This is a genomic window from Flavobacterium sp. GSA192 (assembly GCF_006386525.1).
Taxonomy (GTDB): Bacteria; Bacteroidota; Bacteroidia; order Flavobacteriales; family Flavobacteriaceae; genus Flavobacterium; species Flavobacterium commune.
Window position 1 is genome coordinate 230,687 of sequence record NZ_VAHC01000004.1, and the last position, 57,671, is coordinate 288,357.

The 57,671-nt window shown below is 34.8% G+C and carries 45 protein-coding genes and 1 tRNA gene (2 of these 46 running past the window's edge); 16 read left to right on the top strand and 30 right to left on the bottom strand.

What is annotated here, in order from left to right:
- The 7 genes from FDM27_RS09945 to FDM27_RS09975 form a co-directional block, all read right to left on the bottom strand.
- Window positions 1-45, bottom strand: the 5' end (the start) of a protein-coding gene (locus FDM27_RS09945) for a NifU family protein (RefSeq protein WP_026712465.1). The gene continues 195 nt to the left of window position 1, outside the view; 45 of the gene's 240 nt are visible here — the first part of the coding sequence; the start codon lies at window positions 43-45; its stop codon lies beyond the left edge, outside the window.
- A gap of 14 nt (window positions 46-59) precedes the next feature.
- Window positions 60-1,187 (bottom strand): Mrp/NBP35 family ATP-binding protein, encoded by a 1,128-nt coding sequence (locus FDM27_RS09950; protein ID WP_140486145.1) that lies wholly within the window; start codon window positions 1,185-1,187, stop codon window positions 60-62.
- Between the two features lie 182 nt (window positions 1,188-1,369).
- Window positions 1,370-1,702: an MGMT family protein gene (locus FDM27_RS09955; protein WP_140486147.1), complete on the bottom strand. Its 333-nt coding sequence runs from the start codon at window positions 1,700-1,702 to the stop codon at window positions 1,370-1,372.
- Window positions 1,683-2,837: a helix-turn-helix domain-containing protein gene (locus FDM27_RS09960; RefSeq protein ID WP_140486149.1), complete on the bottom strand. Its 1,155-nt coding sequence runs from the start codon at window positions 2,835-2,837 to the stop codon at window positions 1,683-1,685. Before FDM27_RS09960 ends, FDM27_RS09955 begins: the two co-directional genes overlap by 20 nt.
- A 180-nt stretch (window positions 2,838-3,017) precedes the next feature.
- A complete protein-coding gene (locus FDM27_RS09965; RefSeq protein ID WP_071184065.1) occupies window positions 3,018-3,653 on the bottom strand; it encodes a LysE family translocator in 636 nt (211 codons plus the stop codon).
- Between the two features lie 36 nt (window positions 3,654-3,689).
- Window positions 3,690-4,367: a tRNA (guanosine(46)-N7)-methyltransferase TrmB gene (trmB, locus tag FDM27_RS09970; RefSeq protein WP_071184066.1), complete on the bottom strand. Its 678-nt coding sequence runs from the start codon at window positions 4,365-4,367 to the stop codon at window positions 3,690-3,692.
- Window positions 4,368-4,472: 105 nt separating this feature from the next.
- The gene (locus FDM27_RS09975) at window positions 4,473-5,837 is read right to left on the bottom strand and encodes an ammonium transporter (protein WP_140486151.1); all 1,365 of its coding nucleotides are present in this window, start codon (window positions 5,835-5,837) and stop codon (window positions 4,473-4,475) included.
- Between the two features lie 317 nt (window positions 5,838-6,154).
- Here FDM27_RS09975 and FDM27_RS09980 point away from each other — a divergent pair, with 317 nt between their 5' ends.
- The gene (locus tag FDM27_RS09980; RefSeq protein ID WP_140486153.1) at window positions 6,155-7,738 is read left to right on the top strand and encodes a murein L,D-transpeptidase; all 1,584 of its coding nucleotides are present in this window, start codon (window positions 6,155-6,157) and stop codon (window positions 7,736-7,738) included.
- A gap of 74 nt (window positions 7,739-7,812) precedes the next feature.
- Here the strand turns inward: FDM27_RS09980 and FDM27_RS09985 are convergent, their stop codons facing one another.
- From FDM27_RS09985 to FDM27_RS10000, 4 genes are all read right to left on the bottom strand, one after another.
- On the bottom strand, window positions 7,813-8,127 hold the full coding sequence (locus FDM27_RS09985; RefSeq protein WP_140486155.1) for an HPF/RaiA family ribosome-associated protein: 315 nt from the start codon (window positions 8,125-8,127) through the stop codon (window positions 7,813-7,815).
- A 120-nt stretch (window positions 8,128-8,247) separates the two neighbouring features.
- Window positions 8,248-10,362: a prolyl oligopeptidase family serine peptidase gene (locus tag FDM27_RS09990; protein ID WP_140486158.1), complete on the bottom strand. Its 2,115-nt coding sequence runs from the start codon at window positions 10,360-10,362 to the stop codon at window positions 8,248-8,250.
- A gap of 114 nt (window positions 10,363-10,476) precedes the next feature.
- Complete coding sequence (locus FDM27_RS09995; RefSeq protein ID WP_140486161.1) at window positions 10,477-12,732, bottom strand: TonB-dependent receptor; 2,256 nt, start codon at window positions 12,730-12,732, stop codon at window positions 10,477-10,479.
- Between the two features lie 203 nt (window positions 12,733-12,935).
- Window positions 12,936-13,289 carry a hypothetical protein gene (locus FDM27_RS10000; protein WP_140486163.1) on the bottom strand — a complete coding sequence of 118 codons (354 nt, stop codon included), beginning with the start codon at window positions 13,287-13,289 and terminating at the stop codon, window positions 12,936-12,938.
- Window positions 13,290-13,475: 186 nt separating this feature from the next.
- On the opposite strand from FDM27_RS10000, the gene FDM27_RS10005 reads away from it, so the two are divergent.
- A complete protein-coding gene (locus FDM27_RS10005) occupies window positions 13,476-13,892 on the top strand; it encodes a hypothetical protein (RefSeq protein ID WP_071184071.1) in 417 nt (138 codons plus the stop codon).
- 319 nt (window positions 13,893-14,211) lie between these two features.
- Here the strand turns inward: FDM27_RS10005 and FDM27_RS10010 are convergent, their stop codons facing one another.
- The 3 genes from FDM27_RS10010 to FDM27_RS10020 all read right to left on the bottom strand — a co-directional run bounded on the left by FDM27_RS10010 (window position 14,212) and on the right by FDM27_RS10020 (window position 18,334).
- The gene (locus tag FDM27_RS10010) at window positions 14,212-15,207 is read right to left on the bottom strand and encodes an aspartate-semialdehyde dehydrogenase (RefSeq protein WP_140486166.1); all 996 of its coding nucleotides are present in this window, start codon (window positions 15,205-15,207) and stop codon (window positions 14,212-14,214) included.
- A 169-nt stretch (window positions 15,208-15,376) separates the two neighbouring features.
- Complete coding sequence (mscL, locus tag FDM27_RS10015) at window positions 15,377-15,793, bottom strand: large conductance mechanosensitive channel protein MscL (RefSeq protein ID WP_071184073.1); 417 nt, start codon at window positions 15,791-15,793, stop codon at window positions 15,377-15,379.
- Between the two features lie 96 nt (window positions 15,794-15,889).
- The gene (locus tag FDM27_RS10020; protein WP_140486168.1) at window positions 15,890-18,334 is read right to left on the bottom strand and encodes a bifunctional UDP-N-acetylmuramoyl-tripeptide:D-alanyl-D-alanine ligase/alanine racemase; all 2,445 of its coding nucleotides are present in this window, start codon (window positions 18,332-18,334) and stop codon (window positions 15,890-15,892) included.
- 169 nt (window positions 18,335-18,503) lie between these two features.
- On the opposite strand from FDM27_RS10020, the gene FDM27_RS10025 reads away from it, so the two are divergent.
- Window positions 18,504-19,130 (top strand): hypothetical protein, encoded by a 627-nt coding sequence (locus tag FDM27_RS10025; protein ID WP_140486171.1) that lies wholly within the window; start codon window positions 18,504-18,506, stop codon window positions 19,128-19,130.
- Here the strand turns inward: FDM27_RS10025 and FDM27_RS10030 are convergent.
- From FDM27_RS10030 to FDM27_RS10070, 9 genes are all read right to left on the bottom strand, one after another.
- A complete protein-coding gene (locus FDM27_RS10030; RefSeq protein ID WP_071186151.1) occupies window positions 19,118-19,843 on the bottom strand; it encodes a porin family protein in 726 nt (241 codons plus the stop codon). The two genes, FDM27_RS10025 and FDM27_RS10030, sit on opposite strands and share 13 nt — an antisense overlap.
- A 269-nt stretch (window positions 19,844-20,112) precedes the next feature.
- Window positions 20,113-20,508 (bottom strand): hypothetical protein, encoded by a 396-nt coding sequence (locus FDM27_RS10035; protein ID WP_071184076.1) that lies wholly within the window; start codon window positions 20,506-20,508, stop codon window positions 20,113-20,115.
- Window positions 20,509-20,753: 245 nt separating this feature from the next.
- Window positions 20,754-21,515 carry an HNH endonuclease gene (locus FDM27_RS10040; protein ID WP_071184077.1) on the bottom strand — a complete coding sequence of 254 codons (762 nt, stop codon included), beginning with the start codon at window positions 21,513-21,515 and terminating at the stop codon, window positions 20,754-20,756.
- Window positions 21,516-21,758: 243 nt separating this feature from the next.
- On the bottom strand, window positions 21,759-22,937 hold the full coding sequence (gene uxuA / locus FDM27_RS10045; RefSeq protein WP_219846413.1) for a mannonate dehydratase: 1,179 nt from the start codon (window positions 22,935-22,937) through the stop codon (window positions 21,759-21,761).
- A 32-nt stretch (window positions 22,938-22,969) separates the two neighbouring features.
- A complete protein-coding gene (locus FDM27_RS10050) occupies window positions 22,970-23,809 on the bottom strand; it encodes an SDR family oxidoreductase (protein WP_140486175.1) in 840 nt (279 codons plus the stop codon).
- A 43-nt stretch (window positions 23,810-23,852) separates the two neighbouring features.
- Window positions 23,853-25,052: a DUF4861 family protein gene (locus FDM27_RS10055; protein ID WP_140486177.1), complete on the bottom strand. Its 1,200-nt coding sequence runs from the start codon at window positions 25,050-25,052 to the stop codon at window positions 23,853-23,855.
- A gap of 388 nt (window positions 25,053-25,440) precedes the next feature.
- Window positions 25,441-27,609 (bottom strand): family 43 glycosylhydrolase, encoded by a 2,169-nt coding sequence (locus tag FDM27_RS10060; RefSeq protein ID WP_140486179.1) that lies wholly within the window; start codon window positions 27,607-27,609, stop codon window positions 25,441-25,443.
- A gap of 24 nt (window positions 27,610-27,633) precedes the next feature.
- Entirely contained in the window at window positions 27,634-30,759 is a 3,126-nt protein-coding gene (locus tag FDM27_RS10065; protein WP_140486181.1) for a glycoside hydrolase family 2 TIM barrel-domain containing protein, read from the bottom strand.
- Window positions 30,760-30,800: 41 nt separating this feature from the next.
- Entirely contained in the window at window positions 30,801-32,138 is a 1,338-nt protein-coding gene (locus FDM27_RS10070; RefSeq protein WP_140486183.1) for a BNR repeat-containing protein, read from the bottom strand.
- A gap of 335 nt (window positions 32,139-32,473) precedes the next feature.
- Between FDM27_RS10070 and FDM27_RS10075 the strand changes: the two genes are divergently transcribed.
- The 9 genes from FDM27_RS10075 (at window position 32,474) to FDM27_RS10115 (ending at window position 48,464) form a co-directional block, all read left to right on the top strand.
- Window positions 32,474-33,472, top strand: coding sequence for a GntR family transcriptional regulator (locus FDM27_RS10075; RefSeq protein ID WP_140486185.1), 999 nt, complete (start codon window positions 32,474-32,476; stop codon window positions 33,470-33,472).
- 338 nt (window positions 33,473-33,810) lie between these two features.
- Window positions 33,811-36,558: a substrate-binding domain-containing protein gene (locus FDM27_RS10080; protein WP_140486188.1), complete on the top strand. Its 2,748-nt coding sequence runs from the start codon at window positions 33,811-33,813 to the stop codon at window positions 36,556-36,558.
- 231 nt (window positions 36,559-36,789) lie between these two features.
- Window positions 36,790-38,145 carry a sugar porter family MFS transporter gene (locus FDM27_RS10085; RefSeq protein WP_140486190.1) on the top strand — a complete coding sequence of 452 codons (1,356 nt, stop codon included), beginning with the start codon at window positions 36,790-36,792 and terminating at the stop codon, window positions 38,143-38,145.
- Entirely contained in the window at window positions 38,108-39,706 is a 1,599-nt protein-coding gene (locus FDM27_RS10090) for a glycoside hydrolase family 32 protein (protein ID WP_255510518.1), read from the top strand. Before FDM27_RS10085 ends, FDM27_RS10090 begins: the two co-directional genes overlap by 38 nt.
- Window positions 39,707-39,725: 19 nt before the next feature.
- On the top strand, window positions 39,726-42,830 hold the full coding sequence (locus FDM27_RS10095) for a SusC/RagA family TonB-linked outer membrane protein (protein WP_140486192.1): 3,105 nt from the start codon (window positions 39,726-39,728) through the stop codon (window positions 42,828-42,830).
- A 23-nt stretch (window positions 42,831-42,853) separates the two neighbouring features.
- Complete coding sequence (locus tag FDM27_RS10100) at window positions 42,854-44,545, top strand: RagB/SusD family nutrient uptake outer membrane protein (RefSeq protein WP_140486194.1); 1,692 nt, start codon at window positions 42,854-42,856, stop codon at window positions 44,543-44,545.
- A gap of 19 nt (window positions 44,546-44,564) precedes the next feature.
- Window positions 44,565-45,962 (top strand): DUF4960 domain-containing protein, encoded by a 1,398-nt coding sequence (locus FDM27_RS10105; RefSeq protein WP_140486196.1) that lies wholly within the window; start codon window positions 44,565-44,567, stop codon window positions 45,960-45,962.
- Window positions 45,963-45,981: 19 nt separating this feature from the next.
- Window positions 45,982-47,538, top strand: coding sequence for a glycoside hydrolase family 32 protein (locus tag FDM27_RS10110; protein ID WP_140486198.1), 1,557 nt, complete (start codon window positions 45,982-45,984; stop codon window positions 47,536-47,538).
- 20 nt (window positions 47,539-47,558) lie between these two features.
- Entirely contained in the window at window positions 47,559-48,464 is a 906-nt protein-coding gene (locus FDM27_RS10115; RefSeq protein WP_140486201.1) for a carbohydrate kinase family protein, read from the top strand.
- Window positions 48,465-48,584: 120 nt separating this feature from the next.
- Here FDM27_RS10115 and FDM27_RS10120 read toward each other — a convergent pair.
- The 7 genes from FDM27_RS10120 to FDM27_RS10150 form a co-directional block, all read right to left on the bottom strand.
- Window positions 48,585-48,671, bottom strand: a tRNA-Ser gene (locus tag FDM27_RS10120).
- Between the two features lie 57 nt (window positions 48,672-48,728).
- Window positions 48,729-49,757, bottom strand: a complete 1,029-nt coding sequence (locus tag FDM27_RS10125) for an asparaginase (protein WP_140486204.1) — start codon at window positions 49,755-49,757, stop codon at window positions 48,729-48,731.
- The gene (locus FDM27_RS10130; RefSeq protein WP_071184094.1) at window positions 49,741-50,883 is read right to left on the bottom strand and encodes a 1-acyl-sn-glycerol-3-phosphate acyltransferase; all 1,143 of its coding nucleotides are present in this window, start codon (window positions 50,881-50,883) and stop codon (window positions 49,741-49,743) included. Before FDM27_RS10130 ends, FDM27_RS10125 begins: the two co-directional genes overlap by 17 nt.
- A 60-nt stretch (window positions 50,884-50,943) precedes the next feature.
- Entirely contained in the window at window positions 50,944-51,723 is a 780-nt protein-coding gene (locus tag FDM27_RS10135; RefSeq protein WP_140486206.1) for a TatD family hydrolase, read from the bottom strand.
- Window positions 51,724-51,846: 123 nt separating this feature from the next.
- Complete coding sequence (locus FDM27_RS10140; protein ID WP_140486208.1) at window positions 51,847-52,095, bottom strand: hypothetical protein; 249 nt, start codon at window positions 52,093-52,095, stop codon at window positions 51,847-51,849.
- A gap of 20 nt (window positions 52,096-52,115) precedes the next feature.
- On the bottom strand, window positions 52,116-52,841 hold the full coding sequence (locus FDM27_RS10145; protein WP_140486210.1) for a tetratricopeptide repeat protein: 726 nt from the start codon (window positions 52,839-52,841) through the stop codon (window positions 52,116-52,118).
- A 6-nt stretch (window positions 52,842-52,847) separates the two neighbouring features.
- The gene (locus FDM27_RS10150; protein ID WP_140486212.1) at window positions 52,848-53,429 is read right to left on the bottom strand and encodes an RNA polymerase sigma factor; all 582 of its coding nucleotides are present in this window, start codon (window positions 53,427-53,429) and stop codon (window positions 52,848-52,850) included.
- 115 nt (window positions 53,430-53,544) lie between these two features.
- Here FDM27_RS10150 and FDM27_RS10155 point away from each other — a divergent pair, with 115 nt between their 5' ends.
- The 4 genes from FDM27_RS10155 to FDM27_RS10170 form a co-directional block, all read left to right on the top strand.
- Complete coding sequence (locus tag FDM27_RS10155) at window positions 53,545-53,844, top strand: hypothetical protein (RefSeq protein WP_140486214.1); 300 nt, start codon at window positions 53,545-53,547, stop codon at window positions 53,842-53,844.
- A gap of 380 nt (window positions 53,845-54,224) precedes the next feature.
- Window positions 54,225-55,199, top strand: a complete 975-nt coding sequence (locus FDM27_RS10160; RefSeq protein ID WP_140486216.1) for a hypothetical protein — start codon at window positions 54,225-54,227, stop codon at window positions 55,197-55,199.
- A 187-nt stretch (window positions 55,200-55,386) separates the two neighbouring features.
- A complete protein-coding gene (locus tag FDM27_RS10165; protein WP_140486218.1) occupies window positions 55,387-57,342 on the top strand; it encodes a PKD domain-containing protein in 1,956 nt (651 codons plus the stop codon).
- Between the two features lie 101 nt (window positions 57,343-57,443).
- Window positions 57,444-57,671 carry the 5' portion of a CHAT domain-containing protein gene (locus tag FDM27_RS10170; protein ID WP_140486220.1) on the top strand. The gene runs 2,394 nt beyond the window's last position, so 228 of the gene's 2,622 nt are visible here — the first part of the coding sequence; it begins with the start codon at window positions 57,444-57,446; its stop codon lies beyond the right edge, outside the window.

A 57,671-nucleotide genomic window follows, 5' to 3' on the forward strand; every position in this document is an offset into this window, starting at 1 on the left:
GTCAAGTGCTTTTTGAACTTCGATTGTTAATTCTTCTGTTGTCATTTTCTTTTATTAAATTATTTTTTTACTGCTGAACAACCAGCCATAGTAGTAATTTTTATTGCTTCGGTAGCAGGTAAATTTTCGTTTCGGCTTACCGTTTCTTCAACTACTTTACGTGTAATATTTTCAAAAACAGTTTCAATTACTGAACCTGTTTGCATAGCTGCCGGACGACCGTAATCTCCCGCTTCACGAATAGATTGAACAATTGGTACTTCACCTAAAAATGGTACTGCTAAATCTGCTGCAAGATTTTTTGCTCCTTCCTGACCAAAGATATAATACTTATTGTTAGGCAATTCTTCAGGTGTGAAGTAAGCCATATTTTCTATAATTCCAAGTACAGGTACGTTAATCGCTTCTGACATGAACATAGAAACTCCTTTTTTAGCATCAGCCAAAGCCACAGCCTGAGGTGTACTCACTACAACTGCTCCGGTAACCGGAAGTGATTGCATGATTGACAAGTGGATATCGCCTGTTCCCGGAGGTAAATCGATTAACATAAAATCTAATTCTCCCCAATCGGCATCAAAAATCATCTGGTTTAAAGCTTTAGAAGCCATCGGCCCTCTCCAGATTACCGCCTGACTTGGCGAAGTAAAAAACCCGATTGAAAGCAATTTTATCTCATAACTCTCAATAGGTTTCATTTTTGATTTTCCGTCAACAAGAATCGAAATTGGTTTCTCGTTTTCTACATCAAACATAATTGGCATAGATGGACCATAGATATCGGCATCAAGAACACCAACACTGAATCCCATTTTAGCTAAACTAACTGCTAAGTTTGCTGTAACAGTAGATTTTCCTACTCCTCCTTTTCCAGAAGCTACAGCAATAATATTTTTAATTCCCGGAATTGATTTCCCTTTAATTTCAGGCTTCTCCGGAACTTCTACCTTAATATTTACCTTAACCTTAGCTTCGGCGTTCACTAAATCGTGAATTGTTTTTTTGATATCGTCCTCTGCACGTTTTTTTATGTGCATTGCCGGTGTACCCAAAACTAAATCAACCACCACCTCGTCGCCAAAAGTGATTACATTAGTAACAGCACCACTTTCTACCATATTTTTTCCTTCTCCCGCAACAGTGATTGTTTCTAGGGCTTTCAGAATTTCTTTTCTATCTAATTTCATTACTAAGTTTACTGTTTTTCAATTGCTAATCTCAGTCAAAACAAGTATTTATTTAAACTGATTTGAGATTGCAAAGATAAGAGATTAAGTTCTTAATTTAAAGGATTTAAATTGGATTTATTAATAGCCAAATTAGTTCTAACTATTAAGTACTTTACTGTGATTTTTATCATCAAAACAGACTAATCTTTATCTGCCGGATCCCAAAAGTATTTTTCAAAATCGACTATTTGGTTATCAACTACTTTCAAACCTTCACTTTCTAATAATTGCTGCATCAAATTAGTTCCGTCAAAATGAAATTTACCTGTAAGCAAACCTTTTCTATTAACAACTCTGTGTGCAGGAACATCTTCCATTGCATGCGATGCATTCATAGCCCAACCCACCATTCTTGCCGAGCGGGCAGAACCTAGAAATTTTGCTATAGCACCATAAGAAGTTACTCTTCCATATGGAATTTGCTTAGCCACCTCATAAACTCGCTCAAAAAAATTAGTCTGATTTGAATCCATTATAATTTATTTTTTCATATTCCTGCGGAATCACTCCTGTAACTTCTTTAAAACTAATCAAAAAAGGATCATAGGAAGAAAAACCCGCTTTTTTAGATAATGATTGCAATGTTTTTGATTGTAAATAACCCTCATCTATCAAATCAATAGAATCATAAATTTGAACAATTCTCTTAAATTCTACAAAACTAACATTGGCATGATACTTAAAAATATAAATCAAATGGCTCTTAGGAATATCTAATTTAACCGCAAAATCACTTAAAGAAACTGATGGAGTTCTAAAATATAATTGCTTCAAAGCCATTCGCTCCATTTCCTGAAGATAGATCAATAATTTTGTCTCGACAATATACTTAAGTTTCAAATCCTCAGTATCAACCGAAACAGGCTTAGACAAAATCCAAAAATCATCAAAAACTAAGGCTAATTTTACCTTAACATCCCTTTTTACAGCCAAATGAAGCAAGTTTTCGTCAGTCAATAAAATTTTGAAAAACAAAACACTAGCTACTACAGCTGTAATCCACAAACAGGTTTCCCCATCCGAATAAGTCGCAACCCACAAATCAAAGAAAAGTGTAATTACTAAACGCAATATTATTAATACACAAACAACGAAAAAAAAGAATGCCCAATTTCGAATCAGCAACTCCTGTTGATTATCGCTACTACCTTGCAGTTCCTGTGTCCAAAATTTATCTTTCAGTACTACATAGCTTAAAAACAAATAGAACAATGCAATTCCTGCAAACAAAAAATAATAATACAACACTAAAAAAGGAGCGTATTCACGAATCCAAAAAATCGAACAACCAAATAATAACGGCACTACAAAATGAAATAAATCAACATGAGATGGTTTTTTTTTATCCTCTATTAAATTTTTGAAATACAAATAAATACAAGGAAAAACAGCACAACCGAAAGACCTGAAAAACATCCCAATATTTTCATCAATTGGAAAAGGAATCAAAATATGAATTCCGTTAAAGAAAAACCGAAATGAGGCGGCTAAAAGTAAAATTAAAAGATAAATATTCACCTTTCTGTTCCATTGATATTGCGCAGCCACAACAGTAAAAGTCAGAAAACCCAACAATCCTGTTACAAAAAACACAAGACTTAAAAACATACTTGACTACAATTTACTTAGGATAAAAAAATAAAGATATACAATTATCCAACTTTCTTATCAATCGCAAAAAAAACATTCGACATATAACCTAAAAAAAGGATGATTTGGAATTATTTACATTATTTTCAATACGTAAAATACTGCAAAACAATTCAATTGAATGATATAACAAACTAATTATCCCAAATAATATTCCAGGATATTAATTAAAGTAATCACCGAAACCAATCCGGTAATACCTCCAATAATTGTATTCATATTTTTAAGAATGAAATCGGCTTTCTTTTCTATTTTTTTAAAAAAACCAATATAAAAATAAAACACAAGTAAAGAACCTAAAACAGCTCCACTCACAAAAATTGAGACAGAAGTAAAATCGAAAGAAAAAATAGCATAAGACGACAACCAAATGCTTACAAAAACATAATAAGGAATAGGAAAAAAATTGAGTCCCGAAAGCAGCATTCCCATAAAAAAACGCTTCTTTTGACTGTGTTTCTTAATTTTGGGCTGTTTTAATTTTGGCTGCTTAGCAATCCACAAAAAATAAACCGTTAAAACGGTAAAAATCACAAAGCCTACTTCACGCAACAACAAGATAATATCAGGTCGGGCATTAATAATTCGGGCAAATAAAACCGCAATATAGACCTGACAAAAAATAACCAATACCGCACCTAAAACAAACCAAAAAGCATTGCGTTTTCCCTCCTTCATACTCACTTTGGCCGCTGTCATATTAAGCAAACCAGGAGGAGTAATTCCTATGAAAGCCGAAATAAAACCAGAAAAAAGGGAGATAATTAAGTTCATAGGAAAGTTTATAAAAGGTTTTGAAATTCCCGAGAACTACTCTTTAATTTTAAACCGAATGTACGTGATTGCTTTATTAATTTCTAAATATTGTTTCTCATAAAAAGTTTGAAAAGCAGTCACTTCCTCAGGACTTCCCTCGTTTACATAAACATTATGATTAGCATACAATACCTCATGTCCTTCACCATGAAGCAATCCTAAAGTATAACCGTGCATGAATTCACTATCGGTTTTAAGATTGACTACACCATCTTTTTTAAGGATTTTTTTATACAACTGCAAAAACTCAGAATTAGTCATTCTATGTTTGGTACGTTTGTATTTTATTTGAGGATCCGGAAAAGTAATCCAGATTTCATCTACTTCGTTTTCGGCAAAAATATGATTAATCAATTCGATTTGAGTACGAACAAAAGCAACATTATGCAAGCCTGTTTCTACAGCAGTTTTAGCACCACGCCAAAAACGCGCTCCTTTGATATCAATTCCGATAAAGTTTTTATTAGGGTATCTCTCGGCTAAACCAACAGAATATTCGCCTTTTCCACAACCTAATTCTAACACTACAGGATTATCATTTTTAAAGAAATCAGTATTCCATTTCCCTCTTAAAGGAAACAAATTACCTACTACTTCTTCTCTTGTTGGCTGAAAAACGTTATTAAATGTCTCGTTCTCCTTAAATCGCTTTAATTTATTTTTACTTCCCACTGTTTTTTAAATATTTGCGCAAAATTAATCAAATAAATAAGACCTCGGGCAAGCTTTTACAAAATAAAAACTTGCCCGAGCCTATAAACTGAACTTAGAAACAACCTAATCAGCGCACTCAATAGGAAATAAGGTTTCATCATGTTGTGATAAATCCAATCCCATACTTTCTGATTCTTCCGAAACACGCATTGGAATAATCTTATCGGTAATTTTAAACAACAAATAAGCTCCAAAGAAAGTATAAATAGAAACCAGCATCAAGGCCGTCATGTGATGTCCAAAAACTCCCCAGCCACCGTGCAACAAACTGGCATCTTCACCATGAGCAAAAATAGCCGTCAAAATCATTCCCATAATTCCGCCTACACCATGACAGGCAAAAACATCCAAGGTATCATCAATTCCTTTTAAATATTTAGAATACACCACATTATTAGAAACCAAAGCAGCAATAAAACCAAAGAACATACTCTCCGGAACCGTTACATAACCAGCTGCCGGCGTAATAGATACCAATCCTACCACTGCCCCGATACAAGCACCAAGAGCTGAAACTTTTCTTCCATTGATTCTGTCAAAAAATATCCAGGTCAACATAGCTGCTGCCGAAGCTGTAGTGGTTGTTCCAAAAGCCATGGCTGCAACACCATTAGCCTCCATGGAAGATCCCGCATTAAAACCAATCCAACCAAACCAAAGCATTCCTGTTCCCAATAAAACAAAAGGAATATTCGTTGGCACATGATTATTATTTTTTCTTTTTCCTAAAACCAAAACTCCTGCTAAAGCTGCAAATCCTGCACTCATGTGTACTACAGTTCCTCCTGCAAAATCCTTAACACCAAAGAAAGAGCCTAAAATCCCAGTAGGATACCAAACCGCATGACACAAAGGAGAATAAATAAAAATGCTAAACAAACAGATAAAAAGCAGATACGAAATAAAACGAACGCGCTCAGCAAACGAACCCGTAATGATAGCCGGAGCAATAACGGCAAACTTCATTTGGAACAAAGCAAAAAGCATAAACGGAACTGTTTTAGCAATAGCTTTATGAGGCAAAACCCCCACAAAATCCATAAAAGTAAAAGTAGCCGGATTACCTACAAAACTGTAAAAACCGTCTCCTATCTGAACGCCAAGGGGTTCTCCAAAAGCCAGACTAAATCCAACCACAACCCATATTAATGTAACAACTCCCATACAGATAAAGCTTTGCAACATCGTAGAAATTACGTTTTTCTTCCCTACCATTCCACCATAAAAGAAAGCCAAACCCGGTGTCATAATCAACACCAAACAACAGGAGGTAAGCATCCAGGCAACATCAGCAGCAACAATTTGGTCAGTTGTTCCAAATTGTGAATGAACAGCTTTAGGTTCTAAAGGCACTTCCCAAAAAAGTCCTGAAATACAAACAATACTAATAATTACAAAAGAAATGATCCAACGTTTCTCGATTTTCATATTTTTTTAGCTTTAACCCATTAAAATTCGGGGCAAATTTAAAAATAATTTATATTTATAACATCCATACCCCTAAAATAAGTAAGTCCGTAACAAATAACCTTATTTTAACATAGCAGAGACAATTTTGTTTAAAAAAATTATCAATTTTAAAGATTTTCAATCTTTTCAATGAGAAAAATATTTTTCCGTTTTTTAGAAAAATCAAACAAAAAAGATTTCTAACTCTAAAATTTGAAAAAAAAGTTGTAATTTTTCATAAAACAAGAACTCTTTATTCTGTTTTGCATCACAGTATTAACCTAAAAAGTTGCTACATGAAAAAAATAGTTTTCAATTTTTCAATTATTACACTGCTTGTTTTCTCCACATTGTTATCCTGTAAAAACGCAAAGGAACAAAATGAAAACATCCAGCCTCTTGCTGTAATTGAGGAACACGAGACTACTTTTGACAGCACGGCTATTAACGATTTCTTTGAAACCTATCCCAAACTAAAAGAATACCAACCGGAGGTAAAAAAACTCTATCAAAAACACCAATACCATTACATTTGGTTTGATAAAAATGGCATCAACGAATTTGCCAACCTTTTATACGACAAAACCAACAATCTGGAAGAAGAAGGCGTTGCCATCAATGTACCTTATAAAGCCAAATTTGATGGAATTCACAACAGCTTAAATGGAAACTCAAAACCCAATATTGAAACCGAACTGTTGCATTCTTCGCTGTATTTTTTCTATGTAATGAATGTTTACCATGGTCTGGATACCGATAAATCAAAAGAGGCCGAATGGTATATCCCCCGAAAAAAGCAATCTTACATTAACTATCTGGATTCGCTGTTAACCAATCCTACTTTAATCAATAAGGACGAAAAAAATCTAATCGGTCAATATTCTTTGCTTAAAAAAGCCCTTCATAAATACCGCCAAATAGAAAAAAAAGGCGGCTGGAACTCAATTACAATTGACACTGCGGTTGCTTCATACAAAATTGGCGATAGTGCTGCAATTATTGCCGACATTAGAAAACGACTATTTCTCTCCGAAGACCTTAAATCCAATTCGGGAAGTCCTGTTTATGATACGGAATTATCTAAGGGCATTTTAAATTACAAACTAAGACGAGGCTATCTGACCAACAATATTATTTCAAAAGAATTGATTCAGGATTTAAACATTCCCATCAGCGAACGTATTAAAACCATCATGATTAATATGGAACGCTGCAGATGGGTTTCGAGCGATATTCCAAAATCCAAAGAATTAATTGCTATTAATATCCCTTCTTTTCAATTGTCGTATTTTAAGAATCAGGAGGTGGTTTTGCGTTCAAAAGTTGTGGTGGGCAAAATCCTGAACAAAACTGTTATTTTTAGTGCTCCAATGAAATACATCGTTTTTAGTCCGTACTGGAATGTACCTACGAGTATTAAAAAAAACGAAATTCTTCCGGCCATAGCTAAAAACCCCAATTATTTAGCCGAACACAACATGGAATGGAACGGCAACAACATCAGACAAAAACCGGGCTCTAAAAACTCTCTGGGATTGATTAAATTTTTATTCCCCAATTCGAATGATATTTACCTGCATGACACGCCTTCTAAAAATCTTTTTGAAAAAGAAACCAGAGCCTTTAGTCATGGTTGTATTCGTGTGGCAAAGCCAAAAGAATTAGCTATCGAAATCCTAAAAGACAACCCCGAATGGACACCTGAAAAAATTGATTCGGCAATGCACAGCGGCAAAGAAAGCTGGCTCACCTTAAAAGAAAAAATCCCTGTATATATTGGCTATTTCACCGCCTGGGTTGATAATGACGGAACGATTCATTTTTACAATGACATTTATAAAAGAGATGAATTACTGGCTTCGATGTTGTTTGATAAATGATTTCATATTTCAGCATAAAAAAAGACAGCTACTTTTAGAGTAACCGTCTTTTGTATTTTATCTTAAATCGTTTTTTAATGTACTTTTTGTTTTTCAAAGGTAGTTTCGAGCGTTTTTTTGATTTTTACAAGTGCCCCTCTAAATGCTTTCTCAACACTATCGGCATGTTCTGTAACTACAACAGGCTGAAGTTTTGCAGGACGCACTTCAATTAAACAACGTTTATCGTTTACTCCAAATTTGGCACTGTTCTCATCGCCAAAATGCACTTCGATACGAGTGATTTTTTCTTCAAAACGGGCTAATGCTGTTTCTAATTCGCTAGCAAAATAAGCTTCTGCTCTCTCGTGACCTTCTACGTTTTTGTCTGTATTAAATTGGATTTTCATAGTCTGTTTTATTTATAATTATTTCTCCTAAATTAACCAACCACAATCTAAAAAACGAATGAATTAATAAAACATTATGATTCTTTTTTACAAGAAAAAGCACTCACTCTACTCCTAATATTATTTAGACAATGGAGTAATTCCCATATTAAACAAAGTAAAAGCCTGAATATCGACATTTTCCTGTATGGTTGCTGTGACTGATTTTCCGGCACCATGACCGGCTTTTACATCGATACGGATTAAAACAGGATTTTCTCCGGATTGTTTGGCTTGCAATTCGGAAGCAAATTTAAAACTATGTGCCGGTACTACTCTATCGTCATGATCAGCTGTAGTAACAAGCGTTGCGGGATATTGCACTCCTTCTTTTATATTGTGCAAAGGCGAATAGCCTTTGAGATAATCAAACATTGCTGCGCTATCCTGAGCCGTTCCGTAATCGTAAGCCCAACCGGCACCTGCGGTAAAAGTATGGTAACGCAACATATCCAAAACACCCACAGCCGGCAAAGCCACCTTAGCCAAATCCGGACGTTGGGTCATTACAGCACCTACCAGCAAACCGCCATTAGATCCTCCACGTAGCGCCAAAAAATTAGAAGACGTATATTTTTCGGCAATTAAATATTCGGCTGCGGCAATGAAATCATCAAACACATTTTGTTTTCGCATTTGCGTTCCTGCATCGTGCCATTCTTTTCCGTATTCGCCACCGCCACGCAAATTAGGCACGGCAAATACACCTCCGTTTTCCATCCACACTGCATTAGAAATACTAAAACTTGGCGTTAAACTAATATTGAATCCGCCGTAACCGTATAAAATAGTTGGATTTTTGCCATCAAGTTTCAATCCTTTTTTATGGGTAATCAGCATCGGAATCCGGGTTCCGTCTTTCGAAGTGTAGAATATTTGTTTCGATTCATAATCTTCTGTTTTAAATTGGGCTTTCGATTTTTGATACAGCATTGATTTCCCGGAATTCGGTTCTAATGCAAAAATAGTTGCCGGAGTAATATAATTGGTAAACGAATAATACACCATTTTGTCTTTCTTCTTGCCACTAAAACCATCCGCTGTCCCCGGTCCTGACAACTCAATTTCACGCAAAAATTTCCCTGAATAATCGTATTGCTTTACCACAGAAACCGCATCTTTCATATAATGGGCAAAAATATAACCGCTACAAGTTGTTGGTTGTAAAACCTGAGTCGTTTCGGGAATTAAATCTTTCCAGTTTTCGGGTGTTGGATTAGTAACATCTACCGTTACAATTCGCTTGTTGGGCGCATTCCTGTCGGTTACAATCAATAACTTCATTCCCTCATTATCGATAACGGTATTGTCGCTATTAAAATCGGAAACAATAGTCACAATAGGACTTTCTGGTTTTGACAAATCCTGAATGTATAATTCATTTCCATAAGTCGAAGTTGCCGCCGTGATTACCAAAAACCGATTATCTTCGGTAACACTTCCACCTACATACCTTCTTTTTTGGCTTTCGCCAAAGATAACCTTGTCTTCTTTTTGAGCAGTTCCCAGTTTATGAAAGTACAATTTATGTTGGTCGGTTTTAGCCGATAATTCGCTGCCTTTGGGCTTTTCATAACTCGAATAATAAAAGCCTTCATTACCATTCCAGGACAAGCCGCTGAATTTAACGTCAACCAGAGTATCTCCTAAAACCTGCATAGACAAAGCATCTAAAATGATCACCTTTCGCCAATCGCTGCCACCTTCGGAAATGGAATAGGCCAATTTTGAACCATCTTTAGAAAAAGCAAATTCTCCCAAAGAAGTGGTTCCTTCTTTAGAAAAAGTATTCGGATCTAAGAAAACGGTTTCTTTACCTGCGTTGTCTTTTCGGTATAAAACCGATTGATTTTGCAGCCCGTTATTTTTGAAATAATAAGTAAAATCTCCTTCGATAAAAGGCTCACTGATTTTTTCATAATTCCACAATTTTTCCAGTCTTTCTTTCAATTGATTTCGAAACGGGATTTGGTCTAAATAGGCATTGGTTACTTTATTTTGGGCAATTACCCAATGAGTTGTCTCAGCCGAACGGTCATCTTCAAGCCAGCGATAGGGATCTTTGACTTTGGTTCCAAAATAATCATCTACCGTTGCGTCTTTTCTGGTTTCCGGATATTGAATAGGCTTTGATTTTTGGGCAAATGATGTCATTATGGAGCTGATAATGGTGGTTATAATAATTGTTTTTCGCATAGTATTCTCACTATTGATTCAAACAAAAATAGGGATAAAAACACCGCAGATTCACAGATTAAAAATTTTAATTTGCGAATTTGCGGTAAATATTTTTTGCGGTAAAAAAACGTTTTACAAATTAAAATTCATTCCCAAGACAATATTTCGTCCAATATTAGGAATCCCATCGGTTTTTAATCTGGAAAGGTGGGCAATGTATTTTTTATCAAATAAGTTATTCCCGTTTAAACTAACATTCAACGCGGTTTTATTCCATTTTATTTTTCCTCCAAAACCTAAATTCACCAAAGTATAGCCGTTTGAACTAGTTTCAAAACCACTCACATTATCCTGATTGAAAGTAGTATTAACATTCAAACTGGCAAATCCTTCTTCGAACCAGTTTTTAATTTTGAATTCGGTTCTGATGGTATTATTCCAATTGTTAGCCGGAATTAAAGGCAAATAATCGCCGTTATCTTTTTTTCCGGTAACGGTTTCAAAGCTGGTTTCGTAATGCAACCAATCCAACGGATGCGGATGAAAATGCAATCCTACTTCGCCTCCATACAATCTGGCATTATCCTGAACATAGGCAAAAACATCACTGTCATCCATAATTTCACCCGTAGGCGAAGTATAAATATAATTATTAATGTGATTGTAAAATCCGTTTACAAAAAACTCAAAATGTGTATTTCCGTACTCTAAATTAATATCCGTTTGTACATTTTGTTCCGTTTTCAAATTAGCATTTCCTATCTCGTAACGATTCGTTCCATGATGCACCCCATTAGAAGTCAACTCGGCCAAATTAGGAGCTCTGAAACCCGAAGCTACATTCATGCGTAGCACCAAGGTTTCTGAAAGATTTGTTTTGTATCCTAATGAAGCATTAATACTGTTGAAAGATCGACTCAAAGCATCAATATCTCCTCCATGATGTTCGTGTTCTTCATGCTCTTCCTCAGTTTCTTCATGATGTTCTTCCTCTCCGGCTTCATGTGCCAGGGAATTCAAATTACGATTATCAAAACGCAATCCTGCCTGCAAAACACTTGTTCCCCATTCATAATTCACTGTTCCAAAAACACCAAAATCATTCGTAGTCGCATCCGGAATCAAATATTCTTCACCCGAATTTTTATTGGTTTGGTGCATTCCCTGAACTCCTAAAACAGCCTCAAACTGTCCCATTTTAGGCAAATGGTATTTAGCATTATAATTGTACGTATTCAATAGCATATCCAAAGAAGCCTCATTGCCATCTTCAAATTCCATACGATTATTAGAAATATAACCTAAATCGACATCTAATTTTGAATGCCCAAAATAAATCACATTATTCAAACTCAACAAATGATTATCCACTTCCTGACGAGGAGATTCAGGATCTTTACTGTAAGTTTGTTCAGCCAGACCTTCCTCGGGAATACCTAAATCCAATTTGTTAAAATTGTATCGAACAACAGTAGAAAATTTGCTGTTATTATATCCAATTCCGGTTTTAAAATCGGTTTCATTGTAGCGACTGTTAGTCACCCGATCTCCTTGTCCAATTTTATAATCCGAATGCGTATTGTAAGTTCCTCTGGCTAAAAACTTCCAATTATCCGTTGATGTTTTCACTCCCATGGAAGCATTACTTCCCAGCGTATTACTGAAATATTTTTGGTTAAAATTAGCCTTAAAAGTATGAGCGTCGGCAAATTTTTCAGGATTAAAATACAAAACTCCTCCCATTGCATCCGAACCATACAACAGCGAAGCCGGGCCTTTGATAACCTCAACACTTTCGACTCCGGCATCATTTAATCCCAAACCATGCTCTGCTCCAAACTGCTGATTTTCGATACGAACGCCTTGTGAATACACTAAAACCCGGTTGCCACTCAAACCACGAATCACAGGTTTACCTATTGAAGTTCCTGTAGCAATTTGTGAAACTCCGGGAATAGTTGCCAGTCCTTCTATTAAAGTCGAAGTTCCTTTTTGTTGTAAACTTTCAATGCTTTCGTGCTCCACTTTCATTACGTTTTGTGATTGCATTTTGTTAAAAGGAGTAGAAACAATCACCTCGTCTATCTCAAGAACCGCATTTTCCATGCGGATATTGACAACGGTGTTTTTAGTGAGTTTTTCTATCCATTGATTTACGGTCTTAAAACCCACATACGAAAAAACAATTCTAAAACTTCCGTTGGGTAAATTTTTAAAAGCGAATTTCCCATCGGCATCAGTAGTTGTTCCTTTGTGCAATTCCGGAATATAAACTGAAGCACCAATTATAGGCTGATTTGAAACATCAGTTACTGTTCCTGAAACTGCATTTTGAGCTTGCAGCATAGCCGAAAAACCCAAGAATAGGGCAATTATATATTTTTTCATGAAATGATTGTATTGTTTATTTCATCCCGTTTTAATTAAAACAGGAGAAAGTAAAATTAGAATTGACTTTAATTACAACATAAACCATTGTAATATTCTAAACCATTAAGTTTTTAAGTTTCATTAAGAATAAAATCTTAACTCCCTTAATTTCTTAATGGTGAAAACAAAAGATTTTCGCGGTAATTTTAAAAGTAATAGTATTAAACAATACTTTGAGGAGGTCCCCGGAGTGCATACAAACTCCCCGGAAAAAAAATAATCTCTTTTTGTTCTTTACTGAAAAAAGGGATTGCCCTAAAATCAGAAAAGAAATGGTAACTTATAAATTTAGGACAAAGACTGCTCCCAAATTCAAAATGACAAACAGCACATTGTTCAAATACCTTGTGCTGGTGGGTCAGTTCGGCTTTATTTTGTGTAGGATTGTGAACACAGAATTTATGCGAAAGTTGTTTTTCTAAATGCTCGTAACCGTGAAAAGACTGAAACAGTATCGAGAACAATACCGCCGCTGCCAGAGTAAAACTATATAGAAGCTGTTTTCTTTTCATCATTTGCAAAGTTAAGCGGTGGAAATAAAAAATCCTAATGAGTAAAACAAACATTAGCTTTTCAAAATAATTTGTAAAAAATATTTTGATATATTTGATTTTAAATATTACGGTGATTTTTTCTACACTTAATACTACAGTTTGCATTAATCTTAGCTCAAAATCAGAAAACAACATAATCTAAATCAAATGAATGTTTTAATTATTCCTTTTCTTTTAATATCTGGATATGTTGCGACAATTAGCAGATCAACACTAAAAGAAAGGTATAAGAAAAGAATAATATTATCAATTGTAAGTTTAATTTTTGGAATAGTATTGGAAATATTTTCTAAAGGAGATAGAAAATTTTCTTATTTCGTTTTTGGATTACTACCATTACTCTACGTTTTTTATTACGAAATACTTCGGATTATTTTCATGCCTCTCATAGGTAAATATCCATATTCACCATATAGGGAAAAAATTGGATCAAAAGTATTAGGTTCAGGTTACCCAAAAAACAGAAAAGTGACATTCACAGATTACATTTTTGGGATGACTCTAATCTTTCTTCCATTAGTTACGATAATTTTATTAGGCATTTTATTGAATCACTATTTTTAAACCCCGACCGCACTGATATTCACAAAAGTTAGCGTAGTCCCGAAGTTTCGGGAGTATTCAGTACCCGCAACAATGAGAAAAAAAAGCTTCTATTCCAGAAGTTTTTTTTGTTTTTAAGTATCGCCAGTATTAAACTAAGTTATATCCCGATAGCGCGGATTTGCAATCCTTGCCCACAAAGATGAGATTCCTCGTTCCTCGGAATGACAAGATTGCGCACTCTGATTACCTCTTAATCCTTTCTTTTGACATTAACAATTTAACCCATAAAAAAAGCTTCTCAATCGAGAAGCTTTCCGTTTATAAAAAGTATTTAGTATTAAACTAATTTGTTAGCTACTAAATATTCAGCAATTTGAATAGTATTTGTAGCAGCTCCTTTTCTTAAGTTATCAGCAACAACCCACATGTTTAAAGTATTCGGTTGAGACTCATCTCTTCTTAAACGACCAACAAATACTTCGTTTTTACCCTGAGCAAAAAGAGGCATTGGGTATTCAAACTCTTTCAGGTTATCCTGAACAATTACTCCGTCAGTGCTTTCAAGAATGCTTCTTACTTCGTTGATGTCAAAATCATTTGAGAACTCTACATTGATTGCCTCAGAGTGTCCACCTACGATAGGCACACGAACAGCAGTAGCGGTAACTGCAATAGTATTATCACTTAAGATTTTTTTAGTCTCACGAACTAATTTCATCTCTTCTTTAGTGTATCCGTTATCTTCAAAAACATCACATTGAGGAATTGCATTACGGTGAATTTGGTATTTGTAAGCCATATCACCATCAATTCCAGCATATTCGTTCTCTAATTGTTTTACCGCTTTTACACCAGTTCCTGTAATAGATTGGTAAGTAGAAACGATAACTCTTTTTACATTATATTTTTTATGCAATGGAGCTAAAGCCAAAACCATCTGGATAGTAGAACAGTTTGGGTTAGCAATAATTTTGTCTTCTTTAGTCAATTGGTCAGCATTGATTTCCGGTACAATTAATTTTTTAGTTGGATCCATTCTCCAAGCCGAAGAGTTATCTACCACTGTAGTTCCTACTGCAGCGAATTTTGGTGCCCATTCTAATGAAGTGTCTCCACCCGCAGAGAATAAAGCAATTTCCGGTTTCATATCCACAGCAGTAGCTAATCCTACCACTTTATATGTTTTCCCTTGAAATTCCATTTCTTTACCTACTGAACGCTCAGAAGCTACAAGAATTAATTCGTCATTAGCAGTAACAAAATTTCTTTCTGCCAATACTTGTAACATTACTTCTCCAACCATTCCGGTTGCACCTACAACTGCAATTTTCATATGCTATATCTTTATTTTATTAAAATTCAAATTTTGAACTGCAAAAGTAATTAATATTCAAACGAAAACAAGCGCGTTCACAAAAAGTAACAAAAAGTTACAAATATAACATAAAAGAAAAACCATGCGCCGCGGCGCATGGTTTAGTTGAACATATAGTGAAGCGGTATTACTTTTTCAACAAGTCTCTGATTTGAGTAAGCAATTCTTCCTGAGTTGGCCCGGCTGGTGCAGCTGGCGCAGCCTCTTCTTTCTTTTTCATTTTCTCGGCAGCTCTTAAAACCACAAAGATAAAAAATGAAATAATCACGAAATTGATAATCGCCTGAACCAAATTACCATAAGTAATCACAGCAGCTCCTGCAGTTTTGGCAGCAGCCAAATCGGCATAACTATTTCCATCTAAAGAAATAAACTTAGTCGTAAAATCGATTCCACCGGTTAGCAAACCTACGATTGGCATGATAACATCATCAACGGCCGAACCCACAATTTTACCAAAAGCTCCACCAATTACTACGGCAGTAGCTAAACTCAACACATCGCCTTTCATTAAAGAGGCTTTAAAATCGCTAAAAAATCCCATATTTTAATATTTTTAAAAGATTAAACTTCTTTTTTGAATTTCTAAATTAACATTTTTTTTGACAAAAAAGTATTATTAGAATCAAAAAAAATATTCTTAACGATAAAAAACGCGCTTAACTCGTTGAGAAATACTCGTTAAGATTTCATACGGAATGGTATTTAATTTTTCGGCTATGAACGAAACACTAGGATTTTCACCAAAGATAATCACATCATCTCCTTCGGCGCAATCAATTTCGGTTACGTCCACCATCAACATATCCATGCAAACACTTCCTAAAATTGTAGCGTTTTGGTTTTTTATATTGACATAACCCACACCATTGCCCCAAAGTCTGGAAATTCCATCGGCATAACCAATAGGAATTGTGGCAACCTTAGTTTCTTTTTCGGCCATAAATCTTCGTCCATAACCTACACTATCTCCTGCCGGAATAATTCGAATTTGCGAAATAATAGATTTCAAAGTGCCTACATTCTCTAAATATTTTTGCTCATTGGCATCATTAGAAACCCCGTAAAGTCCAATGCCCAAACGCACCATATCAAATTGTGTATCCGGAAAATTACTGATTCCCGAAGTATTCAAAATATGACGAATGGGTTTAATCTCTAATTCGCTCATTATTTTAGTTGACAATCTATCGAACAACTGAATTTGTGAAAGCGCAAATTCATAATATTTCACATCATCGCTGGTAGCCATGTGCGACAGAATACTTTGAACTTTAACGGTCGAATTTCCTTTTAAAGTCGAAATCAACTCATCAATGGTATTTTCCTCAAAACCCAGACGGTGCATTCCCGTATCGAGTTTTATATGAATTGGGAAATGTTGCAGATTTTTTTGTTTTGCAATTTTAAGAAAGGCGTGCAATCCTTTCAAACTATAAATCTCAGGCTCCAAACGATGCTGAATAATGGCCGAAAAACTGGTGCTTTCAGGATTCAACACCATAATAGGCAATTTGATTCCGCCGTTTTTCAACGAAATTCCTTCATCGGCGAAAGCCACACCCAAATAATCCACTTTGTGATGTTCCAATAATTTGGCAATTTCGAGTCCGCCATTTCCATATCCAAAAGCTTTGACCATTACCATGATTTTCACTTTTGGATTCAACTTCGATTTAAAGAAATTCAGGTTGTAACTAATGGCATTCAGGTTAATTTCCAAAACCGTTTCATGTGTTTTCTCTTCTAACAAAGCCACGATTTCCTCAAACTGGAACGAACGCGCTCCTTTTATCAAAATGCTTTCATTGGAAAAATCCAGCTTTTCAAAATTCGAAATAAAATCGGCTGTAGTTTTGAATGTGATACAATTCGAAAATTGATCTTTAAACTCCGAAATGGTTTCACCAATCCCGATAACACGATTGATTTTGTTCGAAACAATTAACTGCGCCACTTTTGCATACAATTGCTCATTAGGGAAACCGCTTTGAAAAATATCCGAAAGAATTACCGTCTTCTTTTGAAATTGATTCTGACTTTCCAAAACATCCAAGGCAATCTTCAAAGACTGAAAATCCGAACTGTAACTATCATCAATAATACTGCAATTATTGATTCCGTTTTTTACTTCTAATCGCATTTCGACAGGAAAAAGCATTTCCATTCTCGACTGGATAACATCACTTTCATAATCAAAATACAACAACACCATCAAACTTGAAATGGCATTTTCAATCGAAGCCTTATCCACAAAAGGGATTTTTAACTGATAAGAGTTGTCTTTGTATTTATAAGACAATGTAGTTTCATGATTTCCAATCTCTTTGTGAAACACAAAAACATCGGCATTCTCCTCTTTAAAACTCCACGAAAAGGCTTTTGTATTAGGACTTATATACTTTTCAATCTGAGTGTTTTTTTGATAAATCAAAACGGCAGCATCTTGAAACAACAGCATTTTTTGCTGGATTTTTTCTTCCAAATCGGCAAAACCTTCGTCATGGGAAGAACCAATATTGGTCAAAACACCAATGTTAGGCTTTATAATTTTTTCCAGTTTATCCATTTCGGAAACGGTAGAAATTCCGGCTTCAAAAATCCCCAGATTGTGTTTCTCATTAATGGCAATTACTGACAACGGAACACCCACCTGTGAATTGTAACTTTTAGGACTTCGAATTACATTATAATCGGGACTCAACAGGAAATTAAGCCATTCCTTGACAATGGTTTTTCCATTGCTACCTGTTAAACCGATAATAGGAAAATGAAAAAGACTGCGGTAATAGGCAGCAAATTGCTGAAGCGCAACAAGCGTATTTTTAACCACTAAAAAGTTAGCCTGATCGTTACATTCTTCAGGAATATGAGTCACAACAAAATTTTGTACCCCGATGGCAATTAAATCCTTGATATAATGATGCGCATCATTATTAGGCCCAACCAAAGCAAAAAACAGTGTATGTTCGCTATTTTGCAAGGAGCGGCTATCAATGGATATATTATCTATTATTGCTTCGGGATGGTTTCCAAACCATTTTGCATCCAGAATTGGAATACTGTTTTTTATTATTATACTCATCGAATTGAAAAGAAATTAAGGCAAACTATGCTTCATCAAAAATAAGACTTCTTTTTAAATTGAAACCATACAGCGTGCGTTAAAAAAAGGGACTCAGCATAAATCTAATCACAATAGACAATGTCATTTTATAAGTTTCGTTATATTTGTGAGTCTAAGTTATTTTACAATGCCAAAAAGAATCCTTCCGTTTTTCTCTTATCTTTTTCATCCGGTATTTATACCGATATATGCAACCCTTTTTTATCTTTTTTCAAATCATTCTTATTTTATAAATAAAGAAAAATATTTGGTTTTACTTCAGGTAAGCATCATCACATTTGTAATTCCAATGCTGTTTTTTTTGCTGTTGCGATTAACCGGAAAAATCACTTCGGTTATGGTTCCTGAATTATCAGAGCGAAAATTCCCTTTAATCATTCAATGTTTTCTAATCATACTTTTGGTTCGAAAAAGCATCACTCTGGAACTTTATCCCGAACTGCATTTTTTTCTGCTAGCCGCCTTATTCAGCACTCTGATTGCATTGTCACTTTTGTTTTTTAACATAAAAGCAAGCTTGCACATGATGGGGATAAGTGCCTTAACTTTTTTTGTATTCGGTTTGAGCCTGCATCACCAAACTCCGAATACTATTCTAATAATTTTTCTGGTTTTAATGAATGGATTTGTAGCCTCATCAAGATTAATCATGAAAGCTCATACTCCCAAAGAGTTAATTATTGGAGTACTTTTAGGCAGTATTCCACAAATTCTTTTATTATTTGTATGGCTGGGCTATGGCTATAATATATAGAAAATAACACCTACTGTAACTGCATTCATGTCTATTTTTTGACCGTCAATTTTAGCCGATTTAAAAATAGGATTTAAACCATAATAAGCATACACGTTAAAGGTATTATAGCCCGCTGAGACGTACAATCCGTAGAGGAATTTGTTAAAATCGGCATTGTTAGTAATCACTACTCTGTCTTCACTGTTTTCAAGAACCGATTTACTATACGCCAAATAACTCAATTTCATTCCGCCGTAAATTCGCCAAAACTTATAACTCTCATACGTTGATGTTCTCCATCTGAATTCGATTGGCACATCAATCAACAACTGTGTGAATTTGTTTTTATCAAAAGCAGACGAACCTAAAATAGTATAAACAGCTTCCTTAGCCGTCCCGCTAATTCCGATATTTTGGTTGTAATTATTATAACTAAGTCCTAAACCAGATGCAAAAGCTACGGTTCTGTCTTTATTAATAGGCATATCTCTCAAAAAACCGCCCGAAATCCCAATGGAGAATTTTTGCTGAGAGGCAGCTTCCGGCATTTGTTTCAACGTATTGTATGTAAACCCAAAATAAAACTGATCTTCTCTGTACAAAGAATCTATTTTTACTACTTGTGTTTCTTTAGATTTTTTTTCTCCTTGCGCAAAAGCACTGAAAAATGGCAATAGTAGCAAAACACTAAAAAATAATTTTTCTCTAAACTGGTTTTGAAGTAGATTCATCGTTTGTTGTTTTCTTTTAAATTCCACCATTAACACTTTTATTTTTACCATTAAGAAATTAAGGTTCATTGAGTCTAAATTCCCTTAATTTCTTAACGGTAAAAATAGCTGTTTTAAAACATAACTGTTAAACTATTTAAACAAAAAAGGAGCAAAAAAAATTGCTCATTTCCTCAGTCTTTGAAAAAACAACAATCAGCCTCTTGAGAATCTCATATTTGAAATTTTTATTTGGTAAAATCATAGTAATCGATTGGGGTTGTTTTTAATTAATCAAACCAAATTCCTTCATCTATAAAAGCTAAACTGTATGATTTGCATTTTGGACAGAAGTTTTTACTTTTTTTAAAACATTTACCACCCCAATAATGATTTTCAATTTCCAAATCATCAGTAAACATACTTGGCTCGTAATACGGAATATATTTTTCATCCATTGTTTCAATTTCAATGGCACTGCTTTTGGAAAAAAAGTACAGAAATTTCTTTTTAACAATTACAGTTTTTTTATAAGCATATAGGTTGATTTGCTCAATTTCGTTAGATTCAGTATTCAAAGCTGGTGCGCCAAAATTAGTAAGATGACTTAACCTTCCTCCGCCAATTGCTATTGACTTTGTTTTGTAACCACAATTGGAACAAATTGGTAAAATTTTAAAGCCCATAACATCTATATTTTAAAAAATTTTAATTTTTCTATGAACAATAATTCCTTATGCTAATTCCTTATGCTAATTCCTTATTTTTAATTAAACTATCTGTTTCAATATAAAAAATGAAGAACTTTCTTGTCTTATATGAAGTTTGAAATTAAAGAGGCGAGTTTTTTCCATTACCCACAAGTTTTCCTTGTACAAGACCAATTTAAAATTAAACATAATACCCAAATAGCTTGTAGTATGTTGGCCAGTTATGTCATAAAAACTCCTTCGCCCTTGCATTGGAAGCATATCCCGTTCTGAACGTGTTTATAGCATTCTAATATTCTTTTCCCATTACATCTTGGACAAGGTTTCATATATTGATAAATTCTACCAACTTCATCATAGTATGGAATTAGTTGATTTATATGAACAATTTGATGACAAACATTACAAAGTGAGACATAATCGTCATCATCTTGATTCCAAATCTCATAATTTTTTCTATAACATTTATGATGAACGTGCAGTGCTTGGGAATTTTTAGAAAATTCTTCTTCGTTTTTTTTCTCAACAAACCAAATACCTTCCAAATCTATCGCTAGAGTTGATTTATGTTTTTCTAAAGCTTTAATCAAAGCTGAATTTGTTCCTGGAGAAATGAAAATATTATCTTTTAAATTATTTACTGTAGCCCCATTGTATGGGTATTTAATGAAGTTTTTAATTGCGAAATTAACTAAAATTGTATATTCTGTAGTTAAATTAATTTGATATTCTGCGAGTGATGTTTTGCATATAATTTCTTGTCCTGTATTTTTCACCAAACGGATTATTTTTGTATTTGAATCTTCATTAATGTATTCTATACCAAAATTGGTTTGAAAATTTGTTCCTAGTTTAAATGAGGTAGCGTTAAAATTTGAACTTGGACTTATTCCACAACGTTGGCAAGTATGTTTATCTCTAACCAAAATTTGATTTCTTTTAGTTCTCCATCTCTGATCGTTGAGTAATTCGTTATAGCTCATTTAATATATTTTTGATTCTGCGTTATAATTGCTACCAACTCTTTTATACACTCAGTTTTTCACTCACTTATTGTGCTTATCAATCGTTTTAATAGATATTGGCCTTACTGGTAACGAGGATTATTTTTTTCGCTAATATATAAATAAATCTTACAAAATTCCTACTTATATTATTTCTCTTAAGGTTTCAAATTAGACATTGCAAAAAAAAGGAGCAAAAAAATTGCTCCTTTTTAATACTATTTAATTTTGATTTCCTCTGATTCCTCTTTCAAGACCTCTTAATTCGGCTAAACCTCTTAATCGACCGATAGCAGAATAACCCGGATTCATTTTCTTGTCTAAATCATCAAGCATCTGGTGACCGTGATCCGGACGCATTGGCAATCGGTAATCCGGACGACCATTAGCGATACGTTTTTGTTGTTCTTCAACAATGGCTTTCATCACACCGTACATATCCACATCGCCATCTAAATGGTCTGCTTCGTAGAAATTACCTTCGGCATCGCGTTTAGTTGCTCTTAGGTGAATAAAGTTAATACGGTGACCCAATCTTTCTACCATACCAACCAAGTCATTGTCTGCTCTTACACCGTAAGAACCGGTACAAAAACACAAACCATTGCTCTTACTATCCACCACTTCTATCAATTGTTTCGCATCACCTTCGGTACTTACAACTCTTGGTAAACCTAAAATAGCATAAGGCGGATCATCAGGATGAATTGCCATCACAATTCCTGCTTTTTCAGCCGCCGGAATAATTTCTTTCAGGAATTCATAAAGATTATTTCTCAATTCAGCATCTCCAATTTCAGCATAATCATCTAAAGCAACTTGTAATTGCTCTACTGTATACCCTTCTTCGGCTCCCGGCAATCCTGCAATAATATTTTTAACCAATAATGTTTTTTGGTCTTCAGTCATTGCTTCGAAAACGGTAGTAGCTTTAGCAATTTCTTCGGCAGTATAATCGTTTTCAGCTCCTTTTCTTTTTAGCAAAAACAATTCGAAAGCAGCAAATTCCATTCTGTCAAAACGCAAGGCTTTAGAACCATCTTCAACTTCAAAAGACAAATCGGTTCTTGTCCAGTCTAAAACTGGCATGAAGTTATAACATACTGTATCAATACCACAAGCTCCCAGATTAAGGATACTTTGACAGTAATTTTCAATATATTTTTTATAATCTCCTTTACGGGTTTTAATATTCTCATGAACCGGGATACTTTCAACAACTGACCAGGTCAATCCCGCATCTTCGATTTCTTTTTTCCTTTTTTGAATTTCTTCAACACTCCATACTGTTCCGTTTGGAATATGGTGCAATGCAGTTACAATCCCTGTAGCTCCTGCCATTTTAATATGAGAAAGTGGCACTGTATCATTTGGACCGTACCATCTCCAAGTTTGTTCTATTCCCATTGTATTTTTGATTAATTTATGTGTTTTTAAACTCCAGAATAAGCTAAAAATCCTCCATCCACAGCAACAACAATTCCTGTTACAAAACGAGAATCCGGATTACAAAGCCAAAGTAATGTACTATCTAAGTCATTTGGCTGACCAAATCGTCCCATTGGTGTTTGTGAAAGAATCTTATTTCCTCTTTCAGTCAAACTTCCGTCTTCGTTAGTCAATAAAGTTCTGTTTTGTTCTGTTAAGAAAAAACCAGGAGAAAGTGCATTCACACGGATTCCTTCTTTAGCAAAATAAACAGACAACCATTCTGTTAAATTACTGATAGCGGCTTTGGCAGCGCTGTAAGCAACCACTTTTGTCAAAGGATGAAAAGCACTTACCGAAGAAATGTTCAGGATACTACATCCTTCTCTTCCTATCATATCAGTAGCAAAAACCTGGGTTGGCAACAAAGTACCAATAAAATTAAGGTCGAATACAAAACGTAATCCTTCAGTATCTAAACCAAAAAAAGTTTGTAATCCTGTAGTTTTATTTTCTCTGTCAAAAAAAACATCTGCACTCGTTCCTTTTGGGTGATTTCCTCCTGCTCCATTAATTAGAATATCAACTAATCCTAATTCGGCATTGATTTCCTGATGTGCTTTTCTTAAACTGTCTTCATCACAAACATCAGCAGAAACGCCTAAGGCTTTTCCACCGGCACTGTTAATTTCAGCAGCTAATTTTTGAGCTTTTGCTAAATCTCTTCCTAATATTGCAACCTTAGCTCCTTGTTTTGCCAATGCATTTGTGAATCCGGCACCTAATACTCCGGCACCTCCTGTTATTACGACTACTTTATCTTTTAGTCCTTTAATTATGTCCATTTCAGCGTTTTTTGTAAGTTTTAGCGAAACTACAAAAAAAGATTTATTTATCTCCTTTTATCGTTACTTTAAGGGGGTTAGCTAACATTTTGGCTTGTTTTTGTAATAAAGTATCCCAATCAGCTACGTTAGTAACCTGACCGCTTTTTTGCCATGCGAAACCAGCATAATAACTGAGTTTATTTACTTTTGGATGAGTTACTACCAGAAGATTACTTTGGTCCTTAGTTTTAGAAACATTGGCAAAAGCATCTTTTACCAACTTTGGATTCATAACAATCCCTTCACCTAAGAAAAGTCCGTCGATTGTCTCTCCGTGACGAAACCAACCTGCTTTTTTATTGATTTTTGCTTCGCCTTTATTTTCATGCAAAGTAATTCCTGTTGTAATATTAGGCAATGATTGATTAGCCTCATATGAAATTTCGATCTTAGAAAAATTCGACCCCAAATCTAATGAAATCCTTTTGATTTCCTTCACTTCATAAGAACTCCAAGGCGCATAGCTTAATTCAAAAACGGTACGCAATGGTCCAACAGCAATGGTTTTATAACCCACAAAATTCTTGGAAACAACCAAATTATTATTTTCCCAAATCCCAATTCCTCCAGTACCTCTACTTGCCCCCACGTGATACGGATCATAACCTTCGCCATGATCAATATGGTAATAACCCGGTTTTTTCAGGTTCTCGCCGTACCATTTATTGATAATAGATTGATCAGTTCTTTTTAACCAAAGATCAATTCCGCTGGTTAATGTTCCATCTGGTCTTTTTTCTTCCACTCTTTTTTGAGCATCAGGACCATAAGTTCTAAAAGCTACTTTATCATTTTCCCAGGCATAATCATCGGTTCGCTCGGGTACAAAACGAGAATAAGTTGCTATTCTGCTTTCAGCTAATGGAATGTTTCCATCAAAAACCACTTGATAATTTGCTTTGGCTTTAGCCGGAACCTCAGCCTGAAACAACAATTCATAAGCCACTCCATCCTGATCGAAATCGATCCATTGCAAAACCACATATTGCTGCGTACCTTCTTTTTTAATTCGCAAATCGTTTGCTTTATTTCCTTTTATCAAATCCGAAAGTTGCTTGCCTGAAACAACCACAATTTCTTTTCGCAAAAAATCGAGATTGTTTTTTACCGAAATTGTTGCTGATTTATTTTGGGCATTAGCCAAAATTGAAAACAAAAAAAACACCGACAAACTCTTAAATATCAAATTGTAGTTTCTCATTATTTATAAATTAATTTGCACCTAAACTGGATTATAAAAAACATATCGCTCCAATGGAGCTTAAACCTAACAACGTTAATTTCTATAAACATTACGCTCCTACGGAGCTAAAACACCAAACTAATAAAACTCAGAATGACAAAATGCTTATAGAAATAATAAAAATTTTATATAGACATAGGCTCTACAGAGCTTAAAAATAAAGCTGATAAGCCACAGAGTGGCAATATATCTATAGAAAAAAAACAACAAAAACATTTAAGCTCCGTAGGTGCGAAATAATAAAAACACCTGAATTCACCTTGAAACATTTAATTTCACCATTAAGAAATTAAGAGACATAAAGTCTAAATTTTCTTAATTCCTTAATGGTTAAAAATGGTTTAATTTATTTTTTAACAGGCTGAATTCCTTCTAATGTAGGTTTAGCAGCAATGATATTTCCTTCTTCATCAAAATAAAGTCGGTCGATACATACTTCTCTATTATATCCGGCTGCACGCCCCATGGTGATTCCTTTTGGGATAGTAAAACGGTGGTACACAATATACCATTCGTCAGTACCCGGAATTTGGATTACCGAATTATGACCTGTTCCATAGATTCCCTGAGAAGGATCTTTAGCCAATATCAAATTATCTTTTGGAATGTTAAAATCTCCTAGTGGTGAAGTGGATGTAGCATAACGCACCCTGTAATTCTCGCTTCGGGTATCGTCTTCTGACCATAAGAAATAATATTTACCTTTTCTATAGAAAACCTCTGTCCCTTCCCTAAAAGTCTTATCCGGTTTTAAAAATGTCAAAGTATTCTCTTTCACCGAAATCATATCGTCATTCAATTCGACTCCCACCATAAATCCATTTCCATAATACAAATAACTTTTCCCGGAAACAGGGTCGGTGAATACATCAGGATCAATAATTTGGCCTCTTGTAATTCCCTTAGGTTTTGTGGCCACTAATGGTTTTCCAATATCAGTAAATGGTCCTTGAGGATTATCACTTACCGCCACACCTATTTTGGCATCGCCGGTATAATAAAAGAAATAACGGTATTGACCATTTATTTTTTTCTCAGCTGCTGCAGGTGCCCAAGCTTTTACATCAGTCCAGGAAACGTCTTTTTTCAAATCTAACAAAACTCCATCATCAACCCAATCCACCAAATTAGTTGACGAAAAACTCTTGAAATAATCGCCGCTCCATTCATGAAAACCATCGCTGGTAGGATACAAATGAAAACGATTATCCTTGTTCGAATAAAGGATTTCAGGATCGGCGTAATAACCTGTTATTGACGGATTATTTCTAACCACCGCTTCTACGTCAAAAGATATTTTCCCTAAATCGCCCATTTCAAAATCGTACTTCACCGCTTTTTGAGAGAAATCCTGAGCTCCAACAGGACTTACCGATGCTCCCTGATTTACTTTGAATTCAGGGTCAAAATGTTTCAAGTCGGTTCCGTTTTTTACAGGAAGGAGGATTTTTTTATTTTCAATATCAACAACAATATTGTTTTGTTTAATTGCCTCCGATTGCGCTCCTACAATTTCACTATTTGGAAACCAACCGAAGGTATCAATTAACCTTTGTGCTTCCGATTTTGTAATTGGTAAAACTGTTCCGTGTCTTGGATGGAAATTCATCGAAATGTTTTCATCAATCACCTTGAAATTTTTCAAATCAGTCGAAGATGTAAACTGATACTTTCCTTTTCTATACATATCGTACATCAAAATATAAGTATCCGAATTGTTTAACTTAAAAACTCCCGAACCTTCAACCGATTCATTGGTTTGATCAACGTATTCATCCTTCAACACATACCCTGAAGTCAGCTTATCTGAAATTGCCACTTTAATTCCTTTATCGGCAGTATCTTCTGTTTTTGAGAACAAATAAAATTTTCCGTCTTTTTCTATTATATCAGCATCGATACAAGAACCTTTTACAGGACTAAAAAACAGTTGTTTTGGAACCGTTTCCAAAGCCGTAAAATCCTTATTGGCATAAGAATAATAAATAATATCTTTCCCCCCAGGTTGTAACATCGAGAAGTACACCATGTATTTCTTAGCCTTAGCATCATAAATAGTTTGCGGTGCCCACACTCGGGTAACATCTTTAAATCCGGCAAACACTTTTGAAATATCTACTTTGGAAGAAGTCCAATTCACCAAATCAGTCGATTTTAAAAGTACCATGGCCTGGTTATCCCAGCCATTGGCAGTTTGCAAATCGGTCACCGTCATGTAAAAAGTTTTTCCATCGGCAGCTCTTAGAATATGAGGATCACGAACACCGCCAGTTGTACTTATAGCCTCCGAAGCTATAACAGCCTTATTATCATTTAAAGCATAATAATTATAACCGTCTTTACTGATTGCAAAACGGATGGCTTCTTCTGTTTTTGCATTTCCGGTGAAGTAAACAAACAAGTAAGCACTGTTATTTTCGGTTACTTTTTTAGTAGCACTACAAGACGAAAAGAAGGCTAAAACCAAACTTATCGAAATCATTAAAAATGCAGATTGTATTCGTTTTATATTCATTGAAACATCAATTTTGATTTAATATTAATTATTTGGAGCAATTAAACTCAAGGTATAACTATAGCTGTATTTTGGAGCCGTAAGTAAATATTGTTCATGCGGAAGAGCACCCCAGCTGTTATCTCCACCCACACCACGTTGTGCTAAATCTACATGCACAAAAACAGCATCTTGCGGTTTCACATCAGTGGTGTGACGCTGCATTTTAGTCGTTCCGGGATCTAAAGATTCTGTAGAGACATTTAAAGTACTAAAACCTAAAGCTTGTTCTCCTGTGATTTTAAGTCCTAATCCATTAGCGTTTTGTAAGCTAAACCAACGCGTATCGGTTTTATAACCGCATTCCTGAGGACGAATGTATTCCCAAACAAATTGGTTAGCTACCTTGTCCTGATAAGTTCCCAGAAACGAAGCTGTTTTTCTGTCAGAATAATTTTCTAATGGCCCACGACCATAATAACTCAAATTTTCATAAGATCCTGGAAGCTGTAAACGCATTCCAAAACGCGGCATTTCAGGCATTTTTTTATCGGTAATATCAACACTTGCTGTTACTTTGATTTCGCCATTATTTTGAATAAGATAATTTACAACATAAGGTATTTTAGCTTCAGCCAAAGCATATTCAACGGCAATTGGCAAACCTAAATCCGTTTGTTTTCCTACCGTAACCGATTTTACTTCCGGATTCAAATGTGCTTCTCTCCAAACAGCTAATTTTATTTGCGTTTTGCTTCCAAAATCATTGTCGGTTGGTGCTCTCCAAAAATAAGGCTTAGGGAAATTAGTGATAACCTCAGCACTTCCTTCTTTAAAATTATAGCTTTTAATTTCACCATTAACTAAATCAAAAGTCCCGGCAATTGTTTTGGTTTCAAAAGACAATTCATTTCCTTTTTTCCTGATTTTCAACGCTGCCTTTTTCGAAATCTCGACTGTTTTTTCAGCAAAGAAATTCCCTTTTCCAATAGCAAATTGTTCTCTGGCTACTTCGTGATTTACTGGAACTAAATCGGTCGCTGTTTTAGTATAAGCATACACATTCAGGAAATATTCTCCTTTTGCGTTTAAAGCTTCAAGAGGCAAATCAATAGTTACACTTTCTTGAGGTTCACAATCAACATTGAATGTTTTTTCCTGAATTAACTGACCATTTTTAACTAATTCAAATTTGAATTGGTATTGTTTCAAATTAGTATAATGAAATATATTTTTAATCGTCAATTGGTTTTCACCTTTTAGACTAAACAAAATATCCTGATATACCTTTTTAACTTCAGCCAGTCCCGGATGAGGAATTCTACCAGCATTAACCAATCCATTAGCGCAAAAATTCTCATCATTAAGAAGATCTTTTCCTCCTAAATCTCCTCCATAAGCATAAAACGGAGTTCCGTTTTCGTCTTTCGTTTTAATTCCTTGGTCAACCCAATCCCAGATAAAACCACCTTGCATATGTGGACTACTATTAATAATATCAAAATATTCCTGAAAATTACCATTACTATTTCCCATAGCATGCGAGTACTCACACATGATAAAAGGTCTCGTTTTATCGGTTGCAGCAGCATATTCTTTCATGTACTTGATACTTGGGTACATTGGCGCTACAATATCTGTATTGGCATTTTCTTTAGCTTGTTCTGAATGTACCAGGCGAGAAGCGTCTCGATTTTTCAACCACTTGTAAGCTTCATGAAAAACAGGTCCGTTTCCACATTCATTCCCCATTGACCAAATAATAACCGATGGGTGATTTTTATTAATTTCTAACATTCGTCCAATACGATCCAGATGCGCCGGAAACCACATTGGCACATAAGAAGGATGCTTTGACTCTACAGAAATATTTTGTCCTTCTACCCCCATTCCGTGGCTTTCTATATTGGCTTCGTCCACCACATACATTCCGTACTCATCACACAATTGATATAAGTAAGGATCGTGCGGATAATGACTCATTCTGATAGCATTGATGTTATTTTGTTTCATCAATTCTAAATCCCTACGCATCGTTGGGTGATCTGGAACGTGTCCTTTTGTTTCGTGATGATCCTGAGTATTTACACCACGAATCAATATTGCCTTTCCATTAACTAAAAGCTGGGCATTTTTTAGTTCTACTTTTCTAAAACCGGCTTTCCCATAAATTACCGAGTTATCAGCAGGATTAGCGCTTTCTAATTTTAGAATATAACGGTATAAATAAGGAGTTTCCGAGCTCCATTTATTCACATTATTTACAACTGAAGTAAAAACAACTTCCTTAGTGGCACTGTTTACTTTTTTAGTTTCGCCATATACTTTTTTGCCTTGAGCATCTACCAATATCAAAGTCAGATTGGCATTTTTAATTTTATTCTGCTTAAAAGCTCTTAATTGAACCGTGGTTTTAAAAAGTCCATTGGTATAATTTTCATCCAAATCGGCATTTACAAAATAATCCCAAATGGTGAATTTAGGAGTAGCCTGTAAATACACATCGCGCTCAATACCACTCAACCTCCAAAAATCCTGATCTTCTAAATAACTTCCGTCATGCCAACGAAAAACCTGAACTGCCAATACATTTTCTCCTTTTTGTAGAAAGGAAGTCACATCAAATTCGGCTGCTGTTTTAGCGGCTTTGGTCATTCCTACTTCTTTTCCATTCAGGAAAACACGGGCATAACCTGAAATAGAACCAAAGTGTAGTAGCACTTCTTTTCCATTCCAATTTTCAGGCACGGTGAATGTTTTTCTATAACTCCCTACCGGATTGTAATTATCATCTACAAAAGGCGGATTTCTAGGAAAGGGATAGGTAATATTGGTATAAATAGGAATATCAAATCCTTGCAATTCCCAGTTGGATGGCACAGGTATAGTAGCCCATTTTTTATCATCTAAATCTACTTTGTAAAAATCCTCAGGACGATCAACTGGTTTTTTAACAATATTAAATTTCCAGTCGCCATTTAAACTCTGGTAATAAGCCGAAGTTTCCGGTTTATTTGAAGCTGCTACAGTCTCATTTTGATACAAAACAAATGAAGTTCTCCCTGCTTCCTTGTTTCGCTCTACAATGTTGGGATTCTCCCATTCATTTTGCTGCTGAGCCGTGATGAGCTGTACGGCAAGCAAAAGCGCAAAAATTATTTTACTTCTCATTTTTAATCTATTTTGGTGGTTTTTAGTGTGTGCGTTTTTTACTATTTAGCTTGTAATAAAGGTAACTTTTTAAGCTCTAAAACTTGTACTGGCTGAGGTTCTACCTTTGCTAATCCTTCTCCATCGGCCTGACTTACATTTTGAGAAAAAATATGCAATTGTTTTTTAGTCGCCCAAAGTTCCTTATCAAAATTAGGCTCCCATTGTCCTACCGTAAAACGGCTGATATCTTCTAATTTCCATTGTTTTTCATCCAAATTAGTATAAGCTAGTGTTATTTTGTTATCTCTCTCCTCATCTCTAAAAAGCAGATACAACATCGATTTGTTTACTAAAATTTCAGGGCGTGAAATTGGAATTCTTTTGGTTCCGCCACCTCCCAGAGTGAAAGATTTTTTATGAAAATCAGTATTGAGTAAATTCCATTTTCCGTCTAATAAATAAACTACTTTGTATTGCGGAATACCATCATTGTTCCAATAGGTTGTAATGTATGGATTCCCTGAATCATCCACCGTCATGGCAGTTTGATTGATTAAACTACTGTTTTGAGGCACATCCCAGGCGTGTTCAGCAGTTGCCTTAGTTATTGGTAAATTGTATTTTTCACCCGTAGATTTTTGCCAAGTTTTCCCTCCATCAGCCGAAAAAGCATAGCAAATAGTATTATTAGTAGACACATCCCAACTTTCTCTCCAAACCCAGGAAATATAAATCCCTTTTTTGCCTACACACATTTGCCAGTAGGCAGAACGTTGATTCTCGCCATCAATTAAATTATTTTGTAATGAAGTCCACTTTTGGGTTTTCACATCATACACCTTCATAATCATATTCCCTCGTCCTGAAGCCCCTGATCGGTAACAAAACAGCAATTTCCCATTAGGTAAATTATGGAATTCAGGATAGGTTACTTTAACCTCATCTTTGCCAGTCATGGCTTGCTCCTCACCCAATTCTAAACTAAAAGGCACTTTACTTTTAGCATATCTCAAACGGGTATCGTGATGATCCCAACTCACATGAAGATAGCCGGCATCATCTATAGCAATGCTAATATCATTATGAGCATCCTTCACATTACCACTGTAAGGAGTCTCAAATACATCCCATTTTTTGGAATTTATTTTTCGTTTTGCTAAAACCATTTTCCCTTCAGGATTGTAATAAGCAGTGTACTGTACTTTCTTAAAAGTAGTGAGCGCACTACTCCTAAAAATGACAGTATTGACCGAATTATTGCTCCAGCCCAAACCTATTTCACTTTCTTTAATTTGTAACTGAGCGTTTACTGTACAGGAAAAAAAAGCAATCATCAAAAACACACTCTTAACGACGACAGTAACTGTACTTGAACACATTCGTAAATTTCTATTCATGCTGTTTTTTATAAAGGTTGCCACTTATTACATTCCGAATCCTGCTTTGATATAATAGATTTTAGAATAAAATAGCAAATCTATTTTTTTTTAATGTCTTTTTTATGGAGTAATCAACAAATGTATGTACAACATTTGCAAAAACAAACCAGTACCAACCAGTTTTTAGATTTATCTACCAGATAAATAAGCAACTACAACATAAAACTCAAATGCAACACAGAATTCATTAATAAATAATCTGAGAAATCAGTAGTTTTTAAAATCCTGTCTAAAAAACCATACCACTATATACCAGTTATTTTACATATATTTATCGCCTTATATTTTGAAGCATGAAAATAATATCCATCAACAAAAGGCAAAATCTCCCAAAATACAAGCAGATTATTTTATCTATAGAAATATCTATAGCCGAAAAACGTTTGAAAAGAGGAGATAAACTACCGTCTGTTAATAAAGTATCTCTTGAATTTGGAATTTCGAGAGACACGGTTTTACTGGCTTATGATGAACTTAAAAAAAGAGGGATTATTTATGCGATATTAGGTAAAGGTTATTATGTAAAAAGTGAAGATTTCAGTTTTCAACAACGCATTTTCTTATTATTCGACGAATTAAACGCCTTTAAGGAAGACCTCTACAATTCGTTCATGGAAACCATCAACCGGAATGCAGAAATAGATATTTTTTTCCATTATTTCAATCCCGAAGTTTTTAAAAAACTCATCCATGACAATAATGGAAATTATTCCAAGTACATCATCATGCCTACCAATTTGGTCAATGCCGCATCCATAATTAAAACATTACCTGAAGAAGATGTTTTTATTCTGGATCAGACTAACCTGGAACTAAAAGACTATCCTTCAGTACATCAAAATCACGCTAAAGACACCTATAACGCCTTAGAATCAGGCAAAAACAAAATTGAGAAATACAAAAAACTAATCTTGATTTTCTCCAGTTACAAACAACCAATTGGGATGAGAGACGGATTTATCGATTTTTGCAAAAAACATCAATTGCATTATGACATCATCTCTAATTTTGAAAATAACGAAATCCAAAAAGGAGACCTTTATATCATCCCCGATGATCGCCATCTGGTAAATGTTATCGAACAATCTAAAAAGCAAAAATTAGTCATTGGTCAGGACGTAGGCATCATCTCTTACAATGATACCCCACTAAAAAAAGTAGTTGCAGAAGGAATCACAACCATATCCACCGACTTTAACGAAATGGGACGCATCCTTGCCGAATTAATCCTCAATAATAAAAAAGAACAAATAGAAAATAAAAGCAGTCTTATAGTAAGAGGGTCTTTGTAAAAATAAAAGAATTAACATTCCACGGATATGCACGAAGATAAAATTGAGGCAAATTAGTGTAATTCGTGGCAAAAATAAAACTCATGTATTTGTCCTGATGACACAGATAATAATCTATATTTATTTTTTATATTTGTGAATATCAAAAGCATTCCTAAATGGTAATTTTGATTTAAAAAAAACAACCATCCTACAAGATTCTATTACTTAAACACCGTATCATAAATTTCAAAATTTATTAAGTAATTCAAATTCTGATATAGCAATCTCCCTGTTTAGATAGCTATCTACAACCAACCCTATACTATTTTTATCCTTTTTAAAATAATTGAAATTTTATGTCAAAAACACATATAATCACAATCATACTATTTATTGTAAATTTCTTAAGCTCATGTGATTCCACTCATGAAAAAAAAGATTCAATATCTATTGGTTTTTCTCAAATTATCAATAATGATATGTGGCGAAAATCGATGGATCATGCTATGAAAGTTGAGGCCTCACTGCACCCGGAAGTTAAGTTAACGATTTACAATGCTGATCGAGAAGTAAAAAAACAAATCCAGGATATTGAAAAAATGATTGAGCAAGATATGGATGTAATCATAATTGCACCTTATGAATCTGATTCAATTGTTCCTGTAATTGAAAAAGCAAATTTAAAAGGGATACCCGTCATTATTGTTGACAGAAAAGTAAATACATCAAATTATACTGCATTTTTAGGAGCTGATAATATTGAGGTAGGCAGGATTGCCGGTAAACAAATAGTTTCATTATCCAAAGGCCGTGCTAACGTTGTTGAAATTAGAAGTGAATCTGTAACATCTCCAGGCACCGAAAGAAGCTTAGGTTTTAAACAAATAATAGATCAATTTCCCGATATCGATAGAATAAGCATTGATGCGGATGATTTTAATTCAACAAACAGTAAGTATGTCAAAATATTAGATAGCATTCCAAATATTGATTATGTTTTTGCATTTAATGATGTTATAGCATATAATGCCTGGAAAATTTCTAAAAAGAAGAAACCAAATAATAAAATTAAATTTATAGGTGTAGATGGACTTAATGTACCAAATGGAGGCTTACAATTTGTTAAAGACGGAATTTTGACAGCCACAGTATTATATCCAACAGGTGGAGCTGAAGCCATTAAGTTAGCATTAAGAATAAGCAATAAAGAAATAGTTCCCAAAAACAACAAGCTTAATACTACATTAATTGACTCTCTAAATGCAGAAATTATGAGTAGTCAATTTGACAAAATATCACTTCAGCAATCCGATATCGAAAACCAACAAAATTTCATAAAAGATCAATTAGAAAAATACAGTAGTCAAAGAAATCTTTTAAAAATCTCAATCACTTTGAGTCTGCTATTATTTTTATTTGCTGCCCATAGTATCTATTCACGCATCATAATAAGCAAAAAGAAGAAAGAACTTGAAAAAACGAATGCAAAGATTATAAGCCAAAGAAATGAAATAGAAAAATTTGCGGAGCAAATAAAGCAGAGCAATGAAAACAGACTTAATTTTTTCACAGGGCTTTCTCATGAATTCAAAACCCCAATAACCCTGATTATGAGTTACGTAGAATCTTTAATAGAAAACAAAAAAATTAAAGAAACTAAACTAATCGACGAAGTAAAATTGATTCATAAAAACTCCAACCGATTATTACGACTAATTAATCAGTTGCTCGATTTTAGAAAAATAGAAGAACAAAAGTTTACTTTAAAAGCTTCGAACACTAAAATCTATGATTTTACAAATGAAGTAATGAGTAATTTTAAAGGAGAAGCAGCTCGTAGAAATATTGATTTTAAGCTAATTTGTAAAAACAAAAAATTAGAACTCTTTATTGATAAAGAATTAATGGATAAGGTTTATTTTAATTTACTTTCTAACGCCTTTAAATTCACCCCCGACAACGGAAAAATAAGTATCTCAATAACAGAAAGTCAGGACAATACGGTAAAAATAGGATTTAAAGATTCCGGAATTGGAATACCCGAAGAGGAATTAGATACTGTTTTTAGTCCATTCTTCAGAGCTTCAAACAATGATAAAAACAGTTCAGGAATTGGACTCCATTTGTCAAAAGAATTTGTGCTTTTGCATCATGGAACAATTGAATTAAAATCAAAACATGGCAGCGAATTTGTAATCACTTTATTAAAAGGAAACAGCCATTTGCAAACTTCGGAAATCAGTAACAAATTAGACGTTCAAAACAATTTTAATAATTTAATAACTGATAATTCTGATTTAGATACTGATTTAGATGCTGATTTTAAAGAGGAAAATCTAATTTCCGAATCGGAAAAACAATCTCTTTTACTGATTGAGGACAATACAGACTTAGTTTATTTTTTAAGAACTAAATTATCAAATGAATATGTAGTACACACCTCTGACGGCAGTGATGCCATCGAAAAGGCAACCGAAATTGTTCCGGACATCATCATTTGTGATATTAATTTAGTGGACAAAGATGGTTATGAAATAAGCACAGTATTAAAAAAAGATTTACGCACTTCTCATATTCCAATTATTATTCTAACAGCACAAAGTAATAAAGAATCCGTTTTAAAAGGTTTACAAATCGGAGTAGATCAGTATCTGACAAAACCATTTAGCCTTTCTATTTTAAAGCAATCTATTTCAAGTTTACTTTTCAACAGAGAAAAACTACGCTACTATTATACTAACAATATTTACCTTGTCGAAGCTGAATCCAGATTTGGAAATCAAGAACAATCCTTCATTACAAAGATGAATAATATGATTACGATGAATATTGAAGACCCTAAATTCTCTGTTGAAGATTTAGCTGAGAAATTAGGTATTTCCAGAGTACAATTGTATCGAAAGGTAAAAGTCATTATAGGAATTAATATTAGTGACCATATCAATAATATAAAATTAGAGAAAGCTGCCGAGCTTTTAAAAGCCAATGAAATAAATATTACAGAGATCGCTTATTCTCTAGGATTTTCTTCTTCCAACTACTTTTCTACAGCTTTTAAGAATAAATTTGGAATTTCACCAAAGGAATACAAATCCAATCTATAACTCCAAGTTCAAAACCGACACATTTTAAGTAACAATTTCGTAGCAAAAGTAACAATATCAAACCTAAAAGGTTTTCGTAAATAAAAAAGAAAACCGCTAAAGTCCTGAAAACAAAGATACTCGCATAAAAATATCAAAACACCAGTATTTCTCTAATTAAATTGTAACATCGTTAAAAATAAGTTGTTTTTATTGAATATATCTTAGCAACAAGTTTTTAATACATGTACAATGAATAAGATATTACTTTGGTCTGTTACTGCTGCACTGGCAGGTTTTCTTTTCGGTTTTGATACCGTAGTTATTTCTGGAGCTGATAAACAATTACAGCTTTTATGGCAATCATCTGATGCTTTTCACGGATCTGTTGTTATGGCAATGGCACTTTGGGGAACAGTTATAGGAGCCATTTTTGGCGGAATCCCTACTAATAAAATAGGTCGTAAAAAGACCTTATTCTGGATAGGAATTTTATATTTTGTATCTGCAATAGGTGCTGCTTTTGCAAATGATCCTTATGTATTTGCTGCATTTCGATTTATTGGAGGTCTTGGTGTTGGGGCTTCAACTATTGCTGCTCCAGCTTATGTTTCAGAAATTGCTCCAGCCGATAAACGTGGACGCTTAGTAGCTTTATACCAATTCAACATCGTTTTAGGGATTTTGATTGCTTTTATATCCAATTACTTTTTAAAAGATATTGGAGAAAATGCCTGGCGATGGATGGTAGGTGTTCAGGCTTTTCCATCACTGATTTATATTCTCTTCATAATTACAATTCCAGAAAGTCCAAGATGGTTGCTATCTAAAAATCGTGATGAAGAAGCACGCAAGGTGTTATTTAAAATTGATCCATCTGCAAAATTGAGTGACATTATGGATGACTCCAGAGAAAATGGTGTTACCAAACATGAAAACATTTTCATGAAAAAATACCGTTTTCCATTAATGCTTGCTTTTCTAATTGCCTTTTTTAATCAATTCTCCGGAATTAACGCATTCCTGTATTATGCACCCAGAATCTTCGAAGAAGCCGGTTTGGGACAAAATACCGCCTTATTAAGCAGTATCGGAATCGGAATTACGAATCTAATATTTACTTTAATTGGTGTTGCATTAATTGACAAATTAGGAAGGAAGTTGTTAATGTACATTGGTTCTATTGGATATATTATTTCTCTTGGATTAGTTTCTGCTTCTTTTTATTACGATTGGGGAGGACTATCAGTACCTAGTTTTCTTTTCTTGTTTATCGCTTCACATGCCATTGGTCAGGGAGCTGTAATCTGGGTCTTTATTTCCGAAATTTTCCCAAATCACATTCGTGCTTCAGGACAGGCTTTTGGAAGTTCAGTACACTGGGTTCTGGCAGCGATTATTCCGTCATTGATTCCGATGCTATTTTCAGAAATCGGTCCAGAAACCGTTTTCTTAATCTTTACCATCATGATGGTACTACAGCTGTTATTCGTAATATTTATGATGCCCGAAACTAAAGGAATTTCTTTAGAAACTTTAAGCGAAAATCTAACCAATAAAAACACCAAAAATGAAATTAAAGAAACAGCTACCGCTAGCATTTTGTAGTGCAGTATTGCTATCAATAGCAAGTTGCAAAAGCACTTCAGCCGTAGCGCAAACTAATGCTGTTGTAACTACAATGGAGGAACAAATGTACCGTCCTAATTTTCATTATACTCCGAAAAAAGGCTGGATGAATGACCCTAATGGAATGTTTTATCTCAATGGTACGTACCATTTGTTTTTCCAGCATACGCCATTTCAAAGTGTTCCGGATTTTAGCAAAATGCATTGGGGACACGCCATAAGTAAAGATCTTATAAAATGGGAAGAATTGACTCCGGCACTTGCTTATGATGAGAAAGGTGCGATATTTTCAGGGAGTGCTGTTGTGGATAAAGATAATACATCAGGTTTTGGTGATGGAAAAAATGTACCCTTGGTAGCAATTTTTACCTACCACAATATGAAAAAAGAGCAAGCGGGAGAAATTGATGCACAATCTCAAGCAATAGCTTATTCATTGGATAACGGAAAAACCTGGACTAAATACAGCAACAATCCCGTATTGAAAAATCCGGGAATTAAAGATTTCCGAGATCCTAAAGTTTTTTGGGATGCTAAAAGAGAACAATGGGTAATGGGATTAGCAGCACAGGACAGACAGCATTTTTATGCCTCGAAAAACCTGAAAGACTGGACTTTTCTTTCAGAATTTGGTAAAGATGTCGGTGGACACGGCGGCGTTTGGGAATGTCCGGATCTTTTCCCAATAAAAGTAAACGGAACTAATGAAGAAAAATGGGTACTTATCGTGAACATTAATCCGGGTGGTCCCAATGGCGGTTCTGCTGCACAATATTTTGTAGGCGATTTTGACGGAAAAACTTTTAAGATGGATGCTGTTTTTACAAAACAACTCGAAAAAGAAAAAGTTGCTTGGCTGGATTGGGGGCGTGATAATTATGCAAGCGTGTCTTTTGATAATGTTCCTGATAACAAAAGAATTATTATCGGATGGATGTCTAATTGGGATTATGCATCGCAAGTTCCCACATTTGACTGGAGAGGAAGCACTACTATTGCGCGTGAAATCCAATTAATCAAAAAAGGAAATAAATATAGTCTGATTAATAAGCCAGTAAAAGAAATCAACAAGTACATTTCTAAAACTATTAAAGAAAAATCACTAAAAGGAAAAGGAAAATTAGCTCTTGTTGCAGCTGGTAAAATAGATTTGGCTCAAGCAATTGTCAATTTTGATTTAAAAAATCTACAACAAGACACTTATACTTTTACGCTTTCTAATGCTGTAGGTGAATCTTTGACTTTCGGAATTAATAATTCAGATCATTATTTGTTTTTAGACAGAACAAAATCCGGGAAAACTGATTTCTCTGAAAAATTTGCTTCTACAATTACTAAAGCACCATTAGACGGAAACCAAAAAGAAGCTGCTTTTAAAATCATTTTGGATAAAACATCTATTGAAATTTTTTATAACAATGGCGAAAAAGTAATGACTGAGCTCTTCTTCCCTAACCAGCCATTTACTGAACTTTCTGTTTCTTCAAGTCAAAAAATAGAATTGAATAATCTTGTAATTAACCAATTAAATATAAACTAAAAACCAAAACTATTAACTTATGAAAAGTAAAATTATTTATTTTCTGTTTTTCTTCTTTCCAGTGCTGCTATTATCGGCTCAGGAAGGCGGAATTAAAGGAACGGTAATTTCGTCTGATGACGGAATGCCATTACCAGGAGCAACTGTCCTTATTTCAGGAACTACCAGCAGTACAGTTACTGATTTAGACGGAAATTTCTCTTTCCAAAAAATAAATCCCGATGCTACTATTGTAGTTTCTTTTGTCGGATTTGCTCCACAATCTATAGCCGTAAAAGGTCAAAAAGTAATCAATATAACTTTAAAAACAGATGACAATAAACTAAACGAAGTTGTGGTTACCGGATACTCAAAACAAAAGAAGGCCGATATTACAGGAGCTGTCGCTGTTGTGGATATGAAGGATCTTATGAAACAGCCAGAACCTAACCCAATTAAAGCTTTACAAGGAAGAATTGCCGGGGTTAAAGTTTCATCGGATGGTTCTCCAAGCGGAGGAAATACTAAGGTGGTTATTCGTGGAGTAGGAACCCTGAATAATACCGATCCTCTTTATGTAATTGATGGAGTGCCAACAAAATCAGGAATGCACGAATTGAATCCGAATGATATTGAAACGATTCAGGTTTTAAAAGATGCCTCGTCAGCGAGTATTTATGGATCAAGAGCGTCCAACGGGGTAATTATTATTACTACCAAAAAAGGAAAGGCGGGCAAAATGAGAATTAATTTTAATGCCTATACTTCTTTTTCTGATTATTCAAGAAAACTAAGTGTTTTAAATGCAGATCAATTTGGACAAGCCCTTTGGCAGGCTAATATTAATGATGGATTAAATCCAAACAACAACAATTTGCGTTATCAATTTGATTGGTCGGTAGTAGATAATAAGCCTCAATTAAACAAGGTTTTAGTTCCGGAATATTTAGATGCTAATCAAACACTGAAATCAGCTAATACAAACTGGTATGATGAAGTTTCGCAAACCGGTGTAGCTAATTCTTATGATTTATCAGTTTCAAACGCATCAGAAAGAGGGAATTATGTTTTTTCTTTGGGTTATTATGGTAATCAAGGTGTTGTTAAAACTACCGATTTTGAAAGAATTACTGCCAGAATGAATAGTTCTTATAAATATCTTGATGGCAAATTAGTTATTGGCGAAAATTTCAGCTTCAATCGTACTAATGAAGTTACTGATCCGGGTGTTTTAGATCCAGCTCTTCGTGCCTTACCTATAATTCCGGTGCGCACTGTTGATGGAAAAGGCTGGGGTGGCCCAGTAGGCGGAATGAACGACAGACAAAATCCGGTTCGTCTTTTAGAATACAATAAAGACAATAAATATGATTATTTACGTCTTTTCGGAAACATGTTTGCCGATTTAGAATTAGTTAAAAATTTACACATCAAAACTAGTTTTGGTATTGATTATGGTTTTTTCAAAAAGCGTAGTTTACAAAGAAGTTATCAATCGGGTTATTTGCAAAATGACCAAACTTCAGTGAGTATCGATCAATCCGTTAGTGATAAATGGACTTGGACAAATACCGCTATTTACAATTTAAAATTCGGAAAAAGCAATTTGAATTTGATGGCAGGAACTGAGATGTATAAAGAAGTTTTTGACAATGTAGGTTTGCGTAAAAATGACTTTTTAATTGAAACTCCTGACTATATGTATCCCGATGCCGGAACAGGAGAATCTTTTACCAGCGGAACTTCAACATCCTATTCACTATTGTCTTATTTTGGAAAAGCAGATTATGAGTTCGATAACCGTTATTTGCTTTCGGCTACAATTCGTAGAGATGGTTCTTCTCGTTTTGGAAAGAATAATCAATTTGGAATATTTCCAGCTGTTTCTGCAGGTTGGAGAATAAGTAATGAAAATTTTATAAAAGACAATGCTCCCGTTATCTCTGATTTAAAATTAAGAGCAGGATGGGGACAAACAGGTAATCAGGAAATTAGTAATACCGCTGTTTACTCTCTTTATTTAGCCAGTTATGCTGGTGGAAATCCTACATGGAATACTTCTTTTGGGACAGCTTATGATATTGCCGGAAACGGAAATGGTTTACTGCCATCAGGTTTTATTGCAACGCAATCTGGGAATGATGACTTAAAATGGGAAACTACAACGCAAACTAACATCGGTTTGGATTTTGGATTATTCGACCAAAAATTAAGTGGTTCGGTTGATTACTACATCAAAAAAACAGAAGATATTTTGGTTTTGCCACCTTATTTAGGAGTAATTGGCGAAGGAGGAAATCGATGGGTAAATGGGGCATCGATGGAAAACAAAGGATGGGAAGTTTCTTTAGGTTACCATGATGAAACATCATTTGGATTGAAATATGATATTTCAGCTAATATTTCAGGGAATAAAAATAAAATCACACAATTACCGGATGAAGTAAAAAACAATTATGGAGGCGATGGTCTAGAAGACAACATTTTGGGTCGTCCTATAAATTCTATGTATGGTTACGTTGCTGATGGCTTGTTTAAAAGTCAGGACGAAGTTGATCTTTGGGCTGATCAGGATGGAAAAGGACTTGGACGCATTCGTTACAAAGATTTAAACGGAGACGGAGTGATTACAGACAAAGATCGTACATGGATAGGAAATCCAAATCCAGGTTTGATTTATGGATTTAATTTAGGACTAGGATATAAAAATTTCGATTTTTCAACTTTTTGGGAAGGAACAGCAAATGTTGATGTAATCAATAATACCAAATATCAAACTGATTTTTGGAGTGTTGATGATGTAGGATCAAACAAAGGAACACGTTTGCTAAATGCTTGGTCTTTGGACAATCCAAATTCTACTATTCCGGCATTAACAACAGTGGATAGAAATGCCGAATCGAGATTCTCCACTTATTTTGTTGAGAACGGAAGCTACCTTAAACTTCGCGTTTTACAACTTGGATATAGTTTTCCAAAAGGTTTATTGGAAAAATTAAGTTTAGAAACTTTTAGATTTTACATCAGCGGACAAAATTTATTAATCCTTGATGCTAAAAACTTCACAGGTGTAGATCCTGAAAATGCAGGATTTGGATATCCGCAGCCTACCACTTTTACAGCGGGTCTTAATTTTACATTTTAATACAAAAGATTAAATCGAAAAACATGAAAAAGATAGTATATATAATTGGGTTTTTAGTGCTGGGAGTTTTTGCTTCCTGCTCGGATTTTCTGGAAAACAACCCTCGCGGTGTATTGTCAGAAGAAGATATTGTTACTCCTCAATCTATAGAAGGTTTTATGAATGCGGCTTATGCTCAATTAGGAAATGATCATTATGATTCACCTTATAGTTTGTGGCCTTTTGGAAATGTTCGTTCTGACGATGCCTATAAAGGAGGTAGTGGAACTAATGATATTCAGAATTTTCACTTTTTTGAAGTTTCTAATAATATCAGACCTGATTTTGGCGAATTAGATAATTTCTGGTACATCAGCTATGTTGGCGTTTCAAGAGCCAATAAAGCATTGAAAGCCTTAGAACAAATTTCGGAAGCAGATTATCCATTGAAAAAAACACGTATGGCTGAGATGCGTTTTTTAAGAGGGCATTTTTACTTTATGTTAAAAATCATGTTCCGAAGTGTACCTTACATAACAGAAGATATTCCTGTTGAAGATTACAAAACAATTTCGAACAAACAATTTTCAAATGAGGAACTTTGGAATAAAATAGCCGAAGATTTTGAGGCTGCAGCCAATGATTTACCGGAAACACAACCACAAGCGGGACGCGCTACACAAAAAGCGGCTTATGCTTATTTAGCAAAAACACGTTTGTATCAAGCCTATACTCAGGATGAAACTTATACAGTTACAGGAACAAATGCGCAACATTTACAAGAAGTAATTGCAGCTACAGATAAAGTAATAGGAAAAGCGAGTTTAGAGCCAGATTTTGCGAATAACTTTTTACCGGGGACTTATGAAAACGGAGTAGAATCCATTTTTTCTATTCAGTTTTCAGATAATGATGGAACTTTATACGGAAGATTAAATTTCTCCGATGTTCTTTCAACTCCTCAAGGTTTAGGTTGTTGTGATTTTCACAAACCAAGTCAAAATTTAGTAAATGCTTTTAAAACCGGAGCTAATGGTTTACCTGAATTTGACACTTACAACGATACCGATTTTGATTATAAAAATATAGATGCTAATACGGTAGATCCTAGATTGTATCATACTGTTGCAATGCCAGGATTACCATATAAGTATGATCCGGAATTTTTATATGTTGAAGCATGGGTACGTTCTCCGGGAACTTATGGATACTATGCTTCGCTAAAAGAAAATGTAGCGCCAAATTGTAGTTGTGTAGTCAATATTGATCCTTTTTATGGAAATTCAAAAAACAGAATACAAATTCGTTATGCCGATGTGATTTTGATGCGCGCTGAAGCCTTGATTGAGTTAGGAAGACAATCAGAAGCTTTACCATTAATCAATGAAATTAGAGAAAGAGCTGCGCAAAGTACAGGAAGACTTCCGTATGTGAATAACTTTAAAATCAATACTTATGTGGACGGAACGAATTGCAACTGGACACAGGAATTTGCTCGAAAAGCTTTGCGTTGGGAACGTCGTTTAGAATTAGCAATGGAAGGAAGCCGCTTTTTCGACTTGGTTCGTTGGGGTGTTACTGATGAGGTAATGAATGCGTTTTATGCTGAAGAAAAAACAAAAAGAGCGTATTATCAAGATGCTTTTTTTGACGCCAATAAGGAAGAATATTGTCCAATTCCGTTAAAGCAAATTAATTTCAGTCAAGGATTGTACAAACAAAATCTGGATTATTAATCTATTTACGAAAACGAATATGAAAAATTTTATATATAAGTCTTGGACAAAATGGTCTTTGATACTGGCATTGATTTTTATGGTTTCTGCCTGCGAAGATAGTTTCGATACTAATGGTCTTGATGTCGATTCGCCTTCTAATGTGACTTCCTTTGAGATAAACGGAGTTGCTGGAACTATCGATCAAAAAACAGCAACAATTGCAGTAACCTTGCCTTATGGCACCGATATTACAGCGGTAAATCCTGAAATTATTTTAGAGGAAGGAGCAACATCAAATTTGAATTTAAACTCCCCTATTAATTTTACAAACGCAGTAAAATTTAGAGTTATAAATGGTAATTTATACAAAGATTATACTGTAAATGTTACGGTTTTAAGTCCAATAAAGAGTTTTAAAATCAATAATGTAGCGGCAACAATCAATGATGTTAGCAAAACCATTACGCTGGTATTACCTGAGGATACTAATCTTACAGCATTGCAACCCGTTATAGAATTGACTCAGGGAGTTTCTATTTCGCCAGCATCAGGAACTACCATTAATTTTACTAATGCCGTAACTTTTGTAATTACTGCAAATGGAAAAACGGTAAATTATACTGCTAATGTGGGAGTTCCTGTTAGTGGTTTGACCGTAGCCTTTTTAGGAACTGCTGCAACAAGAGCAGAAATTACTAATATGGACGAAATTACAGCTGCAAACTGGCTGTTTGCTAATTTCAATGATGCCAAATACATTTCTTTCGATAGTGTTTTAAATGGTGCCGATTTAAGTAATGTGGATGTAATTTGGTGGCATTTTGATTCTGCTACAAATTTACCTGCTGTGGCCTATAATCCGGCAGTGACTACAGCTCTTAAAAACTTTAGAACTAATGGAGGAAACTTATTGCTGACTTCTTTTGCTTCACAATATGTAGATGCTTTAGGAATTGTTCCTTCCGGGAAAGGACCAAATAATGTTTTTGGAGACTTTTTGCCAGCAGGATGGGTTGATGGAAATTCATGGGGAATGTCTTTTAGAAGTCATGAATCACATCCTATTTTTAATGGTCTTACCACTTATGAAACAGGAAAAGCCTACTTACTTCAAAGTGGAACTTATAGATTAAACCATACTGCCTGGTGGTTTGTACCGGAATGGGGCGGATATGTAAATGGAGCTGGATGGAGAGATCAAACAGGTGGTACAAACTTAGCCAGTGAAGGTTGGGATGATAATTTAGACGGTCGTGTAACTATTGCAGAATGGCCAAATAACAATCCTAATAAAAATGTAATAGTAATCTCGATGGGAGCTTATGATTGGTACAATGAAACCAATAGTAGCGGAGTTCCTAGCCAGGCCAATGAATTCATAGGTAATATCAAACTTTTGACTCAAAACAGCATCAACTATTTAGCGGGCAATTAACCTCATTAAAATCAACAAAATGAACTATAGAAATATAATTACAATAGCTTCCATTTTCTTTTCGTTATTATCTTGTAGTCAGGATGATACTTATATTGGAGGTTCTATTTCGGGTGGAGAATCAGAAATAGCTAATATTTTTCCAGTACCGCCATCACTATGGATTGGAGGAGGAAGTGAACCATATTACAGTGCGGGTTATACCGGTGATATTATGCCATTTTTCGACAATGGAAAATTCCATATTTACTTTCTCCATGATGCCAAAAATAAACCGGCAGGAAAAGGATTTCATGATATCCACGAATTTCAAAGTACTGATTTGGCTCATTTCAGCTACGAAGGACAAGTCATTCCTTATGGAACAACTACCGATGCTGATTTTGGCATCGGTACTGGTTCTGTTATTAAAGTAGGGAATCTCTATTACTTTTATTACACAGGACACAATGGAACTCCTGCTTTTTTACAATCAAACGCGCGAGAAAGTGTCTTATGTGCTACAAGTCCGGATTTAAAAACATGGACAAAAATACCTTCGTTTAAAATTACAGCACCTGCCGGATATTATAATTTTGATTTTAGAGATCCACATGTTTTTTACAATCAAGAATTGAGTAAATATTCGATGTTGGTAAGTACGCAAACGGAACCAGGCCGAAAAGCGGTGTTATTGCATTTTACAACTGCTAATCCAGCTTCAGGGAATTGGGAGGTTCAGGCACCTATTTATACCACAACTCCACAGGAAAATTATTTGATGATGGAATGTGCTGATATTTTTAAAATGGGGAATTATTGGTATTTAATGTTTTCTGAGAACTGGAGTAATACTAAAGGAACACATTATAAGATGGCAACTTCTATCAACGGACCTTGGACAACACCGCAAAATGATAGAATTGATGGAGAATATTTTTATGCCGGAAAAACAGCTTCTGATGGAAACAAAAGATATGTTTTTGGTTGGAATGCCAGAAAAACACCAGAAACTGATTTAGGCAATAAAGATTGGGCTGGAAATATGGTCATTCATGAGTTAACACAAAATTCAGATGGAACTTTAGGAACTCAGGCACCGCAAGCAGTAAAAAATATTTTTTCTAAAAATAGCACTATTGAGGTCGATGCTACTTTAGGAGGTGTTACTGTAAATAATGGTAGTTATAGTTTGAGTAGCACTACCAATAAAGCTATGGTCACTTTTAAGTCTGTTGGTAAAAGAGCCAAAATAAATGCGGAACTTACTTTGACAACTACAACGGGAACTACTGGATTTGTTTTTCATACTAATAATACAGGAAGTTATTATAAAATTGTTTTAGATGCTACAAAAAATGCCATCATAGGATACAATTCAGCTTCACAGGAAACAACCAGAATACCATTTGGATTGCAAGTAAATACAAAATACGATGTGGAAATAATTACCGAAGGCAGTGTAGTGGTATTTTATATTAATGGAAAAGTAGCCTTAACAAACCGTATTTACGGAAGAGATAAGTACAATTGGGGAATTATTGCTGAAGGACAAAGTGCTACAGTTAGTAATCTTCAGCTTACACAAGCTGAGTAACATTAAAAAACAGAATAGAAATGAATAAAGGAAAAAACCTTAAGGCGGTAGCTTATGGAGAGGTGCTTTGGGATGTTTTTGGCAATGAAAAAAAGATTGGTGGAGCACCACTGAATGTAGCTTTACGCATGAAAACATTAGGTTGTGAAGTAGGAATGATTAGTTGCGTAGGGAATGATGAGGATGGAGAAGCTATAATCAATCAAGTTAAAAATTTAGGGCTTGAAACCGATGCTATTATTAAATCGGAAGATTTTCCAACAGGATTGGTTAATGTAACTTTAAACGAACGTGGTTCGGCTAGTTATGAAATTGCATATCCATCGGCTTGGGATAAAATTGTACTGAATGATTTAGCTAAAAATTTAGTTTCAGAAGCTGATGTTTTAATTTACGGTAGTTTAATTTGTAGAGACCAGGTGTCAAGACAAGCACTTGAAGAATTGCTGCAAATGGATGTGTACAAAGTATTTGATGTTAATTTAAGAAAGCCACATTATAACTACGAAATTCTAGCACAGTTAATGAATTCGGCCAATTTCATTAAGTTCAATGATGAGGAATTGTTAGAAATAGCCTCAGCCATTAATTCTCCTTTTGCAACTCTTGAAGAAAATATGCTTTTTTTCGCTGAAAAAAAGAAAGCTACTGCCATGTGTGTTACTAAAGGGAAACACGGTGCTATATTATTATGGGAAGGACAACTTTATAAAAACGAAGGTTATGCTGTTGTAGTTTCGGATACTGTTGGAGCAGGAGATTCTTTTTTAGCTGCTTTAATTACATCTTTATTAACTGGTAAAGCACCACAAGAATCAATTGATTTTGCTTGCGCAATTGGAGCCTTAGTAGCTCAGGCACCAGGTGCTAATCCTGATATTTCACTTTCAGCTATTGAGGATTTAATGGCTATGGTAAAAGTGTAATTTATGCAAAAAGGTTGTCTGAAAAGTAGTTTTCAGACAACCTTTTATTATTGTAATCTAATTTTATAGGTGTAAAACTGGGTGTAAAAACCACAAAACCCTAATAATCAGACAATATCGCAGAGAGAAAGGGATTCGAACCCTCGATGCAGTTACCCACATACTAGCTTTCCAGGCTAGCTCCTTCAACCACTCGGACACCTCTCTATTTCGGTTTGCAAATAACATAAAAAAATCTGAGTTAGAAAAGCCAAATTGTAATTATTATGATATTTCTCCTCTTAAAGAAGTTTCAAATACAGTTTGAAAATCTTTAGACGGAATATTTTGGCTTAATAAGAACATCAATTTGGTAATTGCAGCTTCGGTAGTGATGTCTTTTCCTGAAATCACTCCTATTTGCTTCATTGCCGAACTCGTCTCATATTGCCCCATATTAACACTTCCGCTCGTGCATTGGGTAACATTCACAATATACAAACCCTTAGCAATGGCTTTTTCTATTACATTCAAGAACCAATCTTCTGTTGGCGCATTTCCCGAACCGTAGGTTTCTAAGACAACTCCTTTCAAATTTGGAATTTCAAGCAACGCAGAAAAAACCGTTTCTCCTATTCCGGGAAACATTTTTATGATTACCACATTCGTATCTAAAACAGAATGGAGCTTTAACCCTTTAGTACTGCCTTTCGACAAAAGCAATTCTGATTTAAAATTCAAATTCACACCCGATTCCACCAAAGCCGGATAATTTGGCGAAGCAAAAGCATTAAAATGTTCCGAATTAATTTTAGTGGTTCTATTGCCACGATACAATTTGTGTTCAAAATAAAGGCAAACTTCCGCAATTACAGCTTTATTATTTTCCTGCAAAGAAGCAATTTGTATTGCTGTGATTAAGTTCTCTTTGGCATCCGTACGCAAATCACCTATGGGCAATTGCGAACCCGTAAGAATAACCGGTTTGGATAAATTTTCGAGCATAAAACTCAAAGCCGAAGCCGTGTACGACATGGTATCAGAACCATGAAGCACCACAAAACCATCAAATCCTGAATAATTGGATTCAATTATAAAGGCAATTTCGGCCCAATTTGCCGGATTCATATTTGAAGAATCAATTGGATTCTGAAACGAAATGGTTTCAATCTCACAATCCAATTGTTTCAACTCAGGAATTCTTTGTAATAATTTACTAAAGTTAAAAACCTTTAATGCTCCGGTATTAAAATCCTTGCGCATTCCAATGGTTCCTCCAGTATAAATTAAAAGAATTTTAGTCCTTGAGTTCATGGGTGTATTTCAGTTTATTGACTACCGGATTGGCATACATAGCCAATATTCCCTGCAATGCAATAGGATTTTCTGCATCGATTCGTTTTTCTAATCTTCGTTCGAAAACTGCTTTTTCGTTTTCAGTATATAAATGCGAATATTTATCGGTTTTATGTAAAATATCGTAAGCAATATAATTAGTAGGCCACAATTTATAGCTGGTCAAAATCGAATCGTCTATGGCTTGCGCCAAAGCCTGAATTTGTTTATTTACATTATCGTTTTCTGCTTTTATGGCATCAATTTCAGTATCTAAAACTTTCCCTATATGGATAAAAATTCGTTTTTTAGGTCCTAAAGCACCACTCAAAATGGTCATAAAATCTTCATTCTCTTCTTTGACATAGACTTCATTATTGGCTTCCGCCAATAATTGAGGCATTTTTAAAGCATCGGTAGGATCATATTCATAAGAAATAGAAACAGGAACAATCTTCAATTTTTTGAAGTAATCCATCAAATTAGCTTCATCCGAAGCCATTCCTATCATTTTCAATACTCCCGGATTGGTCGCATCATTTCCATCTTTGGTTCGTCCTTCACGTTGTGCAATCCAAACCGAACGGTTCTCGTGTTGCAACAACTGACTGATATATTCTGACAATGTTTTAGAACTCTGCAACATCTCTCTTGGTCCTAAACCGCGCTGAACCAGGAAATTTCGATTCAATTTAGCCAACACATTCAAAAAAGGTTGTTTAACCAAATTATCCCCAATAGCCGAAGCAGTCATTACCAAATCGTGCTCAAACAAAGTGGCATTCAACAAAGTGGTATCTAATAAAATATCTCTGTGATTAGAGATAAACAAATAAGGAGTATTAGGCTCTAAGTGTTCAAAGCCCGCAGTCATCAAGCCTTCTGAACTTTTTTCTAATACTTTTTGAACCGACTGGTATATAAAATTACATTGGAAATCACGAATAGAATGCGTTTTTAGCAATTGTTCTTTCCAAACTTCATCGGCTACATCAGGAAAAGAAAAATTCATCAATGACTTCAACATCGGGTGATGAAGCACTTTTTTTATCGCTTTATTTATTTCGGAATCATAATAAGGCCGAATCTCGTCAAACTTTTGCATTTTGGTACTATTAGAAAAACAAATGAACAAAAAAAATATTAAATTTTAGCGAATTCTGCTTTAAATCCCAAAAATTGCTTTCGAATTTTCAGTAGTGATTTTCGCTATTTCCTCTGCTGAAATTCCGTAAATATGTGATAACTTATCAATTACATTCACCAGATAACTACTTTCGTTTCTTTTCCCTCTAAAAGGAACCGGAGCCAGATAAGGCGCATCGGTTTCTAAAACAATGTGTTTTAAATCTATTTTATTCAAAAACTGGTCTATCTTACCATTTTTAAAAGTCACTACACCACCAATTCCCAATTTCATATTATAAGACAAAGCTTGCAAAGCCTGCTCGTAAGTCCCCGAAAAACAATGAAAAATTCCAAACAAATCAGCCGATTTTTCTTCTTCTAAAACTGCAAAAACTTCATCAAAGGCATCACGACAATGAATCACAATAGGTAATTGGTATTCTTTTGCCAATTGGATTTGACGTTTGAAAGCCAATTGCTGCTCTTTTAGATGGGTTTTGTCCCAATACAAGTCAATCCCAATTTCGCCGATAGCATAGAATTTTCTCTTCTTTAATTCCTCTTCAACAAATTGCAATTCGTCCAAATAATTATCCTTAATATGCGTTGGGTGTACGCCAGTCATCAAAAAAACGTTGTCAGGATATTTTTGTTCCAAATCATACATGGCTTCAGTATAAGCCGAATCGATTGCCGGAATAAAAAAACGAGTCACACCAGCCGCTAAGGCGCGTTGCATCATTTCGTCTCTGTCCTGATCAAATTCTTCGCTGTATAAATGTGCGTGGGTATCGGTAATTATGGGTTTTGTTTCCAAGTCTAAAGTTTAAATGTGCAAAATTAGACTATTACACAAAGATTCACAAAAACAAAAAAACCCACACAAAAACTAATAAATCTTTGTGTGGCTTTAAAATATTTTTGCCTTAAATATATTTCATTATATACTCCTAACAAGTTCTTTTAATATGTATTCACAAGCTTCTTTTTCTGTGACAAATATTCTTGATGAGTGTTTTTCTCCGCGTTCTCTGAAATAAGTCTCATATTCAATCCCGCATTTTCCTTTCTTAATTGTTAAGGCTATTTTTTCATCATCGTTTGTTGAACCAAAAAGTCCGTGAAGAAAATATTGATCTTCAGATATACCATTTTCTTTTAATTTATTGTCTAATTCTTTAATTGTCATTGTTCATTAATTAAAAATTCTTAATCCAATTTATCCAATAATTCCTGAACCTTATCATAATTCTCATAATCGGAAGGAATGGTCAACAGGATTTCTTTACAGGCCTTATAGTTTTTTTGTTTTAGTTTAATTAAAGCCAAAGCATAAATCGCCTTGTTTTTATAAATAGAATTTCCTGATTTTATCCAGTTAAACTCAGCCTCGGCTTGTTTGATTTGGTTGTTTTCCAATAAAGAAACCCCATAAAAATACTGAACTTCTACGGTTTTATTTTCTCTCAAAATAGCTTCAAAAAACGGAATCGCAGCTTTGTAATTCTTAGCGTTAAAAGCGGCTTCAGCCTTTTTTAAATTATCAACTCCTTCGCTTCTTTCGGTCAAATAAGCATTTTCATATTGATTGTATTCTTCAAAAACAGGTTTCGGACTAGGATTTAAAAGAAACAATCCAAACAAAAGCGCCACCGAGGCAGCAACCAAATAAGCCCATGGTTTAATCGAAATCACCTTCGATTTATCTGCTTTAAAATGTTCGTTCGAAATCGCTTTTAGATTTGCTGTGAAAGCCTCTCTGTCAGCAGCAAAATCGAATTTTGTTTCTAACTGTATTTGTACTTCTTTGAAAGTTTCAAATTCAGATGCCAGTTCGTGGTTTTCTGAAAGCTGTTTTTCAAAATCCAATCGGGCTTCGTCCGACAATTCGCCTTGAAGGTATTGATCGAATACTATATATTTCTCTTCTTTCATGGCTCCTTAAATTTTTAATGTTTTAAAACTACTGTGTTCCTGAATCCATTGGGTAAGCTGACCCGTACACAAGGATTTTTTCTTCCTAACATAACCATAGGTTACGTTAAGTTTCATGGCTACTTCTTCCATTGATTTCAAAGTAAAACTCCACTTTAAAACTTCCTGGCATTTTTCGCCTAATCTTTGAAACATCATATCAAAAAGCTGTTGTTTTTCTTCAAATATTTCTGTTTGTGCCACCATTTCTTCCGTGGGTTCATTAGTAGATGTCAAATCATCCTGAATTGTTACCCCTTTATTCGATGCTTTTTTTAATTCGTTAAGCCATTTTCTTTTGCATAACAAAAAAAAGTAAGCATCAAAAGGACAACTCAATTCCAATTGTTTGGCTTTTGCCTGATTAAACAACAAAATTAGGATCTCCTGGACCACATCCTGAGCCTGATCTTCATCGCCCGAATTGTTCCTGATATAGGAAACCACTTTGGGAACAAACTTTTTGTAAATAGACCGAATAATCGCCGAATCATTATTCGCTAATCCTTCGATAAAATACTGATCCGGATGAATTTTGTTTTCTGACATAGGAAAAAAATTGAACTGCTAATGTAAAAAAGAATCTGAAATAAAAATCAGTTTAATAGGTAACAAATATAAAATCAAGTGGATATAGATGTGAAACCTTTCAAATTGATAAATCATGAAAAATGAACAGTTATCCTCTCCAATCATTATTGATAGTTTTTCTGAAAAACTTTCGAATAAAATTCAGGCGGGTTTTAAAATCTCCGAATACAACGCCAAATTGCCTTATGTGGTTTTAACAAAAGAGCAAAAAAGGATCAATCATGCTTTACATCTTCAACTCTTTTGCATCACATTCGGAATCTGGTCTTTTGTCTGGATTTATTTGACATTAACACATACCCCAAAAAAAGAAATACTAATTGCTATTGATGAAGACGGAAATGTGTTTGAAGAAAAATGCTTACTCAATTAAAAAGCCTGTTTGAATGTTTAAAGAAAAAAACCAGCTGTTAGAAACCGGGAAAATTTCTTAAAACGCATCAAAATTACACCCTTTAGGGTTGGGGAAATAATTTTGATGAATTTCAAACAGGCTTTAAAAAAATAATCTGAAATAAATTCAAATTAAAGGGTAACAATTCAAAACCCATATTGATATACCAATAGAAACCCGAAGTACTAAAAAAATATTTTGGAAACTGGGGTAACAAATTAAAACAAGAATTGATATAACAACAGAATCAGAAACAATTAAAAAAAATTAAAATACTGGGGTAACAATTTAAAACCCGAATTGATATAACAGTATAAAACAAGTAAAACCATTTTAACCATAATTAAAATCAAGAAATCATGAGAACAAATTTTAAAACCATCGGACTTTTATTTTTAGCGGCAATTTCATTCGTAAGTTGCGAAAACGAGAACATCGAAAACACGCCGGCAACAGCAGCAGAATTTGCAAATATTAGAGAAGCTGCTTTAGAAAAAATAACTCAGGAATTTACCTTTACTGCCGAAAACGGAGTAAAAACATTTACTTCTGAAAACGGAGTAAAAATTACCATCAACGGAAACTGCTTAACTAAAGACGGAAATCCTGTAACAGGAGAAGTAAAAATTGAGTATGTAGAACTTTTCGACAAAGGAAACATGTTAGTAACTAACAAACCAACAATGGGAATCATGCCCGATGGAAACCGAAATCTACTAATCTCTGGAGGAGAATTCTTCATCAAAGCAACTCAAAATGGCAAAGAATTAGCAACCACTTGCAACATTACTTTATTAGTTCCTGCCAGCCTTACTGATGGCGTTGACAATATGATGACTTTATGGAAAGGAATCATCGATGACGAAGGAAACTTAGCCTGGGAAGATGCCCGTAAAGCCGATGGAACTAATGGTGGAAAAGGTGGCGTTCAAGCCGAAGGGAACAACTACTATGTGAGTTTTGGAAACTTTGGATGGACAAATGTGGATAAATTCTACAGCGATCCAAGACCTAAAACTACTATTCTTGTTGATGCTCCCGAAGGATACGACAACAACAACTGTGCAATCTATTTATCTTATGACGGCGAAGGAACTAACGCTTTAGCAAAACTTGATACTTACACAGCCGAAGGATTATTCAGCGAACACTACGGTCAAATTCCAGTAGGCCTTGCTTGTCACATCATCTTTGCGACCGAAGACAATGGAAACTGGAGATACGCCATCAAAGGAGTAACCGTTCAGGCCAATGACGTTTACACTTTCACAATGTCCGAAACCACTGTAGGAACCGAAGCTCAATTAATTGCCGCAATCAATGCGATCCAATAAAAATTCCCAAATTTAATTTCTGAAAAAAGTGATGATTTGCTCATCGCTTTTTTCTATTTTTAAAGGATTTTTAACCGTTAACCAAATAAGAATTAGTAGCTTATTCCTGCTGTCCGCTATATCTCTTGCGGCGAACACCGCCACAAGAGGATGCCGCTACCATCAGGGCTAAAAACCAAATATGATTATGAAACCACTAGCATCTATTTTCTTTATTCTGCTTTCTGTTGTCTCCTTTTCACAAAAAAAAGTCAAAGATACCGTTACCCGAAGAGCCGCAATAAACTACAGTCAAAATGCGAATACGGTTTCGTACAAACCCGAAACTCCACCGTTAATTCCTATTGCAGGTGCGCCAAAACCTAGTTTTTCGTACCTATGGGAATTTGGAGATGGCAACTACAGCAAAGCTACCGAACCTAAACATACTTATAAAAACAAAGGAACCTACACCACCCGATTGACTGTTACCAATAATTACGACAACGGAAAACCACCCGCTACCCGACCAAAAAAAGTAGTAATTAACGAAGTATCAGATAAAAATTTTGACGAAATCGCATCCGTTGCTAACCAAAATGGTTTTGCCCTTCAAAAAAACTGCGACCCTATTCCCGATCAGGAAATGGAAGTCATTCTTAGTTATCAAAATCTGGAAAACTATGTCGCGAATGGAAAAATCTATCTTTTTTACAACGAAACGCAATTCAAGGACAACAACTTTCAATTAGCTGATTTTCGAACCTATGCTGGCGAAAGAACAGTCACAGAAAACACTTTTGCCGCTATCAACGACATTGACCAATCTAATTCATATTTGGCTTCAGCCAATACTTATTTACCAATAAGAAAATACGAGAACACCACCACCGAAGAAGATTTAGACGCCGCTCTGGCCGAAGCGCATAAAACGTTCAAAAACGTTTCCATCTTAGAATTTGACGATGCTAATCCGCAGGAAACCCGCAATGTTTTTTATACTTTCAAGACTACTCCTGAAATGCTCAAAGACACCAGTGCGACAATTACTATGCGAGGTATTTATGTCCCAAATCGTAGCTATAAAAACCACAAAGTAAAAAACCTGGAAATGGAAATCGTAACTTCCCATGACCCTAACAAAATGGGATCTAACGGAAGTTTTATGAATTATCGATTCGTTCGTTTTAAAAGAGTGAATTTCAAAACCCGTTTTCAAAACAACGGCGAAGGTCCGGCAAGAATGATTCGTCTGGAAACCGATATTCCGGATATGTTTGACAAGAAAACATTTCAAATCGAAGACATGTATCCTAAATGCCCTATTTGTCCAAAAGACGAAATCCCCACAACCAGCTGCTTAGATACCATAATTAAGCAAAACCAAATCTTCTTTACCTTCAAAAACATTTATCTGCCGGGAAGCGAACAGAAAAATGTGAAAGAAAAAGACAGTACCAAAGGTTTTGTAAAATACTCTTTGAAATTCAACAAAGACTTTCATAAAGTAAACACCCGAAGCAGAACCGCAATTATTTTCGACAAAAACGAACCTATTATAACCAATTACGCCACCACCCGATTCCTTCCCGGAATTTCTATTGGTGCTAAAGCAGGTTATAATTATTACCCAAATTTAGACAAATCCAGAAGCTATTTTGTGGGCGCGACCATTTCTCCATATAAATCCTATCGTTTGTATTGGCAAGCCGAATTAATCAATAGTGTCCATGATTTCAATTCAGCTACCTCAATTACAAATGGTTTCACCACAACTGCTAACGGAGTCCGCCAGGCTACACGTACTAGCAAAACTATTAGTTATTCAAATTTCAATAATGAAATTCCATTACTTCTTCGTTACAACATCAACAATTTCATCGGCATTGGAGCTGGAGTACAGGCCAACATTAATGCTTCTGAAAAACAGGAACAACACACAAAGATTGAATATTTCGAATCAGAAAAACCAGATTCTCCAATTATCAAAACCGAAGAAAATAGCGTATCTAACAGTAAAACCTTCACCAATTTAAAAACTGGATTGTTGTTTGACTTAACACTTGGTTTTGCCCGCATCGGTCCGAGTTTAGGAGTGCGTTATGTGATGAATTTCAAAGAAAATTTTAATTATTTTCAAGTGTATGGAATATGGAAGTTTTAAATTTATGGAACACGGATTAAACAGATTGACACAGATTTTTTTAATAATTTCTTCGTGAATCTCCGTGAAATGCTTTGCGTATCTTTGTGAAACAACTCTTTATGAAAAAACTTTTTTGCTATTTTCTTCTAGTTTCTTCCCTGATTCTTTTCGGACAAAAACCACTTACTCAAGAAGACAAAATCTACAATGCAGTAGATGCTTTTGTTGCAAATCCAACAGCAGAAAATTTAAAAACCCTCAATAGTACCGAAAACGCATTCTGGAAAACCCCAACGCCAAAAACTAAAAACGAACTGTTGGCAATTGTCATTTTAAATTGCAACAAA

Coding starts and splice junctions, on each gene's coding strand:
- FDM27_RS09950 (WP_140486145.1), bottom strand. CDS start 1,187: ATGAAATTAGATAGAAAAGAAATTCTGAAAGCCCTAGAAACAATCACT.
- FDM27_RS09955 (WP_140486147.1), bottom strand. CDS start 1,702: ATGGATTCAAATCAGACTAATTTTTTTGAGCGAGTTTATGAGGTGGCT.
- FDM27_RS09960 (WP_140486149.1), bottom strand. CDS start 2,837: ATGTTTTTAAGTCTTGTGTTTTTTGTAACAGGATTGTTGGGTTTTCTG.
- FDM27_RS09965 (WP_071184065.1), bottom strand. CDS start 3,653: ATGAACTTAATTATCTCCCTTTTTTCTGGTTTTATTTCGGCTTTCATA.
- FDM27_RS09975 (WP_140486151.1), bottom strand. CDS start 5,837: ATGAAAATCGAGAAACGTTGGATCATTTCTTTTGTAATTATTAGTATT.
- FDM27_RS09980 (WP_140486153.1), top strand. CDS start 6,155: ATGAAAAAAATAGTTTTCAATTTTTCAATTATTACACTGCTTGTTTTC.
- FDM27_RS09985 (WP_140486155.1), bottom strand. CDS start 8,127: ATGAAAATCCAATTTAATACAGACAAAAACGTAGAAGGTCACGAGAGA.
- FDM27_RS09990 (WP_140486158.1), bottom strand. CDS start 10,362: ATGCGAAAAACAATTATTATAACCACCATTATCAGCTCCATAATGACA.
- FDM27_RS09995 (WP_140486161.1), bottom strand. CDS start 12,732: ATGAAAAAATATATAATTGCCCTATTCTTGGGTTTTTCGGCTATGCTG.
- FDM27_RS10000 (WP_140486163.1), bottom strand. CDS start 13,289: ATGATGAAAAGAAAACAGCTTCTATATAGTTTTACTCTGGCAGCGGCG.
- FDM27_RS10005 (WP_071184071.1), top strand. CDS start 13,476: ATGAATGTTTTAATTATTCCTTTTCTTTTAATATCTGGATATGTTGCG.
- FDM27_RS10010 (WP_140486166.1), bottom strand. CDS start 15,207: ATGAAAATTGCAGTTGTAGGTGCAACCGGAATGGTTGGAGAAGTAATG.
- mscL (WP_071184073.1), bottom strand. CDS start 15,793: ATGGGATTTTTTAGCGATTTTAAAGCCTCTTTAATGAAAGGCGATGTG.
- FDM27_RS10020 (WP_140486168.1), bottom strand. CDS start 18,334: ATGAGTATAATAATAAAAAACAGTATTCCAATTCTGGATGCAAAATGG.
- FDM27_RS10025 (WP_140486171.1), top strand. CDS start 18,504: ATGCCAAAAAGAATCCTTCCGTTTTTCTCTTATCTTTTTCATCCGGTA.
- FDM27_RS10030 (WP_071186151.1), bottom strand. CDS start 19,843: ATGAATCTACTTCAAAACCAGTTTAGAGAAAAATTATTTTTTAGTGTT.
- FDM27_RS10035 (WP_071184076.1), bottom strand. CDS start 20,508: ATGGGCTTTAAAATTTTACCAATTTGTTCCAATTGTGGTTACAAAACA.
- FDM27_RS10040 (WP_071184077.1), bottom strand. CDS start 21,515: ATGAGCTATAACGAATTACTCAACGATCAGAGATGGAGAACTAAAAGA.
- FDM27_RS10050 (WP_140486175.1), bottom strand. CDS start 23,809: ATGGACATAATTAAAGGACTAAAAGATAAAGTAGTCGTAATAACAGGA.
- FDM27_RS10055 (WP_140486177.1), bottom strand. CDS start 25,052: ATGAGAAACTACAATTTGATATTTAAGAGTTTGTCGGTGTTTTTTTTG.
- FDM27_RS10060 (WP_140486179.1), bottom strand. CDS start 27,609: ATGAATATAAAACGAATACAATCTGCATTTTTAATGATTTCGATAAGT.
- FDM27_RS10065 (WP_140486181.1), bottom strand. CDS start 30,759: ATGAGAAGTAAAATAATTTTTGCGCTTTTGCTTGCCGTACAGCTCATC.
- FDM27_RS10070 (WP_140486183.1), bottom strand. CDS start 32,138: ATGAATAGAAATTTACGAATGTGTTCAAGTACAGTTACTGTCGTCGTT.
- FDM27_RS10075 (WP_140486185.1), top strand. CDS start 32,474: ATGAAAATAATATCCATCAACAAAAGGCAAAATCTCCCAAAATACAAG.
- FDM27_RS10080 (WP_140486188.1), top strand. CDS start 33,811: ATGTCAAAAACACATATAATCACAATCATACTATTTATTGTAAATTTC.
- FDM27_RS10085 (WP_140486190.1), top strand. CDS start 36,790: ATGAATAAGATATTACTTTGGTCTGTTACTGCTGCACTGGCAGGTTTT.
- FDM27_RS10090 (WP_255510518.1), top strand. CDS start 38,108: ATGAAATTAAAGAAACAGCTACCGCTAGCATTTTGTAGTGCAGTATTG.
- FDM27_RS10095 (WP_140486192.1), top strand. CDS start 39,726: ATGAAAAGTAAAATTATTTATTTTCTGTTTTTCTTCTTTCCAGTGCTG.
- FDM27_RS10100 (WP_140486194.1), top strand. CDS start 42,854: ATGAAAAAGATAGTATATATAATTGGGTTTTTAGTGCTGGGAGTTTTT.
- FDM27_RS10105 (WP_140486196.1), top strand. CDS start 44,565: ATGAAAAATTTTATATATAAGTCTTGGACAAAATGGTCTTTGATACTG.
- FDM27_RS10110 (WP_140486198.1), top strand. CDS start 45,982: ATGAACTATAGAAATATAATTACAATAGCTTCCATTTTCTTTTCGTTA.
- FDM27_RS10115 (WP_140486201.1), top strand. CDS start 47,559: ATGAATAAAGGAAAAAACCTTAAGGCGGTAGCTTATGGAGAGGTGCTT.
- FDM27_RS10125 (WP_140486204.1), bottom strand. CDS start 49,757: ATGAACTCAAGGACTAAAATTCTTTTAATTTATACTGGAGGAACCATT.
- FDM27_RS10130 (WP_071184094.1), bottom strand. CDS start 50,883: ATGCAAAAGTTTGACGAGATTCGGCCTTATTATGATTCCGAAATAAAT.
- FDM27_RS10140 (WP_140486208.1), bottom strand. CDS start 52,095: ATGACAATTAAAGAATTAGACAATAAATTAAAAGAAAATGGTATATCT.
- FDM27_RS10145 (WP_140486210.1), bottom strand. CDS start 52,841: ATGAAAGAAGAGAAATATATAGTATTCGATCAATACCTTCAAGGCGAA.
- FDM27_RS10150 (WP_140486212.1), bottom strand. CDS start 53,429: ATGTCAGAAAACAAAATTCATCCGGATCAGTATTTTATCGAAGGATTA.
- FDM27_RS10155 (WP_140486214.1), top strand. CDS start 53,545: ATGAAAAATGAACAGTTATCCTCTCCAATCATTATTGATAGTTTTTCT.
- FDM27_RS10160 (WP_140486216.1), top strand. CDS start 54,225: ATGAGAACAAATTTTAAAACCATCGGACTTTTATTTTTAGCGGCAATT.
- FDM27_RS10165 (WP_140486218.1), top strand. CDS start 55,387: ATGAAACCACTAGCATCTATTTTCTTTATTCTGCTTTCTGTTGTCTCC.